The following is a 55,508-nucleotide window of genomic DNA, read 5'->3' on the forward strand; positions in this document are numbered from 1 at the left end:
ATTCGATGACCCGGTCGATCAGGCCGAATTCCTTGGCGAGATCGGCCGTCATGAAATTGTCGCGCTCCAGCGCGTTTTCAATGTCATCGTAGGACCGGCCGGTATGCTTGACGTAAATCTCGTTGAGCCGGCGCTTCAGCGCCTCGACCTCCTTGGCGTGAATCAGGATGTCGGTGACCTGGCCCTGGTAGCCGCCCGAAGGCTGGTGAACCATGATGCGCGAATTGGGCAGCGAGAAGCGCATGTCCTTGGCGCCCGCCGTCAGCAGCAGCGACCCCATCGACGCGGCCTGGCCGATGCACAGCGTCGAGACCGGCGCCTTGATGAACTGCATCGTGTCGTAGATCGCGAGACCCGACGTCACCACCCCGCCCGGCGAGTTGATATACATCGAGATTTCCTTCTTCGGGTTCTCCGCCTCGAGCCAGAGCAGCTGCGCGCAGACCAGCGAAGCCATGCCGTCCTCGACGGGCCCGGTGATGAAGATGATGCGTTCCTTGAGCAGGCGCGAGAAAATATCATAGGCGCGCTCGCCGCGGTTGGACTGCTCCACGACCATCGGAACGAGGTTCATGGCGGTGTCGATCGGATTGCTCATCGGAGACCTTTCGGGGATTTGCTGGAAAGCGCACGGGAAACATGGGCGCGAAAGAATCATTCGGGCAATATTTAGGGTGCCGGACCCCGGTTCCGCAAGACGCGGCTGCTCGTAAACCTTAATGGCCGGAAGGTGGGGAAAAGAACGCTGGAGGGGCGGTTTTCGCGTGACGTGTCAGGCGGGCGACCGCAGACGGGCGAATCGGTCCGCGTTTCGGTCGGATGTATGCACCGACATCGTCTTCTCGATACGACTGGACGCGCGTCACCCTTACGCAGTTGAACTGTCACGGTAAATTCAGTTGATCGGACGAAAAACTCATTTAATCTAAGACCACAAACGCAACTCGACGTGGATGCGCCATGGCCCGGACGTTTTAATCTCCCGCTTTCGTTGCCTTTCTGTGCGACCCGTTTCAACCGGCCGCGATACTGGTCCTTTACTATAAGACATTTCCAATGAACCGACATTTCTTCCGCTGCGTCGCGGCCATGCTCCTTTCCTTCTCCGCTGTCGCATCTGCCTATGCACAATCCGACAATTCCCGCGTCATGATGGTGCTCGACGGCTCCAACTCGATGTGGGGCCAGATCGACGGCGTGGCCAAAATCACCATCGCTAAACAGGTTATGACCGACCTGATCACGACCTGGGATGACGGCGTCGATATGGGGCTGATGGTCTATGGCCACCGGCGCAAGGACGACTGTTCCGACATCGAGGTAGTCGCCATGCCCGGCCCGGTCGACCGCGCGACGCTGATCGACAAGGTTCAGTCGATCTCGCCGAAGGGAAAGACGCCGATCACCGATTCCATGCTGCTCGCGGCAGCCACAGTCGGTTATTACACCGGCGACAACGCCTCGGTGGTTCTCGTCAGCGATGGGCTGGAAACCTGCGAGGCCGATCCCTGCGCCCAGGCGCGGTCTTTCGAGGTCGTCAATCCGGGCTTCGACGTGCATGTCATCGGCTTCGACGTGACCGACGAGGAACTCGCGGCGCTGCAATGCATCGCCACCGAGACGGGAGGCCAGTTCTACAGCGCCAGCACCGCCGGTGAGCTGCTGAGCGCTCTGCGCGCCACCGTTGCTGCTACACCGGCTCCAGCGCCCGTGCCCGCCACGTCTGAACCCGCCGAGCCGAAAGCTTCGCAATTCCTCTACGCCAAATTGTGCGAGACCTGCGAGCGGCTCAACCCGCTCGACGTCAGCTGGAACGTCTACAAGGACGGCCAGCCCTTCTACGACGGGCTTGGCGTTGTCTTTCCCGACGACCCTGTATTTGAAGCCGGCACGTATGAAGTCGCAGTACGTTTCAAGAGCACCCATGTCACGGCCAAAGGCGAAATCGAATTCGGGGAAGACGGCAAGCAGATTGGCGCGCTCAACCTCAATGGCGGCTCAGCGGTCATGTTCGCCTATGCGACCGATGACAAGACAATTGCCGCCGATCCGATCCTTTATGAGTTCTTCGAGATTGGCGCGGATGGGCCGGCCTCCGAGGCGCTGACCGAAGCGGCCAGTTCCAATGCGGATACCTATCTGCCGGCGGGCCGCTATCTCGTGCGCGCCACCCATCAGGACATCAGCGAGACTGCCGAAATCGAAATCGTCGCCGGGCAAGCCACAGAGTACGCATTCGATATGCGGATCGGATTTCTGCTGCCCAAAGCCGTCCTGAGCGCCCAGGGGGCGCCCGCCACAGGCATCGATTACGAGGTCTACCGCACGCAGGCCGATGCCGATGCCGGTTCCGGCCGCGTGTCCTTCATGGTTGGAGAGCGAAATGCGCCAGAGGCGTTGCGTGCCGGCGATTATGTGATCAAGGCGCTTCTCGATTACGGCAACAGGCCGCCCATTTCGGTCCTGCGCACCTTTCCGGTGACGATCAGAGGCAATGAAACCGCCACGCCGACCCTCGACATGCAGGCGGGCCTGCTCAGCCATGAGATCGCCAACGAGACGGGCAAGAGCCTGCTCAATATCGATTATGTCCGCGAAAGCGACGGCAAGCGGGCCGCCTATTACAATCTCGGCGGATCGCACACGCTCGCTCTGGCCGAGGGGCGATACTTTCTGCGCGCCATGATCAGCGGCGGCCAGACCTTCGACAGCGATCCGTTCGACATAACCGCCGGCCAGACAACCAATGTGAAAGTGACCTTGCGATGATCCGTTCGCGTCTCGTCTCGATCGCCATGGCAACGCTGATGGCCGGCAGCGCTCCGCTCAGTGCGCTGGCCGGCCAGGCGCAGACCGCCCAGATCAATGCCGCCGAGGGCGCCTATCAGCAAGCGCTGAAGGACTATGCCGCAACCGAGGAACGCGCGCACAAGGCCTTCACCGAACGCAAGGCGGCCAGGGAAAAATATCTGGCCGAATGGCGGGCCTATTGGGCCAAGCGCCAGGCGGCGGAAAAGGCCCATGCCGCGCTGCTCGACGAGCGCAGGCGCGCGCTCGACACCGCCCGGTCGCGGATCACCGACGCGGAACTGATGGCGGACAGGGCGACGGCCGAGGAAGAATCGGCGAAGACGCGGCTGCTGAGCATGCTGCGCGCCCAGAGCGTCGCCGAGAAGGGCTCGGACAAGATCCTCGCTCGCAACCTGGAAGCAAGAGCTGACGAGTTGCGGATGGCCTATGACGCCGCTGTGGAAGCCGCTCGCGCCGCACAGCGTGAGGTCGCCGCCGCCGGCGAGGCGCTCGACGCCAACACGCGCGATTTCGAGGCGCGTCTCGACGCCGCCCGCGCCGCCATGACGAGCGAGGAGGAACTCGACGCCATCGAAGCCAGCTTTGACGCGGCGCTCGACGCGGCGACGGCAGCGCCGACCGACGAAGCCCTCAATGCGCGCGCTCTTGAGCAGACAAGCGCGGGCGCTGCTTTCCTCGCCTTGATGCTTCAGGTTCCGCCGCCCTTCATCGAGCGTGTCACCGTCCATCGCGGCGATGAGATCTGGTACGACGCGTCCTATGTGACCGACGAAAGCGGCTCGGCGACCGCGGACCCTCTCGGCCAGCGCGGCTATCGCGACGCGCTGGCTCTCGCCGAAGCAAAGATCGCGAGCGCCGATGACCTGATCGCGCAGGCCGAGAAACGGCTCGCCGGTGCCCGCGAGGCTTGGGAAGAGGCAAGCGAAAAAGCCGGCGAACACGCGTTGCGCATCCACCTGCGCAATCGTGACATGCTGATCTTCGTTCTGGCCGTGGAGTCGACCGGCGTGGTGCTGTCCGCCGCGCTGACGGGCGGCGCCGCCGCGCCGGCTGTCTCAGCCCTCGCCCGGAAACTGAGCAAGGCCGGCCTGGAAATCCCCGCCCAGGCCGTTCGCAAACTGCCCAGTCGCTTCTGGACCGACTTCGATGCCGGCGGAATCGCCACGATCGCGACAGAGGCAATCCAGGCCGGAATCGGCAAGCATACCTCCATGCAGCTCGCCGAAAATCCCAACGTCGTGCCCTATGTCAACGATCTCAACGGCGTCGAATCGACGGTCGTCGGCGATGTTGTCGAGATGCTGGCCAAGGACGGTATCGGCAATGTGCGCGCATTGATCTCCTCCGGCATCAGCGAAGGCCGTGTCCCGGTCGACGCGGTCACCAATGTCAGCATCGACGCGGTCGCCACGGCCTACAAGGCCTTCGCGCAGTCAGCGGTCAACAACTCCAATGCGCTCAGCGAAGACATCGTTTTCCAGAAGACCACCGAGGCGCTTCTGGCGCAGCGCAAATATAACGGCCTCGTCGCCTTCCGAAACGCGCTCATCACCGAGCGGGAGCGCCTCGCCGGCATCGCCGCCATGCTCGGCTCGATGATCGAGCTCGGCCTGCACCCGCGCAAACGGCAGGTGGCTGCGGATAAGGTCGTCCCGGCGAACGAGGCCGAACAGATCGCCGAACGGCCAATCACCGTGACCGTGCGGTTTTCCGAGCCGCTTGAACACACGCCGAAACTGGCTTTCGACGATGCCGGCGTCAGGATCGGCAAGCCGGTGGTCGGCGAGGCCGGTCCGTCGGTCTGGGAATTCCCGGTCACGCGCTTCGACATTATGGCCGGCGCGGACACGATCCCGATGGAGATATCGCTGTCGAGCGAGGAATCACCCTATTCCAACCTCGATAGCAATCCCGCCACGCCGCCGCGCCTTGCCAGTCTCAACGCCTATGACTGGACGGGCTACGAACGCGGCACCGACCGCAACCATGCCGTCCGCCTCGCCCCGGCATCCGCAGACGTCCTGCTCATCGACATCCCGTCGCTCGACCTGTTCGGTTGCCATGCCTATCGCGAAGTCGCGGTCGGCGAAGACGTTCTCGAACATGTCAGCGGCTACTACGATTTCGACCGCGACATGACGGTGCCTCCATTTGCCGAGGGCGAAATTCTCTCCGTCTGCACGCAGGCCGGCACCAATGCCGGCGCAGCCAAACGCGACACCGGAGGCCGCTTGCTGGCGATTGGATGGGGGGATGTCGATCCCGGATATTCCAACGGCTATATCCGCTTTACCACCGACGTCTTGGCGGCCATCGACGAACACGCTCAGGAAGTGGAAGCCGGCAACATCGATGCGCAGTTTCCGGGAATCCCCGAGCTGGGATTGCCGAGCGGCGAGATCGATGTAATCGAAGTTTGCGGTAGCGAAGGCTTTTGCTGGTTGGAGAGGGTGAAGTAGCGCCGCAAAGGTCCTGCTGTCCGCCCTCCCCCTCCACGATCGCATCACAACGATATCCGCCCCTCCTCGCTCGCCACGCCCTGGCGAACGAGCCACTCGGCCGCAGATCATTTACGTATTTGCAGTCCGGTTTGCTAAGCGCAGGGTTCGGCTCACAGGATCTGAAATGCAGACGCGGGAAAAGGTATCACCGGTAAGCGTGAGAGACCTGGAGACGTCGTGATCAAATGAGCGCTACTCGGCGGCCTGCACGAAGACCCTGCTTTCGAAGTTCCCCAGGTCTGCCCGCGACGCAAGGAAAGCGGCGAGAGCGATACCCCATCCGGTCGCCAGTGCAGTGAACCAGATGGTGCTTCCCATCGGCTCGATGACTGCGGCGAGCCCGGCGAGGCCGATGACAACCCGCAGCGGCATGGCCAGGGGCTTTCCGCACCATCCGCCAAAGGCAATCGCCCAAAGCGCGGTCGCCACCATAAGGCCAAGCGCGCTCGATCCTATCTCTGCGGCGGTTCCCTGCCAGAGGATACCAGGATCGAACACGAAGCCGAAAGGTATGAAGAACGCCACGAGGCTCATGCCGAAGGCGGACATGCTCGTTTTCATGGCCGAGGAGTTGCCGACGCCGGCTGCGGCGAAGGATGCCAGCGCGACCGGCGGTGTGACCATCGAAAGAACGCAGTAGTAGAAGATGAAGAAATGCGCTGCCAGCGGCTCCAAACCAAGCTTTTGCATGGCGGGAACATAAAGAACCGCGCCAATGATGTAGGCGGCGACCGTGGGCAAGCCCATGCCCATGATGATGCAGCCGAGCATGGCAAGCGCGAGAGACGCGTAGATCGAACCTTCGGAAAGGGTCAGCAGCGAACCCGCGAACTTCAGGGCGAGGTTGGACTGCACAGCTACGGCAATGACCAGACCAATGGCGGCGATCGGTATCGCGACTTCCGCAGCCTGCTTCGGTGCTTCACGCAATCCTCCGATGAAGCCGTCGAGACCGATCCAGGTCGAACGGCGCAGGAAAGGCGTGACAATGGATGCAAGTGTCGCGATCACAGCCGAGTAGGCCGCGGAATAACCGCTCACCAGCGCGAAGACGAGAACGATCGGCGGCAGCAGGAGATGAAGGCGTGGAAGCAGCGGAGCGGTCCTGGCGACTTCTTCCGCGGTCATCGCTCTCTGTCCGCCCCGGCGGGCCGACAGGTCCACTACGAGCAGCAGAGCGAGATAGAAGGCTACTGCCGGAATAAGTCCGGCAAGTGCGATCTGGCCGTAGGGCATGTTGAGCATCTCGGCCATGATGAAAGCGGCGACGCCCATCACCGGCGGCATGAGTTGGCCTCCCGTGGAGGCTATCGCCTCGACGCCGGCCGCGCGGTGATCCTTCATCCCGCAGCGCTTCATCAACGGTATCGTGAACACGCCGGTCGAGACGACGTTGGCCACCGCACTTCCCGAGATCGACCCCATCAGGGACGAGGAAATGATAGCGGTCTTCGCGGGCCCGCCGACGGCACGTCCGGCGAGGCGGATTGCGAGGTCGATGAAGAGCTGACCACCGCCGATAGCGCCGTAGAACGCGCCGAACATTATGAAATAGAAGATGAAGTCGGCGGACGTCGAGGTCGTTATGCCGAGCACGCCCGCGGTCGTCATGGTCGAGATTTCGATGGCGGGCTCAAGGTCGAAGCCCCGGAATGAAAGCCAGCCTGGCAGAACATTGCCGAAGAACGCGTAGGCAATGAAAACCAGCAGGACGCTGACAAGGATCCATCCGACGGCGCGGCGAGCGCCTTCCAGCAAAAGCAGCACGAGCGCGGTGCCAGCCCAGATGTCGATGGTGAGGATTGGCGACACGTTTTCCATTCGCGTCGTCAGCCGGTCGAATTCGCCGAGATAGTAGGCGCCGACGGCAAGCGAAGCGGCGATCAGCAGCGCGTCGATGGCGATGCGAAGAGAACGCGGCATCCAGTCCGCGGAAAGCGGCCTGTACAGGAACAGAAGGACGAGTGCGAAGACGACGTGGGCCGGTCGCTGGAGCATCGGCTGCTGGGCATCGAACAGTATCCACACCTGAAACGCGATGAACGCACACCCGATGATGAAAGCTGGCGAACGCAAAGCCGATTTGAGATTTTCTGCAGGCATGGTTCTTCCTCCCGAACCCAGAAGACAAACGGGAGGCGCATGTCGATGCGCCTCCCGAAACGGTTACATCCAGCCGCGTTCCTTGTAGTAGCGGACTGCGCCGGGATGCAGTTCGATTCCGGTGTTTTCCGGCTTGTATGCGTTCTCAGCCTTGAACGACTTCCAGGCGGCGTGTGCGGCGCCCATCACCTCGGCGTTCTCGCACAGGGCCTTGGTGATCTGGTAGGCCTTCTCCTCGTCAAGGGAGGCGTTGGCGATCAGGACGGTGCCGAGATTGGCGCCGGTGTTCTCGCCCGTCTGGTCTTCGAACCAGGGGCCGTATTTACCGGGTGTCATTCCGTTCTTGGCGAGAAGATCCATCGCGTCCTGCGGAATGTCGAGGAAGACCGTGTCGGCGGTTAGGTTGACCTCGGTGATCGTCGGATGCCCCTTGATCATCGTGTCGATGTAGATATCGGCGTTGCCGTTACGGACCGTGTCGGCGATCTGGGCCGAGGCAACCTGGACGACGTCACCGCCATCGGCCTTCAGTTTGTCGAAGCTCGATCCGTAGGCTTCCAGAATCAACTCCGCGGCGGGAACAGCGCTCGAACCGGTCGGCTTCAACAGGAGGCGTATCGGCTTGCCGGACTTGATGATTTCGGCAAGATCGGTCGTTCCCATCTCGTCGGTGAAGGCCTTGCGGGCCATCACGCCGATATAGACGTTGTTGAGGCCGCCTACGAGCGCGCGGATATCCGGCGCTGAAGCGCCTTGATAGACCGGCGCGCCTTCTGCCGCCCATTTGGCCGTCGCTACGTTCGACAGCGCGATCTCGGCCTTGCCGGACTGGACGACCATCGGATTGGCGACACCGCCGCCGCGCGCGATGACCTCGACGGTATTCGCCCCGAAGATCGGCTCGATCATCTGTTCCAGCGTTGCCGCGAAGACATACCAGGAAGAGCCTTCGCGCATCGCGCCGATGCGCACCTCCTGCGCGAACGCCGCCGTGGTTGTCGAGGCAATGACGACCGTGACAGCCGCTGCCTTGAGATAGCTTCCGAGAATGGAAAACATTTCTAACTCCTCCAGTTGAATTGGGCCCCTGCCGGAAGGCAGGGGCGGAAATTGACGGTCAGGCGGCCATCATGTTTTGGACAGGGCTGATGCCGGCGGCCTTGAACGCCTCCTCGATTTCGCGCTCGGCTGCCGCGCCGAGATCCTTCAGCGGCTCGCGGATCGTCGCATGGTCGAGCAGGCCGCGATAGCGCAGGCCGATCTTGAGGGCGACGGTGCCCTCCATGTGCGATCCACGGTGATAGACGGTGCGGGTGACCGGCAGGAGTTGTTCGAACACCTTGCGGGCAGCGGTGTAATCCTGCGCCTTGCCGGCCTTGATCAGGTCTATCAGCAGTTCCGGTGCGATGTTGCCGTAGCCGACGAGCAGACCGTCGACATCGAACATGGTGGGCAGAAGCCACTCGTCATGGCAGGACAGGATCTGCAGGTCGTGCTGGGCCTTCTTGAGTTCCGGGATCTCGACATACCAACGCTTCATGTTGCGAACGCCGTTCTTTGTCGCCACCACGCCCTCCTGGGCGGCAATCTCGATCTGCGTGTCGAGATCGTAACTTGCCTTGGTCGCATCGGGATACTGGAACAGAATGCACTGAAGCCCCGAATTTTCCCAGATCGCCTTGTAGCGGTCCTGCGGAGCCCCCTTCTGGAAACCGAAACGCAGCCAGCCATGGTTCGGATAAACGAGCGCGCCGGTTGCGCCGGCTTCGCGGCACTTCTTCGCCTCTTCGGCGGCAACCTTGGTGCCCTCGCCCGTGATGCCGGCGACGATCGGCACGTCGACAGCATCCGCGTAGGCGCGGATGAGTTCAAGGCGCTCGTCCATGGTCAGGAATGTACCCTCGCCGGCATGGCCGAGAATGACGAGGGATTTGACGTCGTCGAATGAGGCAAGCCATTTGGCGATGCGGACGTTGGCTTCGATGTCGAGATCGCCATTGCGCTTGAATGCGGTGACAGGTGCGGGGCTGAGACCGCGAAGATCCATGGTGGACATGTGCTTCTCCTCACTTTAGGATCGATAACGGGAACGTTCCCATTTATGTTCCACCGAATTCCACTTGCGGAAAGGGATCGTTTGTGGGAACGTTCCCATCTAGAACCTGACAGAACTGCGAGTCAAGAGAAAATGTTGACCCTTCGTAAATCCGACGCTGTCCGAGGAGGCGATCTTGGATCAGAAAACGGAAGCCGGTGACCGAAAAGGCCGGGTGACGATCCTTGATGTCGCGGCCGCGGCCGGCGTCTCCAAATCCACAGTCTCGCGGATCCTTGACGAAAGGCTGCCGCGCTCGGACAGCGAGACGGCGCGCAGGGTTCGCAAGGTTGCCGAGGAACTCGGCTACATTCGCGACGTCTCCGCCGCCAGCCTGCGCCGCGGACGGACGATGACCGTCGGCGTGATCGTGCCGCGGCTGACCGACACGGTCATGGCGATGCTCTACGAAGCCATCGCGCATGCGTGCGAGCGGACCGGCCAGTTTGCCATAGTCGCCACCACCGAAGACAAGCCGGATGCCGGGCGCGAGGCAGCCGAGACGCTGCTCAATCGCGGCGTGGACGGCCTTGTCCTCGCGACGTCCCGTCTCGATGACGACTTCCCGTCCGAATTGCAGGCGCGCGGCGTGAACTTCGTTCTGGCCCTTCGTACGGACGGAAAAAGTGCGTCCGCGATCGGCGACGATCGCCTGGGCGGCTATCTTGCCACGCGCCACCTCATCGACCTCGGGCATCGACGCATCGGACTGATCAGCGGCCCATCCTATGCCTCGAGCGCACGCGGACGCCTTTCAGGCTATATGGACGCGTTGTCTGAAGCAGGGATCGGTTTCGACGAAAAGCTGGTCGCCAAATCGACATTCGGAATCGATTCCGGAGCCGAGGCGGCCGAAAAACTCATGAGCCTGGAAGAGAGGCCGACGGCCATATTTGCAGTCAACGACAATACCGCCATCGGCGCGTTGTCGACACTGAGCCGAAAAGGTCTTTCGGTGCCGGAGGACATCTCTCTCGTCGGTTACAATGACGTTCCGATCGTCAGCAGCTTGCCGGTCCCGCTCACTTCCGTGCGCGTGCCATTCGACCAGATCGCCAGAGCGGCGCTCGATCTGCTGAGCAAGGATGCGGGCGGCAAGGCAGAGACAATAGTCGCCACGCCGACGCTATTTCCGCGCAGATCAACCGCCGGCCCGCCTGCAGCAAAGTGAAACGACGAATCGCCGAGATTCAGGAGAGCCACTCCATCGGACGGTCCGTTCCAGCGCGGGACTGAAGCGACCCTTTGTCGTCTGAATGTCCGATCTCGCCGTTCCCAGACCGGCTATTTGAATGTCCGCCTTCGGCCCCACTTTTGCCATCGCTGTGAGATGCTTCCAGGTCGGCGCCGAAAAGTTTCTCGCGGCGGCCGATTCGCGCCCTTATCCCGGCCGTTAAGGCAATCGCGTACACATAGTAAAAGCCAACATTGTCGATGGCGCAGCCCGAGCCGCGCATGAGTGCACCAAACTGTGCTCTCAGCTATGCGGTAACCGGAGGTTTGCCGCCGCGGATCACTCAGGCTTTGGCTAGCGTCTATCCAAGGGGAGCCGCATCATTCGGTTTGCCTAGGAGCAATTCTGCGCGGATCACGAAGCCGGTGAACTCCATCAGGTTCAGCGGCTGGTTCGTGACTGCTGGCATAGCGCAACCCTCTACCCCGTCCGGGTCCAGAAGCGGAATGAAGTGAGGGCTGATGGGGCGGGAGGACCGCACCTCCCCCCTATGGAGGTACATCGACCGAAGTTGATAGTGGTCCTTGAAAATGCGCTCGACGTTCGGCCCCAGGTGCCGGATCCCCAAGTCGACCACCCGCCTGGAGATCTTGTACACCGGCTGGCTGCACTTCGGACAAACAGCCGGTGAGGCCGAGGGCAGGTCGACCGCCTCAAGTGCAGACACGAAGAGGGCGGTGGAAACGTCGAGGCACTTCGGTACACGCCGAAAGAGCGTGAGCGCCTTGTGGAACATCCGCGCCGCACGCGTAACCCGATCCTCCGAGACAGGTCCTTCGAGCAGGCCGGTTAAAAACTTCAGTTGTGGTAATGTCAGCCTGAGGTGTCCGTCATCGATGGGAAAATCTTCCAGCCAGTCGGGCTTATCGAAGTACGAGTTCAGCGCCTCCTCAGACGCCGAGGTGCGGCCGCCAGCCCCGTTCACTCTCTCGAACGCGCAGTTGGTCATACAGGCGAGGACGTCCAGCAGACTCGGCAGGCGGCTGGCGAAATCGTAGTCGGCATCCGGCTTGTCGAATGCCCGAACAGTGATTCCGATCTCAGTATTTCCATTGTCGAGCGGACCGAAATACCAACCGTCCCCCCTGTAGTAACCCACCGGAATTCTGGGGAAGCTGGCGACTTGGGTAGAACACGAAATACGGATTGGCGTGCGCATTCGACCTACTGCTTCCTCCACACATTCGCGCAGGATTCCCTCGAGCAACGGGTGGATTGTCAAGATGGTTCCACGGGGCACGAATTCGATCGCCTTAATTACGCCGACCCGTGCGTACTGGATGCTTACGCCTACCCCGTCGGGAGAAGTCGAGCCCAAGGTCATCCAGCCGAACCCGATCCTCTGCCGGGGTCCATCCTTGTGGGGTGAATACTGCCAGCCGAGCTTGCCGAACCGCGCCCGGAGGCTCGCCCACAGGGCGCGTAAAAACAGGTTGGAATCCTGCTGTGACATGATCGGAAGCCCATCCACACGGAGGATTGGCAGTTTATCGAGTTCTTTGCCCCTATCAGTGCGCACGCGGTACTCCTGGACCCTGATAACGTGGCCGTTCCACAATGAGCCAGCAAAGCGAACCTAACTCAGCGCACCGCGGCTTGCGAGAAGTCCTTCGCTGGATGTCCTTAGACAAACAAAACTATGAGCAAAGTGATTACCGCTTAATACGAACGTCCGCTGTCTCGTCAGCGCCGCCCGGCTGCCGACAATCTACTCCCGGCCCCAAAGCGCCCCTATTCATTCCAGGGCAGCGCAGGCATTCCCCCTACCCCTCCGCGCGCATCCATGCCTTCAGCGCGCCGAAATCCCCGTGCTCGACATATTGCGCCACGCGCCGCCCCACCGCCGCGCCGAATTTGTAGCCGTGGCCGGAGCAGGCCGAGACGACAAGGCAGTTGTCCCGGCGGTCCACGAAGAAGCGTTCGTCCTCGGTGAAGGTGTAGGCGCAGGTCACGACGTCCGTCACGCGGTATTGCTCGATGTCGCGCATCGGCGGCGCGAACAGGTTGCGGACCGTCTCGCCCTCGCCCGCCACCGGCTCGCGGTTGGCGTCCGCGTCCGCGTTCTTCATCTTGTGCAGGCCCGAGCCGAATTTCAGCCCGCCGCCACCGGAGGGCGGCAGGATGTAGCCGTCCGTCTCGCCGCCGACATCGAGTACCACCGGCGCATGCGCCCAGGCCTCGGCCAGGTGTGACGGCGGATCGAGATAGACCACGGCGGTCCGGTAGGCCGCCAGGTCGGAGACGAGATCGGGGAACAGTTTGGTCACCCAGGCGCCGGCGGTGACGATCACCATATCGGCCTCGATCACCCGCCCGTCCTCCGTCGTCACGGCGGCGCGCGCCGGGTCGACTTCCCTCACCCGCATCGTCTGGCGCAGCGACACGCCATTGACCTGCAGCCATGCCGCAAGCCCAAACCCGATGCGCCGGCAATGCAGCGCGCCGCCCTCCGGCGAAACGAAGGCATAGCGGATCGTGTCCGGATCGAGGAAGGGAAACCGCTTCGCCGCCTCGCCGGGCTGCAGCACGTCGCAGGGCCAGCCGCCCTCGCGCAGGCCGTTCAGGTAATCCTCCGCCTCGTCGCCCGGCTCCCGGCTGACCGCCATGAACCCGCGCGGATCGAGGCAGGACTGGCCGAGATCGGCCCAGACTTCGTCCCACGCCTCATAGGCTTCGGTGATCGCCGTGCCGTAGCCGGAACCCGCGCCATAGGCGCGCCGGATGATACGATGATGGTCGCCGGACGCGCCCATCGGATTGGGGATGGTGCCCTGTTCGAACAGGATGACGCTGTGGCCCTGCTTGGCGAGCGCCCAGGCCGTCGAAAGACCGGCAATGCCTGCACCGACAACGGATATCTTCATGCTGCTGCCCTACAACCGGATCACATATTCCTTGCGCGTCGTTTCGACGACTTCCCACGTCCCGGCAAATCCCGGACGCAGGATGAAGCTGTCGCCCGCCTTCACGGTCATCGCCTCGCCGTCATCGCCGCGGATCACCGACACGCCTTCGAGGATATGGCAGAATTCCCATTCGTCATAGGCGATCCGCCATTTGCCGGGCGTCGCCTGCCAGATGCCGCAATAGAGCCCGTCGCGCTCCTCGACATTCCATGTCGTGAAGACGGGATCGCCGGAAATCACCTTCTCCGGCGACGGCCTTTCGGTCTCGGGCTGCGCGCCTTCGGGAACGACCGGCAGCATGTGCGGCCCGCTCAATGCCCTGTCCCCCGCATCAGCATACCTGCACACCGCATGCGGTGATCGTGAACTCTGTCGCCGGCTCCGTCCGCGCGCCGTCGAACTGGCGGCCGTCGCGGCACTGAGCGCGCGCCTCGAAGGTCTTGCGGCCGGCGAGTTCGTCTTCCTTGATGTTGAGGTAATATTCCACCGCGCATCCTTCATCGACGGCAAGCTGCGCCGCCAGCTGGTCCAGCCAGGCCGGGTCGGCCGACTGCGCCAGCGCCGGCGATACGCCCGCACTCAGGATAGCGAGGAAGAAGACGGCGCGCGCCGCCCGTCTGGAACGTGGCATGAGGGCCTCCACCGTTTGTGTTCGGTGGAAGCCTAGCCCAGGGCGCGCCGCATTCAATTGCGAAAGATCAATCAGGCGGTCTTGTCGAGCGCCTGGTCGATATCGGCAATGATGTCGGCGACATCTTCGATGCCGATCGACAGCCGGACGACATCGTTGCCGGCACCCGCCTTCTCCCGCTGCTCGTCCGTGAGCTGGCGGTGCGTGGTCGATGCCGGGTGGATCACCAGAGTGCGCGTGTCGCCGATATTGGCGAGATGCGAGATGATCTCCACGCCCTCGACGAACTTGACGCCCGCCTCGTAGCCGCCCTTGACGCCGAAGGTGAACACCGAGCCCGCGCCTTTCGGGCTGTAGCGCTTCTGCAGCGCGTTGTTGTGGTGCCCTTCGAGGCCGGAATACTCGACCCAGTCGACCTTCGGATGGTCCTTGAGATGCTTGGCGACGGCGAGCGCATTGTCGCAATGGCGCTGCATGCGAAGCGCCAGCGTCTCGATCCCGGTCAGGATCAGGAAAGCGTTCATCGGCGCGATCGCCGGGCCGAGGTCGCGCAGGCCGAGCACGCGGCAGGCGATGGCGAAGGAGAAGTTGCCGAAGGTCTCGTGCAGGACAACGCCGCCATATTCGTCACGCGGCGTCGACAGCATCGGGTACTTGTCGGAGGCCGACCAGTCGAAGGTGCCGCCGTCGACGATCACGCCGCCCATCGAGTTGCCGTGTCCGCCGAGGAACTTGGTCAGCGAATGGACGACGATGTCGGCGCCGTGTTCGAACGGGCGCACGAGATAGGGCGAGGCCATCGTGTTGTCGACGATGAGCGGAATGCCGGCATCATGGGCGATCTTGGCCATCGCCTCGATGTCGGTCACGAAACCGGCCGGGTTGGCGAAGCTCTCGATGAACAGCGCCTTGGTGCGCTCGTCGATCTGCGAGGCGATCGTTTCGGGATCGTCGACATCGGCCCAGCGGACTTCCCAGCCGAAATTCTTGAAGGAATGGCCGAACTGGTTGATCGAACCGCCATAGAGACGCCGCGCCGCGATGAAATTGTCGCCCGCGGTCATCAGCGTGTGGAACACGATCATCTGCGCCGCGTGGCCCGATGCGACCGCAAGCGCCGCCGTGCCGCCCTCGAGCGCGGCCAGCCGCTCCTCGAGCACCGCCTGGGTCGGGTTCATGATGCGGGTGTAGATATTGCCGAAGGCCTGCAGGCCGAACAGCGACGCCGCATGGTCGGTGTCGTTGAAGACATAGGCGGTGGTCTGGTAGATCGGCGTGGTCCGCGCCCCTGTCGCCGGGTCCGGCTGGGCGCCGGAGTGAATGGCCAAAGTGTCGAAACCGGGTACTCGCTGGGACATGATCCCCTCCTCCTGAACGAATGTGCCTGATCTTTTGGCCGAGTGGCGGACGCCTGTCAAAGCGGATTTCAAAAGCAAACGGCCCCCTGGCGGGATTTCCATACCCGCAAGCGGCTCCATCCGGGAAAACGAATCCCGGCCGTTTTCGGGACTGCCTATTTGTTCCGGATGCCGAAGCTCTGGAAGCCGGCGCGGACTTCCGGCCGGCGCGCCGAAATCGTCTTCGAGTTTACGCCGCTCCAGCCGATTTCCCCCGACAGGCGGCCATATTCGATCTTCGGGCAGCGGTTCATCACGACATCGATACCGGCCGCCTCCAGTCGCGCCGCGCTGTCGTCGTCGCGTACGGTCAATTGCATCCAGACGACTTTCGGCAGCGGCTCCATGGCGAGCACCTCGTCGGTGATGCCCGGCACCGCCGCGGACGCGCGGAACACATCCACCATGTCGACCGGCTCTGGAAGCTCGGCGAGCGACGCGTAGGTCATGCGCCCGAGGATCTCCCTGCCCGCATGTCCCGGATTGATCGGGAAGACGGCGAACCCCTTGTCCATCATGTATTTCATGACGAAAAAGCTCGGCCGCACCTCCTTGGCCGACGCGCCAACGATCGCGACCGATTTCACACTGGTCAGGATGGAACGGATATAATCGTCGCTGTAGTGATCGTGGTCCATGGCGCGCCCTGTCATTTGCCGCCCCATATCATTCCGGAGCGGCGCTGTCTCCGGCGCGTTTTGTCTCGCACCATTGCGCGACGCTGCGAAGGTCGTTTTCCATAGCGGCGGAAACCGATTTCTTCATCAGCGGCACCAGCACACGCGCCAGCAGGCTTTTCGGCGTCGCGGTCATCTCCGCGCCGATCACGGATCCGTCTTCCGCCGGCCGCACCGTGAAGACCGTATCCCATTCGGCCCCACCGGCCTGCAGGACGAGCCGCACGCACTCGTTCGGCACATACTCCGTCACCTCGATCTCGGTCGAATAGTCCCGCCCGCCCATGCGTCGCGTCTCGCAGAACCGCGTGCCGACGCCGCTCCGGGTCTCGCCCAGATACTCGACCGAGACGATGTCCGGCACCGCCTGCCTGAAATTCTCGATATGGGCGATCGTGTCGAAAACCATATCGACGGGCGCATCGACGTGACGCTGGAGGACGATATTCATAGTGGACCAGACTTCATGGCAGACCAGAATAAGCGCGCGCGGAAACGCCGCCAATCACTTTGCCGTCATTGTTCCTTGGCCGTCATTGCTCCTTGCGGATCGCGACCGCGCTGATACGCCAGCCCTGATCGGTCCTCGCGAAACAGACATGGTTCGCCAGATAGGGGATCAGAGGCCCTCCGCCGAACCCCATCTGGACAAAGTCGCCGACGCCCTCCGGCGTTACGAGATAGCCCCAGCAGCAAGAGCGGATCTGCGGCGCGTCCGCATCGACATAGAGCAGTTGCCCAAGCTCCCAGCCGCGAAGCGCGCCGCCACGAAAGAAACGGGTCTCGGCGGGTGTCTGGCGCGCAACGCCCCAATCGGAGGCCACGGTCCCGGTGTCCTCCAGAAGTGCCGTCATGTCCGCATAGGCCAGTTTTTCGAACGTCCCCGTACAGACTTCGCCGCTGAGCGACGAATTCGGGGCGACCAGCCCGTCCTCCAGCAAGGCCTTCAGCACGTGGCCCGCGTGCATCTCCGCGCCGCGGTCGGTCGCCGGTTCGTCATACACGGCCCGGCCGATTGCCTTCATCGCTTCGGCGCGCGGCAATCGCGCCACCGGCACGAAACGATCGTCCTCGACAAGGTCGGGCGGGCCGACGAACAGGGTCACCTCGTCTGCCAGCACGTCGCCGAAACCCATCGGCGTCGCGTTTCCCGCCGCGACATTCGCTCCGCCGTGCCACATCACGTCGCGGGCGCGCTCGATGAAGGTCAGGAGGTCCGGTTCGACAGGGCCGTGATCGGCCAGGATGATACGGTCGTAGGACGCGCGCGGATCGCCGGCCGCCGTGTTGGTGATGCCTGTCGTCGCGACAATCAGGGCCGCGCCGAGCGCGATACTGACTGCGCGGCGCGTCATGGCGTGCGGTATCCGACCGCATCGATCTTCCAGGCGCCCTCCTCGTCGCGGCCGAAACAGACATGGCTGTTCAAGTAGGGCCGCAGCAGCGGGTCGTAGACCGAGCGGCTGACATATCCGCCGGTGCGATCCGGCTTCTGCACGTAGTCCCAGCAGCAGTTTTCAGGCCGCTCCTTGTCGCTGTCCACATAGAGCAACTGGCCGAGCTTCCATTCGAACGGTCCCGTCCGGCCCATGAAGCCCGCCTCTTCCCAGGGGAACGCCGCGATCCGCCAGTCCGATTCGAAAGTGTCGGTCCGCTCCACCAGCGAACGCATCTCCTCGTCGTCCAGCTTGCCGAAGGCCGATGTGCACATCGCGCCGTTCATCCACGGATTGGGCCCGACGAAGCCGTTTTCCAGCAATTCGCGCAATTCGCGCGCGCCGCGCGCCTTTTCCTGCGACAGCGGGAGGCGGTTGTAGCCGGCAAATTCGCCGAACTCGCCGATGAAACGCCAGCCGGCATATTCCTCCACAAGGTCGAAATTGTCGCCGGCGGTCAGTTCCACAGCCCCGACATAGAGCCGCACACCATCCGCCATATGTTCCTCGAGCCTGCGCTCCTTCTTGATATCCAGCTTCTCGCCGAGAAAGGTCGCGCTGATGGCGCTCTTGATGAAGGCCTGCAGATCTTCGGGCGGAGGCGGCGGCAATTCGATCAGGATTTCGGGGTAGTCCACGGGCTCCGCCAATGCGGGCTCGACCGCGCCCAGTCCGCATGTGAGCGCCACCCACGCCCCCGCCACCTGTCGGCACGCATGGCCGACCCCGCGAAAAACACCCATCGCCATCCCCTGTTTTCAACCCCGGCGGGAAGCGAGTGTAAACGCGATTACGGCAGATCCATGAACCCATCGGCGTTGTTGGCCATGAAGGGGTTGTAGGCCAGTTCCCACAGATGGCCGTCCGGATCGGCGAAATAGCCGGAATAGCCGCCCCAGAAGACCTTCTCAGGCTTCTTCACCTCGGTCGCTCCGCAGGAAAGCGCATGCGCGAAGGCTTCGTCCACTTCGGCTTCGCTGCCGAGATTGTGCCCCAGCGTCACCGCGCGAAAACCAGATCCCGCTTCCTCGATACCCGCATCGACGGCCAGCGCGGCGCGGCCGAACAGTCCAAGCACCGTCCCCTTCATCCTGAAGAAGGTCACGCTCTCCTGCGAGACCGAGGATTTCTCGAAACCGAGCTTCTGGTAAAATTCGGTCGAGGCCACCAGATCGGCGACACCGAGCGTGATCATGGAAATGCGGGGATCGAAACTCATGGAATTTCCTTACATGAACAAATCGGGAACACTCTAGGCGACGGAATCGGCAAAGGCAAGCGTTCAGGCAGCGCGAGAAGCCCTCAAAGGGCAATCGCCGTTTCGTCCTTCGCCGTCCGGATGACCATCATGGTGAAGAAGCGCGCGATATTGGTCTGATCGCGGAAAAGCCGGTCGCACAACGCGTCATATTCCTCCATGTCGCGCAGGCGCAAGACGAGCACGACATCGGTCTCGCCCGTCACCGCATAGGCTTGCGAAACCGCTTCCTCCTCAACCGCCAGGTCGAGGAATTTCCGCATGTGCTGCTCCCCGTGCAGCTTGAGTTCCACGGTCACCAGCGCCTTGATCACCCGGCCGGATCTTGCCGGGTTCAGGATGGCGACGACCCGGTCGATGATCCCCTGACCGCGAAGCTTTCGGATGCGCCGCAAGCAACTGGAGGGCGAAAGGCCCACCTCGTCGGCCATATCGGCATTCGTGCGCGACGCATCGCGCTGCATCAGGTTCAAGAGCTTTCGGTCGATCCGGTCCATGTTCGCGGTCTCCATCTCGAAATCCGTATGCAATAAAGTTGCACAGAACTGCAATCTTTGACCACAAATGCGACTCGTGTCGCGGTAGCTGATGGGAGCAATCTCGATGGAGTCCCGCCAATGCCGTTCCTGCTGTCCGCCATGCGCACAACGCGCGAAACGATCGAAGTCTACTGGCTCCTCGTCCGCATCATGGTTCCGATCACGATCCTGGCGGAGGCGCTGTCGCGCATCGGAGCAATCGAGGCGGTCGCGCCGGCCTTTGCGCCCGTCATGCATGCGCTTGGGCTGCCGGCGGAACTGGGGCTGGCGTGGCTGACAGGCATGCTCGTCGGCGTCTGGGGCGCCGTGCCGTTGGTCTTCACGCTCGTTCCTGCCGGCGCGATGAGCGTGGCGGACATCACCGTCTTCTCGGCGCTCGTCCTTTTCGCCCATGGTCTGCCCATCGAGCAGAAGATCATCCGTCAAGCGGGCCCGGCCATGGCCGTGACCACGCTGCTGCGCATCGCCGGCGGGCTGCTCTATGCCTTCCTGCTGCACGGCCTGCTCGCCGCCACGGGATGGTTGTCGTCGCCGCTCGATCCGGTCTGGATACCGATGAGTGCGACACCCGGCTGGCCCGAATTCCTGATCGGTCTCGCCGAAAGCCTCGCCTGGATGTTCGTGATCCTGCTGGGCCTTTCCCTCGGGCTTCAGCTTCTGAAGGCAACGGGAATTCTAGGCCTGATGATGAAGGCGCTGTCACCGTTCTTGAGGCTCATCGGCATCAAGGGCGAGGCCGAACACCTGACCGCCATCGGCCTTTTCCTGGGCATATCCTACGGCGCCGGCCTGCTGATCCGCGAGGCGCGGTCGGGCGCGATATCGCCGCGCCAGATCTTCCTGTCCTGCGTTTTCATGGGCTTCGCGCACAGCGTGATCGAGGACACGCTGATCGTCATGGCGCTTGGCGCGGATTTCGCCGGCATCCTCGTCGGGCGGCTGATCTTCGCCTTCGCTGCAGTCGCGGCCATAGCCGCGTTCCTGCGGGGCCTGCCGGACGAAACCTTTCACAGATGGATATTCCGATCCGGTGCTCCCGCCAGTGCCGACCGGAACCTCACGGATACGGCCGATGCCTAGAGAGCGGACGGGCGTAGCGGCATGCCCTTCAGCTTGAATCGGCCAGCCCGAGCTGCCGCACAAGAGTGGCGCTGTCATAATAGTCACGTCCCTCGACGACCATTCCGTCCTTGACGCGCATCACCGAGCAATAGCGGACTTCCGCCCGTTTTCCCGTCGGCGCGAACTCCCCGAGGCTAGACCGCAATATCCCGGTGTGCGTGCCGCTATTGCGAAACTCGACAATCGCCCATTCGCCGCATTGGCTGATGATGACGTTTTCGACTTTGCACAACCCGTCCGGGAAGGCCTCGCGCCAGCGATGGTAGTCGGCCTTGTAGGCGGCCTTTCCCGGGAGTTTCTCGCCACGGGCGATGTCTTCGAAATCGCAATCCTCGGCGATCACTTCCGCGCCGCGATCGGGGTCTCGCATATCCCAGGATTCATGAAACTGGCGCACGATTTTCTCGGTGGGATGCATTTATAACCTCTCCACTTCGCTGCGACGGATCCCGGTCGTGGCCGGGCCTTACTGTTTTGCCGGTCCGCTGCCACATCGGGGAATGGGACGACCGCGAGTGGCATACCCGATAAACATGGCTATTTCGTCAGCACGTGGTGCGTCCGGCACGCATAGCGTCATCGTATCGAAATGGTCGAACGACCAGGGATCGTCCTTGTGGCCAAGCGGCATATCGATCGAGTCGCCGATGCCGCCGAGTTTCACATTGGAGGGAATCACCGCCAGACCACCATGAGCGGCGGCCCGCATGGGCGCCCCCAATCTGGGGTGAATGACCGCTCCGCCATGCTCCATATCGCCCGCCGCGCCAACAATTGCCGCCTTGCCATAGGACACGGCCGGTCCATCGAGCATCGCGACAGCCTGTTGCGCAAGCTGCTGCCCCAATAAGGCTCCGATCTCGAAAAGAGCAGACAGATCAGGCTCAAAACGGCCAGCTAACGGGTTGCGGAATACTGCGGACACCGCGACACGCGAAACGGGTTCGCACGGTTCGCCGAAGGAATCTGCAGTGATCAGCTCTCTTGTGAAGACTGTTTTGCGCGGCTCTACCATGACGCAACGTTAGCAGCCATCGAAGCCTCCACCAATGCAAATCGCATCCCCATAGAGGGGCAAGCGCCTACTCGCCCTTCCACTCCGGCTTGCGCTTCTGCAGGAAGGCGCCGATGCCCTCTTCCGCGTCGCGGAACAGCATGTTTTCCACCATCACATTGGCGCAATAGTCATAAGCGTCCGACAGGCTCATCTCGGCCTGATGGTAGAATGCCTCCTTGCCGGTCTTCAGCGTCAAAGGCGATTTGGAAGCAATGACTTCGGCGTATTTGTTGACAACCTGATTCAAGTATTCCTTCGGCACGATCCGGTTGACCAGGCCGTATTCCTTGGCGCTCGATGCGTCGATGGTCTCGCCGGTCAAGAGCATCTCCATCGCCTGCTTGCGGTGGACGTTGCGGGTCAGCGCCACCATCGGGGTCGAGCAGAACAGGCCGATATTGACGCCCGGCGTCGCGAAGGAGGACGTATCCGTGCAGATGGCGAGATCGCAGCTCGCCACCAGCTGGCAGCCGGCGGCCGTCGCCAGTCCGTCCACCTCTGCGATCACCGGCTTGGGCAGCGTGACGATCGTCTGCATCAGGTCGGCGCACAGGCGCATCGTCTTTTCGAAGAACGCCCTGCCCCGGTCCTCGTCGGCGCGGTGCAGGGTCATCTCCTTCAGGTCGTGCCCGGCGGAAAACACCTTGCCGGCCGCCGCGATCACGATGACACGCACATCGGCATTGTCGCGCGCCGCGCCGAGCGCGGCCATCAATGCCTCCATCGTGGCGATCGACAGCGCATTGGCCGGCGGGTTGGCGAGCGTCAGCCGCAGGACGGGTCCGGTCAGATCCTGCGTGACGGGCGGCGTATCGACGAGTGCGGGTGCGGCGGACATGCGTATTCCTTCGGCTGGCATGGACTTGACGGTAAACTACCAGCCGGGCAAACCCGGCGGCAAGACAGATCGTCCACAGCAATTCGTTCAGGCCCGGCCATGTCCAATCCGCCCACCCCGATCGTCTCGGTCGAAGATCTCGAAAACTTCATGGAGACCGAGTTCTCGCAGGTCTATCTGGACGGGCGCATCTATTCGATCACCGATCTGCGCCCCGGCGTCCTGACGATGCGGCTCGACCCGACCGAGCGCCACCTGCGCCCCGGCGGCACCGTCTCCGGCCCGTCCCTGTTCACGCTGGCCGATTATGCGGCGTATTGCGTCATCCTCGCCCATATCGGCCTGAAGGGGCTGTCGGTCACCACCAGCTTCCATATCGACTTCATGCGCAAGGCCGAGCCGGGCCCGGTCTATTGCGCCGCGAAGCTCCTGAAACTCGGCAAACGTCTGGTGGTCGTCGAGATATCGATCACCGACGAAAAAGACGAGCTGATCGCCCACGGCTCCTGCACCTACTCGATTCCGCCGCGCTAGACACGGAACCGACCGGCCGCACGACCGGGCCGGGCGGCGGCTTTGAGCCCAAAACCTGCCAAATGCCGCCGTATAATGAATAGCTGCTCTGGTGCGCTGCGCGGTACAGGAAGCTCCGACCAGAGCCGCTCTCAAGAATGACCAAGCCTAATCCTGAGTTGCCAGGCGATCTGCGAGTTTGTCGAAGGCTTGGTTCCAACCACCTTCGCCCGCAGACCCTTCGGGCACACCGACATGGGCCATCGTCATCACGGTCTTTCCATCGACTTCCTTCAGCTCGATAATCACCTCGGTGATGTCGGGTGTGCCTTCTGGCATTCCCATGCTTTGCGGCGAGATTATCGTGCCGTCCTCAGAGGCCGTCCTGAAACTCGGGGCGAGGCTGGATGGCCGGTCCCGAATGTGATTCCAAACGGTTGTCAAAGCCAGTTTGGAGAGCCTCATGTGGACACCGGCCACCCGGCGGCAGCATAGCCGCGATCATCTGCGTTATGGAAGCGATCTGAGTGATGCGGAATGGGAAATTCTCGCCCCTTTCATGCCGGCGCCGGCAAGGACCGGCCGGCCGCGTCAATGGCCGATGCGCGAGATCATGAACGCCATCTTCTATGTGCTGCGGGGTGGCATCGCCTGGCGGCTTCTGCCCAAGGACTTCCCGCCGATGACGACGGTCTATGGCTGGTTCCTGCGCTTCCGCCGCGAAGGTCTGTTCCAGACAATCAATCACCACCTTGTCATGACCGATCGAGAACGGACCGGACGTGAGGCCAGTCCCTCGGCGGCGGTGATCGACAGCCAAAGCGTCAAGACCGTCGAGGCCGGCGGCCCCAGGGGCTTTGACGCTGGCAAGAAGATCAAAGGGCGCAAGCGCCACGCCATGGTCGATACCGATGGCCGGGCCTTGGTCATCCAGGCGCATCCGGCCGACATTCAGGATCGTGACGGTGCCGTCCCGCTGCTCAAGGCGTCACGACGATCCTTCCCTTTCGTCGAAATCACCTTCGCCGACAGCGCCTATGGCGCCCAGAGGGTCAAGGATGCAACATGCATCGCCATCGAGGTGGTCAAGAAGATCGCCAACCAGATCGGCTTCCACGTCCTGCCGCGCCGCTGGGTGGTCGAACGCACATTCGCCTGGATCAGTCGCAACCGACGGCTGGCCAAGGATTTCGAAGGCACCATCGCCTCCGCCGAGGTCTTCCTCTACGCCGCATCCGTCATGCTGCTCACACGACGACTGGCCCGGTCAGCATGAGTTTCGAGTCGGACTCTCAGTGCACATGCTTTCTGTATAGACAAGGCGCGATGGTCTGCGGACCTCCTTGTAAACTCCAGTGAACCACATCGACATCGTGCGTTCCGGCGAGGTCATCTTCATGCAAACCTTGCGAGTCCCACCGACGACAACATCCATTTCTGCTGTTGGAACTGACATCCCCATCGGCCCATACCATTTCTTGAACAGCTCTGGGTCAGTCCACATGGCCCAAACGTCTTCGATTGGCGCGTCAAACTCGCGCTTAATCTTTACCCAGCTTTGCTGATCACTCATGGCTTTTCCTTCATTGATTGCAAGACCCCGGCCATCGCATCAAAACGGGCCTCCCAGATGTCTCGATATTGATCGGTCCAATCGGCGACGACGCGCAAAGGGTCAGCATTCAGTTTGCAGGGCCGGAATTGTGCATCTTTCCCACGCGTGACCAAACCTGCTTTTTCCAAAACGCGGATGTGTTTCGATACGGCAGGGAGCGTCATATCGAACGGCTCGGCCAGCGCATTAACAGTGGCCTCCCCCTTGGCGAGATGCGCAAGAAGCGCCCTACGGGTTGGATTGGCCAATGCTGCGAATGTGGCGTCGAGTTGTTCGGACTTGGTCATATCCGTTTATTATACCACCTTGTTAATTAATCAAGTGGTATAATACGATGCCTGCTTCAGCCGCGGGTTGTTACTCCCGATTTTGACCAACCGAGCAGCCATTGCTGAAAAACTGCGATGGGCAGGTTTGTCCGCAAATCTGACATTCGGACCTGCTTCCAATTCTGCCATGGCAACCACCCAAAAGGGCCGGTTTCCTGCGCCGCGCGATTAAGCGGATCGACAGTCGAAACAACGCTCCACGTTCCTGACGGGAGCCGAGACCGCGTCCTTCAGCGGGACAGATCGCGAACCGGGCGAACATGCTCCTCGAACGGCACATGGCGGCGCCGGAAATTTGTGCCCTCGACGATTTCCGGCTTGCTGATCCGGTCCATCCGGAAGTGACGGAAATCGTCGCGCTGCGGATCCCACGCCACCAGATACCAGAGCGGTGGCAGGATCAGCATGGCTTGCGGCTCGACAGTCCGGCTGGACGTTGAGCCTTTCGCGTCGCGGTACCCGAAGCGTATGTGCAGCCGATCCAGGAACGCGGTTTCGAACGCGGGCAACAGCGCCGGGTCCAACGCGCCCATGTCCGAGATGTCCACCTGCGGCGCAAGCTCCCCGACATAAAGGCAGTCCAGGAACCGGCGCAGATCACGCAGCTTGTCCGACGGCAGAGCGCGCTCGATCTTGGCAAGTCCGGCATCCGCGAGGCCCGAAAAAGGCAGGCTCCCGGCCGCCCGCATCGATGCAACGCTGATCAGGAGCGCGAAGACTTCGGCGACCGACAGCCGCGCCGTGGCCTGAACCGATTGCGGATCGAGTTGCAGGCCGCCTCCGCGACCGGGTTCGGAATGTATGACGAAGCCCTCGTCGCGCAGTGCCCCGATGTCACGCAGCACCGTACGCCGCGACGCGCCGACCTCCCCTGCAAGTTCAGAGACTGTCGAAGTGCCGTTGCGGCGAAGGCTGCGCACGATGGCGTCTTGTCGGAGGCGAGCGTTCATATCGCAACTTTGACATTGAAAGGTGACAAAATTTGGCACCATTAGATCCTAGGCAGCAGGCTCCGAAACACACAGCAAGGAGAATGTGCAATGCCCGACATGATCGACTTCCCCGACCCCACCCTTGTCTCCGTCAACGGCATCGAACTCGAAGTCTTCGAGGCCGGCCGGGAAAACAAAGGGAAACCCATCGTCCTCTGCCACGGCTGGCCGGAGCATGCCTTTTCCTGGCGCCATCAGGTGCCTGCCCTTGCAGAGGCGGGCTATCACGTCATCGTCCCGAACCAGCGAGGCTATGGCAACTCGTCGCGTCCGGCGGACGTTGCCGCCTATGACATCACGCATCTGACCGGCGATCTCGCCGCGCTTCTCGATCACTACGGCTATGAGAACGCCGTGTTCGTCGGCCATGACTGGGGCGCGATGGTCGTCTGGGGGATGGCACTGTTGCACCCGGACCGCGTCGACAAGCTGATCAATCTGAGCCTGCCTTATCAGGAACGCGGCGATGTCCCGTGGATCGAGCTTCTCGAGCAATTCCTTGGCAGCGACTATTACTTCGTCCACTTCAATCGCCAACCGGGTGTGGCGGACGCGGTTCTCGAGGCGAACACGTCCCGGTTCCTTTCCAATCTCTATCGCAAGAACCCGCCGCCCACGCCGCCCGAGCCGGGCATGATGATGATCAATCTCGCCAAGGCGCAAACCGCGCCCGGCGACCCCGTGATGAGCCCCGGCGACCTGGCGGTCTATGTCTCGGCCTTCGAGACATCGGGTTTCACGCCCGGCATCAACTGGTATCGGAATCTCGATCGAAACTGGCACCTGCTCGCGGATGTCGACCCGATCATCCAGCACCCGGCCCTGATGATATATGGGGACAGGGACGTTATTCCGAAATTCGAGCGACTGACCGATTTCGTGCCCAATGCCGATGTGATCGCTCTCGATTGCGGTCACTGGATTCAGGAGGAAATGCCGGTCGAAACAACCCGGGCAATCCTGGAATGGCTCGCCCGGCAGGAGGTATCCTAGTCCGTCGAGATGGCAGCCCTCACCGGGCTGCCGGCTTTGCCCGCTCCATTGTCGCCGACCTGGCCTGTCCGCCGCCCCGCAAGAAGGTCGGGCTCAAGACGTGAAAAAAGCGGGAACGCCCACATCGACACAGTGGCTGTCCGCGCATTCCTCACTAAGCGAACCTTGACAATCTTGCCCGCATTTGCCGGATGAAATCGATGTGGACCAAACCGCCCGACCTGAAAGGCGTTCTCTTCGACAAGGACGGAACCCTTGTGGATTTCTCGCGCACGTGGACCGGGATCATCAAACGGTCGGCACGGATCGCATCGGCTGGCAACGTAACGCTGGAGCGTGAGTTGCTTGTGGCTTGCGGCACCGATCCGGCCACCGGGACCACTGCCCCGGACAGCCTGTTCGCTTCGGGCAACACCCTGGAAATCGCCGAACGGATGCGCCAGCTCGGCAGCCCCCTCACGGTGCCCGACTTGGTCCGGCAGATGGATGAGCTGTTCGTCAGCGGCAGCAGCGACGCCGTGGCCATCACGGACCTGGCCGATGTGTTCGAGAAGATCAAAAGCCTCGGATTGCTTATCGGCATTGCGTCGAGCGACAACGAGGCCTCGATCCGCATCACGCTCGAGGCTCTGGGCATCGCCGGAACTGTGGATTTCGTCGCGGGATACGATAGCGGCCACGGCGTGAAGCCCGAACCCGGCATGGTCCGCGCATTCTGCGCCCATGCCGGCTGCACTCCGTCTCAAGTCTTGCTCGTGGGTGACAATCGTCATGACCTCGAAATGGGACGGGCGGCGGGATGCGGAGGAAATATCGGTGTTCTGTCGGGCACCGGGACCGCCGCCACGCTGGAAACTCTGGCTGACGTGCTGTTGTCCGACGTCGGCAAATTGCCGGATCTGCTGTTCGACAATGGCCGGTCGCGAAGCGTGCCGAATGGCGAAATCCACGACAAAACAGGGCATTGACCACGACGCGGTTGCCTATACAGCTTGCCAAGCTCTCCAGTTATGCACCAAACTGTCCAACGGCTGGTGTCGCAGCAATCGATTATTCCCTCGCGAACGCCGCCATGGGAATGGTCGATATTGAGCCAACCGCTCAAATCGCTGGTTAAGCCGGTGGCGTTTTCAGGACTGGTTCCCGAAAACAAATTCAAGAGGGAGTATCAATTATGGATGGCAGAGGCAGTTTGCGTGCAATGCTGGGCAATATCGCTCGCCCGATGGCGGGGATGTTCCTCGGCACAGCGCTTGTCTTGTCGCTTTCGGGCGTATCGCAGGCGGGAAAAATCACAGTTTACACCTCCTATGAAGAGGACGAACTGGCCGCGTTTCTGGACGCGATGAAAAATGACGTGCCGGACATCGACGTGGATGTCCTGCGGCTCTCCACCGGCGATCTCAGGGCGCGCATGCTCGCGGAAGCGAGCAATCCCAAGCATGATGTCATCTGGGGATGGGCGGCGACGTCCATGGTCGATCCGCGCATCGTGGAGATGCTCGAGCCCTATTCGCCGGCCGGCATCGACAAAGTGCCGGAGCGCTTCCGCGACAAGGACGGCTACTGGTTTGCCACCACGGGTTACATGGGCGCCTTTTGCGTCAACAACCCGGAGATGGAGAAAGACAATCTGGCGATGCCGTCTTCATGGCAGGACCTGATCAAGCCGGAATATGAAGGCAAGCTGGTCATGCCGAACCCGGCAAGTTCGGGCACGGGCTATCTTCATATCGCTTCGATCCTTCAGATGATGGGAGAAGAGGAAGGCTGGGCCTATCTCGACGCACTCGACAAGAACATGGATCAGTACATCAAGTCCGGCTCCAAGCCCTGTAATGCGGCGAGTGCCGGAGAAAACACGATCGGCATCTCGTTTGCCCTGCGCGCGATCAAGAATATCGACGAGGGCTATCCGATCACCATGGTTATCCCGAGCGAAGGCGCAGGCCACGAGCTGGAAGCCAACGCGCTGATGAAGACCTCCCAGAACATGGAAGACGCCAAGAAGTTCCTTGACTGGACGGTCTCCAAGGGTGCGGAAGCCGAATACAACAAGTGGAAGTCGATCGTGACCATGCAGGGCCGTGAAATGCCCGAGAAATTCACGGAAGCCGGCCTGCCGGACGACATCTCCACGGTGCTGTTCGAGGTCGATTACGCCTGGGCCGCCGAAAATCGCGATCGTATTATCGCCGAGTGGCAGAAACGCTACGAGAACTAGGTCAATTTGCGGGGCGGCGAGCAAGTCGCCCCGCTATTTCCATCGGGGTCTGACATGTTTTTGAGTCTGCGCGACGTCACCAAGCGCTTTGGTGCGGTGGTGGCGGTGGATCACGTCAATCTTGACCTTTCCGAGGGTGATTTCGTTTGTTTTCTCGGACCGTCGGGTTGCGGCAAGACGACATTGCTGCGCCTGGTCGCGGGCCTGGAATCGCCCGACGAAGGCGAAATCCTGCTTCAGGGCACCGACCTTGCCGGACTGCCGGCCCGCATGCGCAATTTTGGCGTCGTGTTCCAGTCCTATTCCCTGTTTCCCAACATGACGGTCGCCCGCAATGTCGCTTACGGGCTGGAGTGCCGAAAATGGGAGAAGGCGAGGATCGACTCGCGGGTCAAAGAAATGCTCGCGCTGGTGCATCTCGACAAACACGCCGAAAAGCTCCCGCATGAACTTTCCGGCGGCATGCAACAACGCGTCGCGCTTGCCCGCGCTCTCGCACCCGAACCGGCCGTTCTATTGCTCGACGAGCCCTTGTCGGCGCTCGACGCAAAGGTTCGGGAATCGCTGCGCGGAGAAATTCGCGAACTCCAGCAACGGCTGGGCATCACCACGATCATGGTCACGCACGACCAGGATGAAGCGATGGAGATGGCCGACAGTATCGTTGCGATGAATCGCGGCCGCATCGAACAGGTCGGCACGGCCGAAGACCTGTACTGGGAGCCGGAGACACGCTTCGTCGGCGAGTTTATTGGCCGGCTCAACCTGCTCGAGGCTCCCGCATTGCTCGCCGGTCTCGGTTCGCACGGACAAGACACGGTGCTGGCGATACGGCCGGAGCACGTGGCGCTTTCAAACGAAGGCGCGCACAGCGGAACGGTCCGCTCGGTCGCCTTCCTGGGCAATACCATGCGCCTCGGTGTCGAGGCCGCTGGTCAGGACCTCGAAATCGAGGTCCACGGCCGACGAAAGCGCCTGAATGTGGGCGAGACCGTGAATTTTGAACTGCCGGCCGATCGGGTCAGAAGGCTTGCGTCGTCTTCGGTATGAGTGTCTCTACGTCAACCCGGCATTCCCGCTTACCGGATTCGGACCGGATCTTCGCCTTCGCCATGATTGCGGCGACCGGCCTGCTGCTCGTCACCTTTGTTCTGGTCCCGTTATGGGCGATCCTGAAGAATTCCTTCGTGACGCCGGACGGCATCGGCCTGGACAATTTCGTGCGTTACTTCACGGATTCGCGCTTCGTCACGATCGTCGGCAACACGTTCGAGGTCGGGATCAGCGTCACCCTGACGACCATGGTGCTCGCTTACGGGTTCGCCTACGCGATCCAGCGCACCTGCATGCCTCTCCGGAATGTGCTCAGGATTGTCGCGCTTCTCCCGATATTCTCGCCCTCGCTTGTGCAGGCATTGGGGCTGCAGTTCCTTCTCGGCCGCAACGGGTTGGTCAATCGCACATTCGGCACGGAAATCGATATCTACGGATTTTGGGGCATCTACATTGCCGATGTCGTTTATGCCTTCCCGCACGCCTTCCTGATCCTGTCGACAGCGCTCGCCGTTGCGGATGCGCGGCTGTATGAATCCGCGGAGAGCCTGGGCGCCGGGGCGTGGCGAATCTTCAGGACCGTGACGCTGCCGGGTACGCGCTACGGTCTCGCGTCAGCCGGATTCGTCGTGTTCACTATCGTCATCACCGATTTTGGCAATCCCGTCGTCATCGGTGGCAATTACTCGGTGCTGGCCGTCGAAATCTACAATCAGGTTTCAGGCCAGGCGAATTTTGCCATGGGCGCCGTGATCGGGGTGCTTCTCCTCCTGCCGGCCGCGCTGGCCATGATCGGCGAGAAGTGGATCTCCCGGCGGCACTTCGCATCCGTCACCGCGCAATCCGTGCCGCTCGCGCCTCAGCCGAACCGCGCGCGCGATACGGCCTGGCTGATATACTCGCTGCTTGTTGCCGCGGTCATCCTGTCGCTGGTCGCCATCGTGATCTATGCGAGTTTTGTCAGGCTCTGGCCCTACAACCTCTCGTTTTCGCTGCGTCACTACGAATTCGATGTTCAAAACGGCCTGCAACCCCTGTGGACGAGCATTCAGGTCGCAATCCTGACTGCGGTTATCTCGATGGTTTTCGTAACCGGCGCGGCCTATGCCAACCACGCATTTCCGATGCGCGCGAGCCGGGTTCTCTATTTCCTCGCCATTCTTCCGGCCGCTGTGCCCGGAATGGTGCTCGGCCTGGGCTACATTCTTGCTTTCAACACGCCCGGCCAGCCAATCTACTGGATGTATGACACCATCCTGATCATCGCCTTTTGCAACGTCTATCACTATCACGCTCAGGGCTTCCTGCTGGCGACCACCAATATCAAGCAGATAAGCTCGACATTCGACGAGGCCTCGGCGACCCTTGGCGCGACCAAGCTGAAGACGGTATGGCGGGTGACGCTTCCGATAATCTGGCCGACGGTGCTGGCGGTTGGCGTCTTCTTTTTCATGCGCGCCATGGTGACGCTGTCGGCGGTCATCTTCCTGATCAGCCCGTCGACCCAACTCGCCGCCGTTTCAGTGCTCTATCTTGATGATCGCGGCGCGCTCAACCAGGCAGCGGCCTTCGCCGTCTGTATCATGGCGACCGTCGTTGCGTTTCTTGTTCTTGCGCAGATCGCATTGCGTGTTGCGGGCATTCGCGGCGTCAGCCTGGTGCGCTGATTCAGCTGCAAGACACGTGCTTCACCTTCTGCGACGGACGGCGCATGGCGGATGGCGAATTCGCGCGCTGAACGGCCCGCGATGGCGAAACGGCGCGCATTTTCGACCAATCTCATACGGTAAAATATTACCGTATTTTCAACCCATTGTTTTTTATGGCTTTTTCGATAATCTCCGACTTTTTCTCGCTTGACCGCCCCGTGAATTCCCTCTAATGCACCCGCAATCGCGCATGGACACGTCCGGCGCGGTTTGTTTTTGACGGGTCTTCCCGGCAATCCAAGCAACAAGAAAAGCCCGTTCCGGCATGCCGGTCCGGGATCGAACCAAGGAAGAAATCCCATGCGGACATTCTCGCAGAAGCCCGCGGACGTAGAGAAGAAGTGGGTGCTGATCGACGCCGAAGGTCTGGTCGTCGGCCGTCTCGCCTCCATCATCGCCATGCGTCTCCGCGGCAAGCACAAGCCCAGCTACACCCCCCATGTCGATGACGGCGACAACGTCATCGTGGTCAATGCCGACAAGGTCGTGTTCACCGGCAAGAAGCGCTTTGACAAGAAGTATTACTGGCACACCGGCCATCCGGGCGGCATCAAGGAACGCACCGCCGAGCAGCTTCTCGACGGACGCTTTCCGGAGCGCGTCGTGGAAAAGGCCGTTGAGCGCATGATCCCGCGCGGCCCGCTCGGCCGTCGCCAGATGAAGAACCTGCGCGTTTACGCCGGCACCGACCATCCGCACGAGGCACAGCAGCCCGAAGCGCTGGACATCGCCGCCCTCAATTCCAAGAACAAGAAAGTGGCCTGATCACCATGGCTGAATTGAACTCTCTCGAAGAACTCGGCGAAGCAACCGGCGCGGTCGCTGCCGAAGACACGCAGGAAGCTCCGGTGCATGTCCAGAAGCTGGACGCACAGGGCCGCGCCTACGCCACCGGCAAGCGCAAGAACGCGGTCGCCCGCGTCTGGATCAAGCCGGGCACCGGCCGCATCACCGTCGGCGGCAAGGACTTCACCGAATATTTCGCGCGTCCGGTCCTGCAGATGATCCTGCAGCAGCCGATCCTCGCGGCCAACCGCACCGGCCAGTACGACATCGTCGCCACTGCAACCGGCGGCGGCCTGTCGGGCCAGGCGGGCGCCGTGCGTCACGGCATCTCAAAGGCCCTTACCTATTACGAGCCGGAGCTGCGCACTGTCCTTAAGAAGGGTGGCTTCCTGACCCGCGACAGCCGCGTCGTCGAGCGTAAGAAATACGGCAAGGCGAAGGCCCGCCGCTCCTTCCAGTTCTCGAAGCGGTAATTGGAAATTCAAATTCTCTAATCTTTTCAAGGGGGCTTGTTCGCAGGCCCCCTTTTTTGGTGTTTGCAGAATCTGAACAGAGCTTTGAATTCGCAGTCATTCCAGTTTACCCTTCTCGACATTGCAGACACACAAAACAATAAGGTCTGATGTCAGGACAGGATCGGCACGAGTTGCGTGATGGACGAGTTGTCGTCTACCTGAGGGACGCTAGCCCCTATTATCAAATGCGCCTAAAGATTCATGGCGTTTCGGGCTACATCACGCGATCGACGAAGTGCCGTTCGCTGCCTGAGGCACTCGTAGTCGCGAGTGTAACGTATGACGATCTCCGCTACAAAGCGCAGCATGGGCTGGACGTTAAGCCGCATACGTTCGAGTCTGTCTGGAAGCGTTGGTATGAGGCGCATAGGAACGTGCTCTCTATCCATCGGATTCGGTACCTCCAAGGTACCTCTGAGTGAATAGCCCCTGGATTCGTAGACGCCTTCTTCTCTAATTTTGAGGCAAGGAGGGCATGATGGGCAAAGCCAATTTCGGCGACGAGTTCAAATGGGACGCGCTCGCGCAGATCACCGAGCGAGGCTATCCGGTCGCGGAGGTGTCGGAGTGGCTGTCCCAGGATCTGCTTACGAGTTCACCTGCTCGGTAAGCTGCAACTGGCTTGCTGAAATAGAAGCCCTGGCCGACATCAACCCCCTTGTTGATCACCATCTGGGCTTGATCAAAAGTTTCGATTCCCTCGGCAGTAATGGAAAGGCCCAAATTCTGAGCGAGCTCGACAATCATATCCAATATCGGTGTGCCTTGTTGTGAGGCGGCGCTACCACTGACAAATGAGCGGTCGATCTTGAGGCGCGTGAATGGCAGCTTGGACAACAACGCGAGGGAGGAATACCCAGTCCCGAAATCATCAATGGCAACGCCGACCCCTAAGTCTCTCAGGGCGGAGATTCGCCTCATCGCCACTTCTGAATCTCGGGGGAGTGCGTTCTCGGTGATTTCAAGTTCGAGTCGATTTGGAGACAAGCCAGTTTCGCCAAGGATCCGTGCGACCGCAATCGGGAAGATCGGGTCTTCTAGCTGTAACGGCGAAACATTTACGCCGACAAATGGGTAAGGCGATGACCACGCGGTTGCGGCGGCGCAAGCCTTTCTCAAGACCTCTTCGCCGATTTCCATGATCTTTCCAATTTCTTCGGCCAACCCGATAAATTGATCAGGTTGAATGAGGCCCTCCTGTTTTCGATGCCATCGGGCAAGTGCTTCGAAACCAGATGTCTGCCCTGTCTTCAGATCGACAAGTGGCTGAAAATGGCACTCAATCTCTCCATCGCGCACCGCTGTTTCAAGTCCCTGAATACGACGGTTTCGCTCTGAATGCTCGGCTCCCAGCTGCTCATCGAACCAACGTACTCTAATATCAGTGGTTCGTTCCGCGACGTCGAGAGCATGGCCGCTGTTGCGCAGCAGTGCGGCTGCATTGCCGCTTTCGCCGGTGCTTGTGACGCCTCCGACCTGCACGCGCAATTTGACCGTACCGGATGGCAATGACACCGGTTCCAGAAGCTTCCGTAGAACATCCCTTACACGGCGCCTCGCTTCTTCCTGCGATACCGTCGACGAGGCAGCAATCGCAAAAACATCGGTGGCGATGCGAGCGGTCAGCGTCATTGGCAAATCATGCAAACGATTGCTGATCGACCGTATTAGGGGGAGGTCCTCGATTGTTTCAGCGTCTTCTAAGAGCCGGTCCAGTTCAAGTAGCCTTACCTGTACAATTGCGATCCATCCCGTGAATTGTGGTTGTTCAATAATGCCTTCGATCTGCGAGACAAAGAAATCTTGATTGGCAAGCCCGGTAGCGGGATCATACCGCAGCAACTGGCTAACCCGTTCTTCAGCCTTGACTTGTTCGTCAATGTCCAATGCAACGCCAATCACACGATCCGGAAGCCCGTCGGATGTAAAGACAACGTTCCCACGGGTGTGCACCCAACGATAAAGGCCGTCTTCGCAACGAACGCGAATTCTGGCGTCGAAGAGTTCCTTGCCTCCCGAGTAGATAGCTTGTTGCAGTCTACGATCCACGACATGCCCGTCGTCCGGGTGCCGTCTCACCCGCCATTCCTTGAACGTCAGATGGTAGTCGGGTGGCAGGCCCAAGCGCTCGATCAGTTCTTCCGAGACGTATGCGAGCGTCTCGTCATTCCTATTCAGGTCAAGTTCCCAAATGCCGCCACCTGCACTGGTCAGCGCCAAATGGAGACGACGCTCGCTTTCTTGGGATGTTTCGTAGGCGGCATAGATACCCCTCCAGGCCGCTCTCAGCACAAAGAAGATGAGTAGCGAGGTTGCCGCGACGAACAACCAACCCTTGTAGGTTTGTAATTCCTGATATCGCTCAAAACCACCGGCGATACGCACCAACGCTTTATCGCTGTAGAGTATCCACAAAACGCTTACCAACAGTTATCCGCCAGCGAACAATTGAGGCATTTGTTTAAATAGGCCGTCGGATCTGGCTATGAGCCTGCTTTGTTTCCATCGCTCGTAAGGCATTTTGCGTCTCTGCGATTCTACCCTCGCCATTCAGGCTCTCCGATCTTGCTGACCGGTGCTGGTTCCATCTCGACGCGATTGCGTCCCTTGCTCTTGGCGCGATAGAGGGCTTTGTCGGCACGGTTTAACAGTGCTGCCATATCGTCTGACTGATGTAACTCGGCGACACCGATACTCATCGTGCAGGTGATGGTTTGATCCTGCCACGGCACTGCGAGTTCCTCCACGGTTTGCCGAAGCCGCTTCGCCAGATCTTCTGCGTCATGTAGCTGAGTTTCCGGTAAAACAACGAGGAACTCCTCGCCGCCGGTTCGGCCGAAAAAGTCGAAATCGCGAATCTCTCGGTTTATCCGCGCAGTGAGCGCTTTAAGCACCTCATCCCCGGCAGAATGACCTTGGGTATCGTTGATAAACTTGAAGTGGTCGATGTCCATCGCCAGAACAGAAACTGGACGCTGGTAGCGTTCGTGCTTACACAGCTCTTCATTCAGTACCTCCAAGATCCGCAATCGGTTAGGGATATCGGTTAGGGGGTCGTGTGTCGCTGCGTGGTGAAGGTCTCGTGAGAGTTTAAACGCGGTTCTTTGGGTTTGATCGACGAAGTAGCCAATAGCAACGACACCTGCCGCAGCGGTCGCCAGGAGTACGCTTTCAGACATCACCGAACGCGGGCTATCTCCCGAAAGAAGCTCAAGCGTTGTCGGTAGGATGAACAAAATTGTCGCGACAAAGATCAGATCATGGAAGCGTTTGACCGTCATAACGAACACCAACGCTGTAATCGCCTGTGCTGCCACCAACCAAAAGTCCGTGGCGCTCCCCAGCAATTGCGCGATACTTGTGTTGGCGACACTTGCAAGAATGGCCATCAGGATCGCGATTAGTGTGAGACTGATATCCTTGATCAGGAACATCACGCAGGCGACGCCGATGAGAATACAAGAAGTTGAGACGCGAACGCGCAAAAGAGCATCGATATTGTTGGTGGTAAGCGTATAATCTCCCATGTGATTGATCAGATAGGAGAGCGCGCCGAATACCAGCGCCCAACATATCAAATGGCGGCTATGTTGGTCCTGCCAAGCCCGGTAAGCTCTATCGGTTTCTTCATCGAACCGGATTGTCGTATCAACCAGTCCAATAGCTTCCGATCCATGCCGACTGGCACGGCTAGCTGGATTCGAGTGCATAATAGCCTCACGACGAAGCAACCTATTGTGTTACCGCAAGGTCACTCAAAATAGAAACATTCTGCTGCCGTTTACTTTCGGCAATCGGAAAAGCGTAACAAGCGAACGTGAATAATCTGTTTTATTAAATGGTTGATATTGGCCTAGCATAGCTACCCAGCTTAACTGTTCGTTTTCGATGTGGAATAACGTTTGATCTCAATGGCAATCCGCCCTGTACAACGTCGTTAGGATCGAAACCCAATCAGCTTATTGAGTGAACTCGCAAATCAGATTCAGAGCCTCTGGAAGTCCGTCTGGAGGTGATGGCTGACCCGAGAAACGTAGCCACACTCGACCTTCGGCAGTTGCGAGAAATCATTCCCTATTTAATCCGCAGCGAGAGATGGCGTGACATGCGTGCGGATACTGGTGGTGGAGCGATTTCGGAGTTTCTGGAAAGGGGCGCTGCAAAAATGTTTGCGAGGAGGCTACCTACATTCCTCCGAGAATAATTCTTTCGCTACTGGGAGACGAAAGAAAGCGCCTTTGGGTAGACAGAATAACAACATTTTTTAGAGTTCATAATAACCTATTGGTTTCATTGTTTAAATTTAGTTTCCAGTTCTCCAAGCGCTAATCCGCTTCGGACAATTGGCATCTGTCGAGGGGCGCTCCCGCAGCGCCCCTTTTTTATTGCACGCGCCCTACCCCGCGGATCGCACCGCTTCGGACCAGCCCCATGCCTCCAGCATCTCCAACACTGCACATGATTTGCGGCAAGGTCGCTTCGGGCAAATCGACTCTCTGCGCCGAACTCGGCCGGTCTCCACACACGGTAATCATCGCCGAGGACGACTGACTGGCGGCGCTCTTCGGCGGCGAGATGTCGTCACTTTCGGATTACGTGCGATGCGCCGCGAAACTGCGCGCAATCATGGGGCCTCACGTCACCGCGCTTCTCGCTTCGGGCCTGTCTGTAGTTCTCGACTTTCAGGCGAACACGGTGGAAAGCCGCGCCTGGATGCGCGGCATCGCCGAAAGCGCGAACGCTGCGCACATGCTGCATTTTCTCGACGTTCCGGACGTCACATGCAAGGCGCGGCTGAAAGCCCGTAACGCCTCGGGCGATCACCCGTTCTCGGTCACCGACGAACAATTCGAGCAACTATCGAAGCACTTCGTCGTCCCTTCGGACGCCGAGGGGCTGACCATTCAGCGCCACGGTTGACCCGGGCCCACCGTGGCTTTGATACGCGGCTCGCGCACGCCGCTGCATATTTGTTTTGCACAACCTCTGGGAATTGCCGCTACTGGGCGTAAAACAGGCATGCGCGACTCGGCGCATGATCACGGGAGGACCGGATGCCATATGCGGGTTCCCTGACGGGACTGTTCCGCAACCAGACGTTTCGCATGCTCTGGATGGCGTCGCTTGCGTCCAATTTCGGCGGGCTCGTGCAGGCCGTCGGCGCCGCCTGGATGATGACCGAGTTGACGTCGTCGGAAAGCATGGTCGCCCTCGTCCAGACCTCGATCACCCTGCCGATCATGATCTTCTCGCTGATCGCCGGCGTCTTCGCCGACAATTTCGACCGCCGCAAGGTCATGCTGGTCGCGCAGGGCTTCATGCTCGTGGTCTCGGTGATCCTGACCATCCTCGCGCTGGAGGGTTTCCTGTCCCCCTGGCTGCTGCTCTCCTTCACCTTCCTGATCGGATGCGGCACGGCGCTGCACAACCCGTCCTGGCAGGCGTCGATGGGCGACATCGTCACCCGCGATGAATTGCCGGCCGCCGTCTCGCTCAACTCGATGGGTTTCAACATCATGCGCTCGGTCGGCCCGGCGGCCGGCGGCGCGATCGTCGCCATCGCCGGCGCGGCGGCGGCCTTCGCGGTCAACGCGGCCAGCTATGTGGCGATCATCGCGGCGCTGTTCCGGTGGCACCCGTCGCTGCCGCCGAACAGCCTCCCGCGCGAACCGTTCGGCATCGCCTTCCAGGCCGGGCTTCGCTATGTGGCGATGTCGCCCAACCTGATGAAGGTCATCCTGCGCGGTTTCCTGTTCGGCGTCTCGGCGGTCGCGTTGCAGGCGCTGCTGCCCATCGTCACGCGCGAAAATCTCGGCGGCGACGCCTTCATCTTCGGCGTCCTGCTCGGCTGTTTCGGCTTCGGCGCCGTCGTCGGCGCACTCACCAATGCCGAACTGCGCTCGCGCTTCCACAACGAGAACATCACCCGGATCGGCTTTACCGGCTTTGCGGTCAGCACCTTCACCATCGCCGTCAGCCCCTATCTGGTCGTCTCGGCGGTCGCGCTGCTTCTGGCGGGCGCGTGCTGGGTGGTCTCGCTGTCGCTGTTCAACGTCACCATGCAGATGTCGACGCCCCGCTGGGTCGTCGGCCGCGCGCTCGCGCTCTACCAGACCGGCGTTTTCGGCGGCATGGCGGCGGGAAGCTGGCTTTGGGGTGCCGTGTCGGAGAGTTTCGGCACCAATAGCGCGCTGACCGGCGCGGCGATCGTCCTGCTGTTCGGCGCGGCCGTCGGCCGGTGGGCGCCCCTGCCCGATTTCGGCCAGCTCAATCTCGATCCGCTGAACCGTTTCACCGAGCCGCCGCTGCGTCTCGACCTGACCCAGCGAAGCGGGCCGATCATGATCATGATCGACTACGACATCGCGCAGGAGAACGTGCAGGAATTCCTCGCCGTCATGACGCTTCGCCGCCGTATCCGGATCCGCGACGGCGCGCAGCAATGGGCGCTGCTGCGCAACCTCGAGAACCCCGATATCTGGACCGAGAGCTATCACGTCCCCACCTGGGTCGAATATGTGCGGCACAATCAGCGCCGCACCCAGGCGGACGCCGAGGTCACCGAACGCCTGCTGGCGCTCCACAAGGGCCCCACCCCGCTTCACGTCCAGCGCATGATCGAACGCCAGACGGTCACCCCGCATGACGACATGCCCCGGCTGCGTGAAGAAGCACCCTGATCCGGCGCTCGCGAGGCCCGGTTTTGCACCGATGTGACAGTTCTGTGTCGCCGGAGCGCTCCACGGCCTGTTGCTGTGCAAAACACTTGCAACACACGAATTTCTCGTGTGTGAGTTCATGCATGACGGGCCTGTTATTGCGTGCCGCCCTTTTCGCCGTGCTGGCGCTCGCGGCGCTATATGAAAACGAGATCGCCTCCACGCTCTTCGCGGACCCCGCGGGCGGCGTCGCAACGGCCTTTTCCCTGACCGTTCGTTCCCTGACATGGCTTGCCGGCGCGCTGCTCGCCATCTCGGCGCTGGAGCGCTTCTTCTGGAACGGCGCGGTCGCCCGCCTGACGCGCCACCCGGTTCCGGCGCTTCTCAAGAGCGTGGTTGCGCTCATCATCCTGGTCGTGACGGCGACCTGCATCATCTCCTTCGTCTTCAAGCGCGACGTCACCGCCATCTGGGCGACATCCGGCGTCCTCGGGCTGGTTCTGGGTTTCGCGCTGCGCAACATGATCCAGGACATCTTCACCGGCATCGCGCTCAATCTCGACGGCTCGATCCGTGAAGGAGACTGGATCGCGTTGCATCACCGGGATTTCATGGCCGAGCAATATGGCAAGATGCTCGATATCGGCTGGCGCGTCTGCCGCATGCAGCTCGAGAACAACAATGTCGTGGTGATCCCCAACGGCATGCTCGGCATGATGGCGATCACCAATTTCGCCCACTCCGACCATGTCAGCCGGATGCAGACGGAAATCGTGATCGATTTCGACGTTCCGCCCGACCGGGCGCGCCGCATTCTGCTGGCCGGCGCAAGGGCGGCAGCGACCGAGAAAGGCATTCTCGACCATCCTGAACCCACCGTGCTGATCGGCGAGCCCGCCGATCACGGCGTCTGCTACATCATCCGGTTCTGGGGCAAGGTCGATGAACGTTCGCCTTCGGCGTTGCGCGACGCGGTGATGGCGCATCTGCTCCGCCAGTTGCACATCGCCGGCCTGACGCCCGCGCTTCCCAAGGAGGATGTCTTCCTCGACCGGCGGCCAAAGCGGTTGCTCGACCATGGTGGCGAGGACGACCGGATCGAGATCCTGTCGCGCATCGACCTGTTTTCAGGCGCGCTCGAAAGGGACGAACTCGCAGGCATGGCGCGGGCGGCCAAACTCCGGGAGTTCCCCGCCGGCGAAGCCCTCGTTCGCCAAGGCGAGGACGGCACCTCGCTCTATGTTGTCGCCGAAGGCATTCTGGATGTGCATATCGACGGGCCGGACGGAACCGCGGTGAAGGTCGGCCACGTCCTCGCCGGGGAAATCTTCGGCGAGATGTCCCTGCTGACCGGCGCGCCGCGATCGGCGTCGGTCACCGCCGCGACCGGCGTCGTCGTTTTCGAGGTCACGCGCGACCAGTTCGAGGCGGTCCTGAACGACCGGCCGGAGATCGCCGGGGAGATCAGCCGGCTCGTCGCTCGGCGTCAGGCCGCGACGGTCGGGGCTGCCAACGCCGACGAACCCGCCGATATCGAGAGAGAGGAACGCCTGCTGCGACAGCGCATCCTCGACAACATGGCCAAGGTGTTCTCCGGTCTGCGCGGCAAGGCGGCGCAATCGCAGTCCGCCGCCCGGGCCTGAGCGCTGCCGCGAGGCCTTTATCCGGCCCCGCCTTTGCGCTACCAGACAAACCGTTCAATACGCGGGTTCAGTCATGCCATCGAAGTCCATCGACAACGCCTTCACCGCGCGCAGCCTCACCGGCGCCGCCACCGACCCGACCCATGCCGGGGCGCTGTCCTTCATGCGGCGCAAATACACCAAGTCGCTGAAGGGTGCGGACGCTGTCGTCTGGGGCATTCCCTTCGACGCCGCCGTCTCCAACCGGCCGGGCGCCCGCTTCGGCCCGCAAGCGATCCGGCGCGCCTCGGCGATCATGGACAACGACCCGCAATATCCGTTCGAGCGCGATCTCTTCGAGGAGATGGCGGTGATCGACTATGGCGACTGCCTGCTCGATTACGGCAATCACCAGAAGACCCCCGCGACCATCGAGCGCGAGGCCGCGAAGATCCTGAAATCCGGCGCGTTCCTGGTCACGCTCGGCGGCGACCACTATGTCACATGGCCGCTTCTCAAGGCGCATGCGGCGAAGCACGGAAAGCTGGCGCTGATCCAGTTCGATGCGCATCAGGACACCTGGTTCGACGACGGCAAGCGCATCGACCACGGCTCCTTCGTCATCCGGGCCGTGCGCGACGAGGTCATCGATCCGGCGCACTCGATCCAGATCGGTATCCGCACCCATGCGCCCGAGGATTGCGGCATACGGATGCTGCACGGCCACCAGGTCGACGAGATGGCGGCGACCGCGATCGCCAACGAGATCCGCATGCGCGTCGGCGACATGCCCTGCTACATCACGTTCGACATCGATTGCCTCGATCCGGCCTATGCGCCGGGCACGGGCACGCCGGTCGCTGGCGGCCCGTCCTCTGCCAAGATGCTCTCGGTTCTGCGCCAGCTCGGCGATCTCGACATTCGCGGCGCGGATATCGTCGAGGTTGCGCCGGCCTATGATCATGCCGATATCACGGCAATAGCCGGTGCCGCCGTGGCGCAGCACTATCTCGGCCTTCTGGCCGAGAAGCGCGCCCGACGATAGGCCCTGCCCGCGCCCGACCTTTCAACCGACAGACAGACCATGATCATGAAACCGAAACTCTATATCGACGGCGAACACGGAACCACGGGCCTGCAGATCCGGCAGCGGATCGCGAAGCGCGACGACCTCGACGTCCTCTCCATCCCGGAGGCCGAGCGGCGCAACCAGTCGATGCGCGAGCAGCTTCTCAGGGAAGCCGATATCGCGATCCTCTGTCTGCCGGACGACGCTTCGCGCGAGGCCGTCTCGATGATCGGCGACGCCGGCACGCGCGTCATCGACGCGTCGACCGCCTTCCGGACCGCCGAAGGCTGGACTTACGGCATGGCCGAGCTCGATGCCGGGCAAGCCGGAAAGATCGCCTCGGCGCAGTTCGTCGCCAATCCCGGCTGCTGGCCGCAGGGGCCGATCGCCTCGCTGCGCCCGCTGGTGAAAGCGGGTCTGATCCCGGCGGACTACCCCGTCACCTTCACCGGCATCACCGGCTATTCCGGCGGCGGCAAGGCGATGATCGCCGATTACGAGGCACAAGGCGAAAGCGCGCCGGAGTATCTCCCCTACGGACTAACTTTGTCGCACAAGCATTTGCCGGAACTGAAGAAAAACGCCCTGCTCGACCGCGACCCCCTGATGGTTCCGGTCGTCGGCGATTTCGCACAGGGCATGGTCACCATGGTCCCGCTGCAACTCGGCGCGCTCGCCACCGTGCCGACGGGCCGGCAGATCCACGAAGCCATCGCCGATCATTATGCGTCGCTCAAGGAATGCGTCATCGAGGTCGCGCCGTTCGAGAAACTGGAACGCGTCCCCGACCTCCAGCCCGAGGCGCTGAACGGCACCGACGGCATGCGCCTCCACGTCTTCGCGAATGACGACCGCGCCCAGGCCGTCCTGATCGCCGTCTACGACAATCTCGGAAAGGGCGCGTCGGGCGCTGCGGTGCAGAACCTCAATCTGATGATCGGCGGATGAGCACGCGCAAGGAATAGCCCGCGGGCGGCTGGCGAAATATCGCCAATCGACCGCGGGCGAGAAATGCGCCTTGAATAAACCGCAATACCGATCTACAAGGACACATCGTTCTTTTGGCCAGCTTTGGCTTTTCGCGGCGTCAGTGCTTTCGACCCGCCATTCTTTCCAAATCATCGATATTTGATCGCGTCCGCACGCTGCGGCGCGGCGACTTACTTTTGGGAACTACAAAAATGCAGACTGGTACAGTTAAATTCTACAACGGCCAAAAGGGCTTTGGCTTCATCACTCCGGAAGATGGCGGCAAGGACGTCTTCGTCCACATCAGCGCGCTGGACCGCGCCGGCATGGGTGGTCTCGTCGAAGGCCAGAAAGTCGGCTTCGAGCTGGAAAGCGGACGCGATGGCCGCACCAATGCGGCAAACCTTCAGGCTCTCTGATTTTGCGCATGGTCCCGGACATCCGCCGTCTCACGATGCCGATGTCCGGAACCTGACGTCTTATGAAGCGGGGAATGATCCCCGCTTTTTTTGTTTCGGAGAGACCCCTATGTCCACTCATCGATTCGCATTCGGCGACGTCGTTTCCATCCAGGGCCGAGCGCTGGTCAAACGCCCCGATTCCTTTGAAATCGTGGCCTTGATGCCGCCCCGTGACGGAGTCGTTCAGTACCGGATCAAGAGCGACAGCGAGCAGTTCGAGCGCGTCGTCCGGGAAGACGATCTCGCGCTTTCATTTGACGGCCATCCGGCCGAAAACACCAATTTCGCCGCGCAACCGCGGAACTGATCGGCGCGAAGCGTCGCAAAGAAGGGTATCGCCATGCAGGTTCTCGTCCGGGACAACAATGTCGATCAGGCTCTCCGGGTCCTGAAGAAAAAGATGCAACGCGAGGGCTTGTTCCGCGAATTGAAGGCCCGCCGCTCCTACGAAAAGCCGTCGGAAAAACGCGTTCGCGAGAAGCAGGAAGCCGTTCGCCGCAGCCGCAAGGCAGCGCGCAAGCAGGCACAGCGAGAAGGCCTGATACCCGGGCCGAAGCGCAAGCCGCGCCCGACGGACCGTCCCTCCGCCCGGTAGATTTCAACATGCGATCGACAAAGCAGACCCTGTTCAAGCCGACGCGGGCGGAATCCAAACTGTCCACGACCGACACGGCGGCTCGGCTGATCGTTCGCAAGGAGACCGAAGCCAGGTCTGAAAAATCCCGTCGCCTCCGCGAAATGCGGCTGGCGAAGGAAGCCGCGCTTCCCGATGAAACGGCCGCTCCCGCAAAACCCGTTAAAAAGAAAACCCGGGCGCCTCGCCGCGCTGCCGGGTAACGCTACGCGTCCCGTACAGGCCTCGCCCGGCGATACGGCGAAAATCAGCTAAAAATCGTCCCTTGAGAGGACATAGACGGACCGTCGCCCGTGGCCATAGGCATTTCGGGCAGCGCCATGGATCACCTCCAGTTTCGAGGTGAACACGGTCATATAGTCGGTTTCGCCGTGTTTTCCGTCATATCCCTCCTCGAAAAACGCGTCGAGATCGATGCGGAATGAGACGGCTTGCGTCCCATCATGCGCGACGAAACGCATCTGTCGGCGCGTGTGGTCGAAATAGCTCATGTCCTCCAGGAAGCACAGCGTCATGGGTCGTCCTGGCGCGACGGATCCCGATCCGTCATTTCTTTCCTGCGGAAGGCGTAACGGACTTGAACGGCGTAAAGCTGCCCATCGCGGGCACAGCCTCTTTGACCGGCTTTTTCTGTTTTGGTTTTCGAAGCTCGCGGTTCCCGCGTTTCTGGCCCTTTGCCATGATCGTTTTCCCGTCGGTTTGAGTGTGTGAGATCAATTGGCGCCAGCGGTCACCCGCTCGCGGTCGAGTTCCAGCGCCGCGTTCAGTTCCGCGTAATCGATCGGCACCATTTGCTGGCTGCTCGATCCGTGTTTCGGCAGGGGGAGATAGATGAATGCGGCTGTGCGTTGCCAGGCGATCCAGCTCAGCCCTTCGATGATCTCGTCATCCTCGGCGATGCTGTATTCGCCTGCCGGTTGAACGCCATCGACCCCGCTCAGCGAAAAGGGAAAATGGAAGGAAACGATGGAATGGCGGGTTCGGGTATGCATCGACGCTCCTGCACTGCGGCAATCCGCATTGGTCGCATCGTCAGTCGCCGATGCTGCGCAGGAAATCGTGTTACGCCGCTCCCATCCTGATGGTGGGCGGTGCTTGTCGCGTATAAGGGGACACCATGGTCCCTCATTGAGGCTTATTGGAGGCGGGTTCGGATGAATTCGGCGCCTGCATTCAGGGCCGATGAACGCGACCGGCATCTTTCGCCCGCGTTGAGCTGAGCCCATTTCGAATCTTGTAAATCGCGGCGTGGAAACCGCCCGCGCGTCGCGGGCGGCTCCGCCTGCGTTTCCTACTCGGTGAGCACGAAGCTGACCTTCATGTTGACCCGATACTCGTCAACCTTGCCGTCACTGACGCGGGCCTTGACGTCCTGGACCCAGACCTGTTCGACCTTCTTCAAGGTTTCGGAAGCGCGCGCGACGCCATTCTCGATCGCGTTCTCGATGCTGGAACCGGAAGCATTGATTTCGGTGATACGTGCAACGGACATGTTTTCCTCCTGTGTCTATGAAGACCAATGAAGGAGGAAGCCGAACGTTCCACGCCGCGTGTGACATGATGTGCGTCTCCACGTTTCTCGCGTGATTCTTATCCACCGCCCCGCCCCTGCCCTTAGCCTGATCCGTCAAACGCAAAGGACGGCTTCACGTGGACTGGGCAGGCGCAATCGATCGGAACCGGGACGACCTTCTGGCGGTCGTCGCGCGCCTGTTCGCGCTGGCCAGCATCCGAACCGGGCGTTCGGTCATCATGATGCCGCGCTATCTGCGCATTCGCGTGTTGGCGATGCTGCGTCCCGCCGAATTCGCCGCGCGCAGGCTAATCGCCATCGCGGCATGCAAGCTGGTGACAATGACCCTGCGTCGAGCCGAGAAGCCCGGGCGATGCCCATCCAAGACCGAGGATGACACGCGGGAGGGAGCATCGCGGCCGATCGCCAAGACCGCTCCAATCGGCTCTCTCTCCACCTTCCCCCTGTTCGATCCAATCAAACCCTCCCGCTATCCCTGGCTTGAGGACGGCGAGGCAGACGACGATGCAAAGCTGCCACGCGACAACGGACTTCGCCCGGACGATCCGGTCGATGCGCGCACGCTCTGCCGGCGCATCATCGCGCTGGAGCAGGCATTGCAGGATCTGGAAACCCACGCCGAACGCCTCGCCCGCTGGCGCGCGCGGCGTGACAGATTGTGGTCTTCATCCGAGGATCGGCCCCATCTCCGGCCCCGGCGCTTCAGCCCGATCCGGCCCGGCCGTCCGCCGGGCTGGCGAAAGCGACCGAAAACGCCGGTCGCCGAAGTTCTGAAGGAATGCGACGCGCTTGCCCGCGACGCCTGGAACACGTCGTGACCCGTCCCACCATCATGGCCAATTCAATCCGCCTTTTCGACAAGCGCGGAAACGACGACGCATGCCACCCTCCTTATCCTTCGCCCCGCCTGCGGGGAGAAGGTGGCCCGAAGGGCCGGATGAGGGGCATGGCGCGTCGTGCCGTCTCAGTCCCGCACGCCGACCATGTCCAGCCTATGCGGCGTGCCGTCGGAGAGCGGCAGCGGGCCTTTCAGGCCGCGCCAGTGGGCGACGGCGAAGCCAAGCACAACCAGCGCCGTTCCCTGGTGCAGCAGCGCCCAGCCGAGCGGCACATAGGTCAAGAGCGTGACGATGCCGAACACCGCCTGCAAGGTCACCAGTGCGAACAGCAGCACCGCGCGGCGCGCATGGGTCGAGCCCGGCGCATGGCGCAGCGACGCGATCATATGCATGCCCGCCGTCAGCCAGACGACATAGGCGAAGGTGCGATGGGTGAACTGGATGATTGCCGGCGTGTCGAAGACGTTGCGCCAGCCAAGCGCTGCGTCCCACTGCGAGGCCGGGAAGAAGCCGCCATCCATGGTCGGCCAGGAGTTGAAGACCAGACCGGCGTCGAGGCCGGCGACCAGCGCGCCGAGATAGATCTGGAACAGCACCATCAGCGCCAGGATCGCCGCCATGCGGTCGGAGCGGTCCGTCGGCTTCAGATCGGAGGCATGCGGCGCGATCAGCCGCGCCACCCACACGATACTGGCAATGATGATGCTGGCCACCGTCAGATGGACCGCGAGCCGGTAGTGGCTCACATCCACCCGCTCGACCAGCCCCGAGGAGACCATCCACCAGCCGATAAAGCCCTGGAAGCCGCCAAGGCCGAGAATACCCAGAAGCGGCAGCTTTATGCGGCCGTCGAGACGGCCCGTCGCCCAGAAGAAAGCCAGCGGCAGGGCGAAGACGAGACCGACGCCGCGCGCCAGCAGCCTGTGGCCCCATTCCCACCAGAAGATGAACTTGAACTCGTCGAGCGACATGCCCTTGTTCACCTGCTCATATTCGGGAATCTGGCGATACTTGGCGAGTTCTTCCTGCCACTGCGCTTCGCCGATCGGCGGGATAACGCCGTGGATCGGCTTCCATTCGGTGATCGAGAGACCCGAATCCGTCAGCCGCGTCGCGCCGCCGACGATCACCAGCGCCACGAGCATCAGCAGCATGACGTAGAGCCACGCGCGGACCTGGGCGCGATTGCGCAATTCGCGCGTGTGCGCGTCGAGGGAGAGCGGCCGGCCGCTCCCGGTTGTGGTCAGGGTGGTGTCTGTCATGTGCGATGCCTGTCTGCGAGACACATAAATCCACTCCCGGCGCATGAAAAGCGGCTGAATGCCGCATGGGCGGGATTGGTTTTGGTGGCCGGAATGCTACATAGCCCGCCTGTCGACAAAGAAACACGCCCAATGCCCCACCGTCTGAAAAAATTCATCGGCATGCTGATCCTGGTGGCCCTCGTGGTGATCTACGCGCTGGTCGCGACCACGGTGGCGACGTACCGCCTCGCCGAGAGCCCCTGGTACATCCATCTCGCCTTCTTCGCGCTGTCGGGTCTCGTCTGGGTCCTGCCGGCGATGGGCGTGATCAGCTGGATGGAGCGCAAGCCGAAGGGCGGCGACGCTACACGGTGACGAAGGTGCGGCCGCAATTGGCCGCCGGCACGGTTATGCCGCTCAGCATGGTCTCGACGTAACGAAGCCGCTGGTAATAGCCGTTGACCGAGATCCGCGGCAGCGCGAGCAGATTGTCGCCATGGGCGGGCCGCAACACGCCGTGCCGGGTGGTCACCGCGGTGGTGAACCCCGCCTCGCGCGCCAGCTCTACCTCGCGCGGGCCGACCGAGACGGCATTGCCGTAGGGATAGGCCATGTGGCGCGGCCGCTCGCCAAGCTTGTCGCCGATAACGTCGGCGGCGCGGGCGATCTCGTCGGCGGCGCGGTCGCGCTCCAGCCGGCGCAGGTGATAGTGGTTCATCGTGTGTGCGCCGATCGTCGCCAGCGGGTCGTCGGCCAGTCCCCGCAACTCCTCCCAGGTGAGCAGCGCCTCGCGCCGGTGTCCGTCCGCGTCGATCCCGTAGGTCACGCACAGGGACTGGACCAGTTCGCGCATGGCGTCCTCTTCGATCACCCGAGAGCCGTACTCCACCAGGTGGCCGAAGGCCTTATACTTCTGCGCAGGCGTCACGCAATCGAGCGTGACCGGTCCGGAGGGTGAGCCATATGTCAGCGTGTCGTTGTTCTCGATGATGATCTGGAGAAGTTCCCACCACAGGTCGCTGGTTCCGTCGGTCAGCCCCGGCGCGATATGAATCGCGTATGGCACGCCAAACTGCCGGAACACCGGTGCGGCGTGGTGAAGGTTGTCGCGGTATCCGTCGTCCAGCGATACCGCGAGGAACCGCTCGTCCGTGTGGCCGGCCTTCAGGCGGTCGGCCACCTCGTCCATGGAGACGAAACGCGCGCCCCGCTCCTGCAGCGCCTCGATCAGGTCTGCAAGGAAAGCCGGATCGACATGCAGTTCCCGGTTGAGCAGCACTTCGTCGCTGCGCGGGTGGACATGGTGCAGCATCAGGATCGCACCGACGCCGCCGAGCACGGGGTCCAGCAGCCCGGACAATCCGCTGTACCGTGCGCCGTTCATGAAGGCCTTGCGCATAAAGGTTTTGATAACCGACATCGAATTGTTGATTTCTGCTCTGCCCGGACCGGTCGCGACGAAGGGATTTCGAAACCCGACGCTGATAGTCCTGCCATCAAAGGATTGAGACATGGTTGATATCGGCACCGCTACGATCTCCACGACACGCACCGTGTCGGGTACAGCCGACCCGCGCGTCACCGTTCATGCCGGACGCGACGCGGCGCTGGCGGCGGTCGATGCGATACCCTCCGACGCGGTGTGCTCCGCCTATCAGCGCGCCGATTTCCTGCGCGCATGGGTCGGCCAATCGCCGCACGAGCCCGTCTTCGTCTCGCTCCGGCCCGCCAATGCCGGTCCTGTCCTGCTGCCGCTCGAACGCACCCAGTCCGGCAACCTCGCCTATCCCGGCGAGCGCCATGCGAACGGGAATTTTCCTGTCGGTCGCGCTGAGGATCTGGCGGCGCTGGCCGATCTCGGCGAAAGCCGGATCGTCTCGGCGCTGCGCGCCGCGGGGCTCGGCGCCGACGCCATCGTGCTCGAACGGCAACTGGCCGAGTGCGGCGGCGTGGCCAACCCGTTCGTGTTTTCCCGGTCGCATGTCAGTCCCAATCCGGCGCTGTCGCTGCCGCTCGAAGGCGGCTTCGACGCCGTTCTCAAGCGCCATAGTTCCAAACGCCGCCGCAAGCGTTTCCGCGGACAGGAACGACGGCTCGCCGAGATGGGCGGTTACCGTTTCGTCCCCCTCGTCGATGCCAACGACATCAACCGCACGCTCGACCGGTTTTCCGAGTTGAAGGCTAAACATTTCCAGCTCGCCGGCATTCACGACGTCTTCGCGGACCCGCATGTTCGCGGCTTCTTCAAGGATCTGTTCGCGGCCGGATTGAACGAGACACCGCCCTCGCGCGAGTTGAAGACCATCGAGGTCGGCGGCGTTCCGATCGCCATCATCGGCTGCACCGTCCATGACGGTTGCCTCACGGTCGAATTCGGAACCTATGCCACGGAATATTCGGAAATCGGCCCGGGCGACATGCTGTTCTTCCTGGCGATCCGCGAGGCCGCCGAACGCGGATTGGACCTCTTCAGTTTCGGTATCGGCGACGAGCCTTACAAGCGGGGCTGGTGCGAGATCGAGGCGCTTCAAAGCGATACGGTCATCGCATTGACCCTACGCGGCCGCGCCGTCGCGTCCGCCAAGGTCGCGCGCGGTGTCCTGGTGCGAACGATCAAGAGCAACAAGTTCCTCTGGACCGCCGTCAAGCAGATCCGCAAACGGATTGCCATACTGCGATAGACCGGACTGCCCGGTCAGCGGGCGTAGGCACTGCGCGACTGCGGATCGACCGGGCTCTCGTCTTCTTCGTCCGTCGTGACCAGCAGAAGGTCGTCATAGCCCGCGTCGACGAGGTCTTCGGCGGTTTCCACGATTTCCGGCGCTGCGGGATCGGACACGGCCAGCACGATGCGGCTGCCCGCTCCCGCCAACCGCCTCAGTCCCTCGGCATTGGTCGGTCCGCATTCGACGATGACCATGTCGTAGGCCGAGACCAGCGCATCGAGAATGATCGGCAGCCGGTCAGCCGCGCGCATCGCCCGTGCGGGATCGGCGATACCGGTCGGGATAATGTGCGCACCGGTCGCATAGTCCGGATAGATCACATCCGAATAGGACGACGAGGCCGCCAGAAGGTCGGTGATGCCGGGGCAGTCGGCGTCCTCGAGCATGCGCCGCGTCGCGGCGCCCGTGCCGCTGAGGTCGACCACCACGGTCCGCAATCCCTCGCCGGCCAGCATGCGGGCCAGCGCAACCGAAGCCGCCGCCCCCGCGTCGCCTTCCGGCGATACGATGATCGCACGGTCGGCCCGCGCCTCCACAAGGCTGATCGCCAGCGCTTCGATCCCGTATTTGTCATCGGAGACCGGTTCATCCTCCACGAGGGACGCAGCGGGAGGTTCGGGGGCCTGCTCCATGACCGGCTCCGGAATTGTCTCCACCTCGACTTCGGCAGGTGTATCATCCTCGGAGACCGGGGGTGCCATGGCCACGGCGGGCTGCTCCGGCGGAACGGCGACGTTGACGGGCACGAATGCCCTGCCCGAGAACAGTTCGCGTACAAGGGTGACCAGCATCATGATCAGCAGCGACACGAAGAAGGCGGCGCCGGTCAGCGGAATCACTTTCGGGAAAGCGACTTCGTTCGACACCACGGCGCGCGAGATCAGGCGCGCCTTGGCCGGCGCGTACTGGCCTTCGTCGCGCGACCGGGCCTCGCGAAACCGGACGAGATAGCTTTCCAGCAGGTCGCGCTGCGATGCCGCCTCGCGTTCCAGCGCCCGCAACTCGACCTCGCTCTCGCTGGCGTCGACCGACGCGGCCTTGAGGCGGCTGACCTCGGCGAGGACTTCCTGCTCGCGCGAGCGCGCGATTTCCGCCTCGCTTCGCAACCCGGCGAGAACCTTGCGGACCTCGGAGTCGATCTGGCGGGACAGGTCGCGCAGTTGCGAGCGCAGGCCCTGGATGCGCGGGTGTTCCGGCAACAGCGTTGCCGACAGGTCCGCGATCTCCGACTGAAGCGCGATCTCGCGCTCCCGCAGCCGGCCGATCAGCGCGGACTGCACGACATCGGGAAGCGAATCGACGGATGCGCCGGCGTCGAGCGCAGCCCGTACGCTGCGCGCCCGTGCCTCGGCGCCGGACCGTTCGGCGCGCACGCGCGACAGTTCTGTCGTCAGTTCGGCGAGCTGCTGGGTCGCCAGCACATTGTTGTTCTGGCCAATAAACAGACCGGAAGAGGCACGGTAATCGGCGACGGCCGCCTCGGCCTTGCGCACGCTGTCCTGCAGATCGGCGATCTCGTCGGCCAGGTAGTTGGCGGCCTTGCCGGTCGTCTCCAGTTGCGCCCGGCTTTCGAGCGCCAGATAGGCCTGCGCCAGCGCATTGGCGAATTTCGCCGCCAGTTCCTTGTCAGTGGATTGAAACTCGATCACGACAACGCGCGAATTGGTTACCGCGTAGACATCGAGGCGCTTGCGAACCGCGTCGAGGATCCGCTTTTCCGGTGTAACCTGCGACGGATCCTCCATGAGGCCGAGCGCCGCCAGGCCCGCCTTCAGGCCGGAAAACAATCCATCGGGATTGAATTCATCGTATTGTTCCAGAGCAAGATCGTCTGCGACCTGCATCAGCAGATCGCTGGACGTCAGGATCTCGACCTGGCTGGCAACCCCCTCCGGATCGGGCAGCGGTGAATCGGCGGAACCGGCATTGTCGCTGCCGGGGCGCGTGAAGACGGACTCTCCCGATTCGATAAGGAGTCGTGCATCCGACATGTATTTCGGCGTCATCAGCGACAGACCGACAAAGACCAGCCCGGTGATGACGAGCGCGCCGAGAAGGATGCGTATCCGGTCGCGCCACAACGCACCAAAAAGCCTGCCGATATCGATATCGGCATCCCGCGTTGCATAGTCTACTCGCGACATGAAAGACCCCGGTGCTCGAACAAAGTTGATCCGAGTTCTAAAGGAACATGGTTTCCGGGCGGTAAATGGCGCCGTAACGCTTTGTTCATTGACGAAGGGCAACGGAAACGCCCGCGCTTTACCGGGTATTAACCCTAACAACCCGATAACAGAGCCGTGGCGGCAAGGCTGCCTGTACCAATTGAAGGTTGTGTCGATGAATCGGCTAAGACGTTATGGACATGCATGCGCGGCAGCTTTTCTCGCTGCTCTGACGCTCGCCGGCTGCTCCGGTTACAAGCCGGCCCCGGCAGCGTTTCACGAAGCCATCAACCAGCCTTACATGCTCGATGCCGGAGACAGGGTCCGCATCACGGTCTTCGACCAGGACGAACTCACGAACACCTATTCCGTCGACCAGTCCGGCTATATCGCCTTCCCGCTCGTCGGCGCGGTGCCGGCGCGCGGACGTACCGTCCAGCAGATGGAGAGCCAGATCGCCGCCAAGTTGCGCGAGGGTTTCCTGCGCAATCCCGACGTTTCCGTCGAAGTCGACCAGTACCGCTCGATCTTCATCATGGGCGAAGTCGGGTCGGCCGGCCAGTACGCCTATTCGCCGGGCATGACGGTGCAGAACGCCATTGCCGCAGCGGGCGGGTTTTCTCCCCGCGCCAACCAGGCCAATGCCGACATCACGAGAACGATCAACGGGCGCGTGCTGACCGGACGCGTGCTGATCAGCGATCCGCTGCTGCCCGGCGATACAGTTTTCGTCCGCGAACGCCTTTTCTGAAACCGGAAAACCGCCTGACGATGAATAACGGCGACTCCCTGCGCATCGTTCACGTTTTGCGCGCACCGATGGGCGGCCTGTTCCGCCATGTGCGCGACCTGGCGATGGCTCATCAGGACCTCGGCCATCAGGTCGGCGTCGTCTGCGATGTCGCGGGAACCCCGGGCTACAACGAAACCATGGCCGCAGAACTGGCCGGATCGCTATCGCTGGGCCTGCATCGCATCCCGATGCGCCGGGAAGTTGGTTTCGGCGATTTGAGGGACGCCCTCAACATACTGACGAAATTAAAGGAATTGCAGCCGGATGTCCTCCACGGACATGGTGCGAAGGGCGGCGTATTCGCCCGCGCGCTTGGCTCACTCGTACGGGCAGAAAGGTCTTGCGTCGCCCGTCTCTATTCGCCGCATGGCGGCAGCCTGCACTACGCACCGGATACGCGGTCCGGCCGCGTCTACTTCCGCGTCGAGCGGATGCTCGAACGGCTGACGGACCATATCCTGTTCGTTGCCGACTTCGAACACCGCACATATGCGCAAAAGATCGGCGAACCGCGATGCCCGTGGTCGGTCAACCACAATGGCTTGCGGGAAAGCGAGTTCGAGCCGGTTGCGCCAATCGATGACGCGGCCGATTTTCTTTTCCTCGGCGAATTGCGGACGCTGAAGGGCCCGGACCTGTTCCTGCGGTCCCTCGCCTCGCTGCGGGCAGAGGGTCACGATGCGCGAGCGGTCATCGTCGGCGACGGACCGGATGCCCCTGCCGTCAAGGCGCTGGCGGAGGCGCTTTCGCTTGGCGATGCGGTCACCTTCCACGCACCGATGCCGGCGCGCGATGCTTTTTCGCAGGCACGATGCTTCGTCATGCCCTCCCGTGCGGAGGCCCTGCCCTATGTAGTCCTGGAAGCGCTCGGCGCCGGCATGCCCGTGATCGCGACGAATGTCGGCGGCATCTCCGAAATTCTCGGATCGGGCAACCCCGCCATGGTTGCGCCCGAGGAAGCCGCTTTGACAGGCGCGATGCGTGTCGCCTTGGCCGAGCCAGACACGTTGCGAGGCTGGATGCCCGGTGCATCCGCCTTGCGAGACCGGTTTTCCGCCCAGTCCATGGCCGCCAACGCGATGCGTGCCTATCGCTCCGCGTTAACCTTGCGCGTAAACAAACATGCTCCGGCGGCCGGTTTATCAAGCGTTTTTTAGGGGCTTCGCCCTATATTCCGGGCAATAACCGCGAAGGCGCCCCATGAACGAGATCGATCACCGCCTGCGCTATACGTCGCAGAAAGTGCGGAACTATCAGACCGGCGAAGATCCGAGCGCTCACGAGACCGAGCTCAATCCGCTCGTGGAGCGCATCGCCGCGGAATTCGACGACAACACCATCTCGCCCGTCATGGTCAGCGGTTTGCTACGCATCGGGGAGTTTTTCGGGCTCGCCGCGATCGGCGTGGGGATCATGGCCGCTTATGTCGGTTTCAACATGATCGTCCCCTATCTGCTGA

General features: G+C 61.8%; 58 protein-coding genes (2 of these 58 only partly in view). 27 read left to right on the plus strand and 31 right to left on the minus strand.

Translation table 11 applies throughout. From position 1 onward, the window contains the following. Positions 1-598, minus strand: partial view of an ATP-dependent Clp protease proteolytic subunit gene (locus tag ACQK2M_RS16475; RefSeq protein ID WP_223476759.1) — the 5' portion only. 32 nt of this gene lie to the left of the window's left edge; only the first 598 of its 630 coding nucleotides appear in the window; its start codon is at positions 596-598; the stop codon falls past the left edge of the window. Positions 599-1,056: 458 nt separating this feature from the next. Between ACQK2M_RS16475 and ACQK2M_RS16480 the strand changes: the two genes are divergently transcribed. Together ACQK2M_RS16480 and ACQK2M_RS16485 are read left to right on the plus strand one after the other, a co-directional pair. After that, positions 1,057-2,769: a vWA domain-containing protein gene (locus tag ACQK2M_RS16480; RefSeq protein WP_425418680.1), complete on the plus strand. Its 1,713-nt coding sequence runs from the start codon at positions 1,057-1,059 to the stop codon at positions 2,767-2,769. Next, positions 2,766-5,270 carry a hypothetical protein gene (locus ACQK2M_RS16485; protein ID WP_425418681.1) on the plus strand — a complete coding sequence of 835 codons (2,505 nt, stop codon included), beginning with the start codon at positions 2,766-2,768 and terminating at the stop codon, positions 5,268-5,270. Before ACQK2M_RS16480 ends, ACQK2M_RS16485 begins: the two co-directional genes overlap by 4 nt. Positions 5,271-5,504: 234 nt before the next feature. On the opposite strand, the gene ACQK2M_RS16490 is transcribed toward ACQK2M_RS16485, so the two are convergent. The 3 genes from ACQK2M_RS16490 to ACQK2M_RS16500 form a co-directional block, all read right to left on the minus strand. After that, complete coding sequence (locus ACQK2M_RS16490; RefSeq protein ID WP_425418682.1) at positions 5,505-7,415, minus strand: TRAP transporter permease; 1,911 nt, start codon at positions 7,413-7,415, stop codon at positions 5,505-5,507. 63 nt (positions 7,416-7,478) lie between these two features. Next, positions 7,479-8,474 carry a TAXI family TRAP transporter solute-binding subunit gene (locus tag ACQK2M_RS16495; RefSeq protein WP_425418683.1) on the minus strand — a complete coding sequence of 332 codons (996 nt, stop codon included), beginning with the start codon at positions 8,472-8,474 and terminating at the stop codon, positions 7,479-7,481. 58 nt (positions 8,475-8,532) lie between these two features. Continuing rightward, entirely contained in the window at positions 8,533-9,471 is a 939-nt protein-coding gene (locus tag ACQK2M_RS16500) for a dihydrodipicolinate synthase family protein (protein WP_425418684.1), read from the minus strand. A gap of 175 nt (positions 9,472-9,646) precedes the next feature. Between ACQK2M_RS16500 and ACQK2M_RS16505 the strand changes: the two genes are divergently transcribed. Further along, positions 9,647-10,681: a LacI family DNA-binding transcriptional regulator gene (locus ACQK2M_RS16505; protein WP_425418685.1), complete on the plus strand. Its 1,035-nt coding sequence runs from the start codon at positions 9,647-9,649 to the stop codon at positions 10,679-10,681. A 364-nt stretch (positions 10,682-11,045) separates the two neighbouring features. Here ACQK2M_RS16505 and ACQK2M_RS16510 read toward each other — a convergent pair whose 3' ends face one another. The 11 genes from ACQK2M_RS16510 to ACQK2M_RS16560 form a co-directional block, all read right to left on the minus strand. Continuing rightward, complete coding sequence (locus ACQK2M_RS16510) at positions 11,046-12,197, minus strand: hypothetical protein (protein WP_425418686.1); 1,152 nt, start codon at positions 12,195-12,197, stop codon at positions 11,046-11,048. Positions 12,198-12,507: 310 nt separating this feature from the next. Beyond that, a complete protein-coding gene (locus ACQK2M_RS16515) occupies positions 12,508-13,608 on the minus strand; it encodes an NAD(P)/FAD-dependent oxidoreductase (RefSeq protein ID WP_425418687.1) in 1,101 nt (366 codons plus the stop codon). A 9-nt stretch (positions 13,609-13,617) separates the two neighbouring features. Beyond that, complete coding sequence (locus tag ACQK2M_RS16520) at positions 13,618-13,950, minus strand: cupin domain-containing protein (protein WP_425420064.1); 333 nt, start codon at positions 13,948-13,950, stop codon at positions 13,618-13,620. A gap of 31 nt (positions 13,951-13,981) precedes the next feature. Next, entirely contained in the window at positions 13,982-14,281 is a 300-nt protein-coding gene (locus ACQK2M_RS16525) for a hypothetical protein (protein WP_425418688.1), read from the minus strand. 71 nt (positions 14,282-14,352) lie between these two features. Continuing rightward, entirely contained in the window at positions 14,353-15,639 is a 1,287-nt protein-coding gene (locus ACQK2M_RS16530; protein WP_425418689.1) for an O-acetylhomoserine aminocarboxypropyltransferase, read from the minus strand. Positions 15,640-15,794: 155 nt separating this feature from the next. Continuing rightward, positions 15,795-16,316 (minus strand): CoA-binding protein, encoded by a 522-nt coding sequence (locus tag ACQK2M_RS16535; RefSeq protein ID WP_425420065.1) that lies wholly within the window; start codon positions 16,314-16,316, stop codon positions 15,795-15,797. A 28-nt stretch (positions 16,317-16,344) separates the two neighbouring features. Beyond that, complete coding sequence (locus tag ACQK2M_RS16540) at positions 16,345-16,806, minus strand: SRPBCC family protein (protein ID WP_425418690.1); 462 nt, start codon at positions 16,804-16,806, stop codon at positions 16,345-16,347. Positions 16,807-16,888: 82 nt separating this feature from the next. Next, positions 16,889-17,710 carry a hypothetical protein gene (locus ACQK2M_RS16545; protein ID WP_425418691.1) on the minus strand — a complete coding sequence of 274 codons (822 nt, stop codon included), beginning with the start codon at positions 17,708-17,710 and terminating at the stop codon, positions 16,889-16,891. Continuing rightward, on the minus strand, positions 17,707-18,534 hold the full coding sequence (locus ACQK2M_RS16550; protein WP_425418692.1) for a hypothetical protein: 828 nt from the start codon (positions 18,532-18,534) through the stop codon (positions 17,707-17,709). The genes ACQK2M_RS16545 and ACQK2M_RS16550 overlap by 4 nt, the downstream gene beginning before the upstream one ends. A 47-nt stretch (positions 18,535-18,581) precedes the next feature. Continuing rightward, positions 18,582-19,010 (minus strand): VOC family protein, encoded by a 429-nt coding sequence (locus ACQK2M_RS16555; RefSeq protein ID WP_425418693.1) that lies wholly within the window; start codon positions 19,008-19,010, stop codon positions 18,582-18,584. 83 nt (positions 19,011-19,093) lie between these two features. Continuing rightward, entirely contained in the window at positions 19,094-19,546 is a 453-nt protein-coding gene (locus tag ACQK2M_RS16560) for an Lrp/AsnC family transcriptional regulator (RefSeq protein ID WP_425420066.1), read from the minus strand. 120 nt (positions 19,547-19,666) lie between these two features. On the opposite strand from ACQK2M_RS16560, the gene ACQK2M_RS16565 reads away from it, so the two are divergent. After that, complete coding sequence (locus tag ACQK2M_RS16565) at positions 19,667-20,668, plus strand: nucleoside recognition domain-containing protein (protein WP_425418694.1); 1,002 nt, start codon at positions 19,667-19,669, stop codon at positions 20,666-20,668. A 28-nt stretch (positions 20,669-20,696) separates the two neighbouring features. On the opposite strand, the gene ACQK2M_RS16570 is transcribed toward ACQK2M_RS16565, so the two are convergent. The 3 genes from ACQK2M_RS16570 to ACQK2M_RS16580 form a co-directional block, all read right to left on the minus strand. Then, positions 20,697-21,128, minus strand: a complete 432-nt coding sequence (locus ACQK2M_RS16570; protein ID WP_223476774.1) for an ester cyclase — start codon at positions 21,126-21,128, stop codon at positions 20,697-20,699. Positions 21,129-21,176: 48 nt separating this feature from the next. Continuing rightward, on the minus strand, positions 21,177-21,725 hold the full coding sequence (locus ACQK2M_RS16575; RefSeq protein WP_425418695.1) for an amino acid synthesis family protein: 549 nt from the start codon (positions 21,723-21,725) through the stop codon (positions 21,177-21,179). 67 nt (positions 21,726-21,792) lie between these two features. After that, positions 21,793-22,605 carry an enoyl-CoA hydratase gene (locus ACQK2M_RS16580; RefSeq protein ID WP_425418696.1) on the minus strand — a complete coding sequence of 271 codons (813 nt, stop codon included), beginning with the start codon at positions 22,603-22,605 and terminating at the stop codon, positions 21,793-21,795. Between the two features lie 99 nt (positions 22,606-22,704). Here ACQK2M_RS16580 and ACQK2M_RS16585 point away from each other — a divergent pair, with 99 nt between their 5' ends. Next, entirely contained in the window at positions 22,705-23,139 is a 435-nt protein-coding gene (locus tag ACQK2M_RS16585; protein ID WP_425418697.1) for a PaaI family thioesterase, read from the plus strand. A 147-nt stretch (positions 23,140-23,286) separates the two neighbouring features. Here the strand turns inward: ACQK2M_RS16585 and ACQK2M_RS16590 are convergent, their stop codons facing one another. Continuing rightward, the gene (locus ACQK2M_RS16590) at positions 23,287-23,583 is read right to left on the minus strand and encodes an SRPBCC family protein (protein WP_425418698.1); all 297 of its coding nucleotides are present in this window, start codon (positions 23,581-23,583) and stop codon (positions 23,287-23,289) included. Between ACQK2M_RS16590 and ACQK2M_RS16595 the strand changes: the two genes are divergently transcribed. Next, complete coding sequence (locus ACQK2M_RS16595) at positions 23,582-24,394, plus strand: IS5 family transposase (protein ID WP_425416307.1); 813 nt, start codon at positions 23,582-23,584, stop codon at positions 24,392-24,394. The genes ACQK2M_RS16590 and ACQK2M_RS16595 overlap by 2 nt on opposite strands. Here ACQK2M_RS16595 and ACQK2M_RS16600 read toward each other — a convergent pair. From ACQK2M_RS16600 to ACQK2M_RS16610, 3 genes are all read right to left on the minus strand, one after another. Continuing rightward, the gene (locus ACQK2M_RS16600) at positions 24,386-24,691 is read right to left on the minus strand and encodes an SRPBCC family protein (RefSeq protein WP_425418699.1); all 306 of its coding nucleotides are present in this window, start codon (positions 24,689-24,691) and stop codon (positions 24,386-24,388) included. The two genes, ACQK2M_RS16595 and ACQK2M_RS16600, sit on opposite strands and share 9 nt — an antisense overlap. Beyond that, positions 24,688-25,020 (minus strand): ArsR/SmtB family transcription factor, encoded by a 333-nt coding sequence (locus ACQK2M_RS16605; protein WP_425418700.1) that lies wholly within the window; start codon positions 25,018-25,020, stop codon positions 24,688-24,690. Before ACQK2M_RS16605 ends, ACQK2M_RS16600 begins: the two co-directional genes overlap by 4 nt. Before the next feature lie 272 nt (positions 25,021-25,292). Beyond that, on the minus strand, positions 25,293-26,012 hold the full coding sequence (locus ACQK2M_RS16610; protein WP_425418701.1) for a helix-turn-helix transcriptional regulator: 720 nt from the start codon (positions 26,010-26,012) through the stop codon (positions 25,293-25,295). Between the two features lie 90 nt (positions 26,013-26,102). Here ACQK2M_RS16610 and ACQK2M_RS16615 point away from each other — a divergent pair, with 90 nt between their 5' ends. The 7 genes from ACQK2M_RS16615 to rpsI all read left to right on the plus strand — a co-directional run bounded on the left by ACQK2M_RS16615 (position 26,103) and on the right by rpsI (position 33,292). Beyond that, entirely contained in the window at positions 26,103-27,047 is a 945-nt protein-coding gene (locus ACQK2M_RS16615) for an alpha/beta fold hydrolase (protein ID WP_425418702.1), read from the plus strand. Positions 27,048-27,247: 200 nt separating this feature from the next. Then, the gene (locus tag ACQK2M_RS16620) at positions 27,248-28,015 is read left to right on the plus strand and encodes an HAD family hydrolase (RefSeq protein ID WP_425418703.1); all 768 of its coding nucleotides are present in this window, start codon (positions 27,248-27,250) and stop codon (positions 28,013-28,015) included. A 206-nt stretch (positions 28,016-28,221) separates the two neighbouring features. Beyond that, on the plus strand, positions 28,222-29,271 hold the full coding sequence (locus tag ACQK2M_RS16625) for an ABC transporter substrate-binding protein (RefSeq protein ID WP_425418704.1): 1,050 nt from the start codon (positions 28,222-28,224) through the stop codon (positions 29,269-29,271). Positions 29,272-29,325: 54 nt separating this feature from the next. Beyond that, positions 29,326-30,321, plus strand: a complete 996-nt coding sequence (locus ACQK2M_RS16630) for an ABC transporter ATP-binding protein (RefSeq protein ID WP_425418705.1) — start codon at positions 29,326-29,328, stop codon at positions 30,319-30,321. Between the two features lie 62 nt (positions 30,322-30,383). Further along, positions 30,384-31,991: an ABC transporter permease subunit gene (locus ACQK2M_RS16635; RefSeq protein WP_425418706.1), complete on the plus strand. Its 1,608-nt coding sequence runs from the start codon at positions 30,384-30,386 to the stop codon at positions 31,989-31,991. A 342-nt stretch (positions 31,992-32,333) separates the two neighbouring features. Then, positions 32,334-32,798, plus strand: a complete 465-nt coding sequence (gene rplM / locus ACQK2M_RS16640; protein ID WP_425418707.1) for a 50S ribosomal protein L13 — start codon at positions 32,334-32,336, stop codon at positions 32,796-32,798. Positions 32,799-32,803: 5 nt separating this feature from the next. Continuing rightward, a complete protein-coding gene (rpsI, locus tag ACQK2M_RS16645) occupies positions 32,804-33,292 on the plus strand; it encodes a 30S ribosomal protein S9 (RefSeq protein ID WP_223476784.1) in 489 nt (162 codons plus the stop codon). Positions 33,293-33,877: 585 nt separating this feature from the next. Here the strand turns inward: rpsI and ACQK2M_RS16650 are convergent. Both ACQK2M_RS16650 and ACQK2M_RS16655 read right to left on the minus strand, forming a co-directional pair. Then, on the minus strand, positions 33,878-35,719 hold the full coding sequence (locus ACQK2M_RS16650; protein ID WP_425420067.1) for a putative bifunctional diguanylate cyclase/phosphodiesterase: 1,842 nt from the start codon (positions 35,717-35,719) through the stop codon (positions 33,878-33,880). 152 nt (positions 35,720-35,871) lie between these two features. After that, positions 35,872-37,044, minus strand: coding sequence for a GGDEF domain-containing protein (locus ACQK2M_RS16655; RefSeq protein ID WP_425418708.1), 1,173 nt, complete (start codon positions 37,042-37,044; stop codon positions 35,872-35,874). Between the two features lie 841 nt (positions 37,045-37,885). Here ACQK2M_RS16655 and ACQK2M_RS16660 point away from each other — a divergent pair. From ACQK2M_RS16660 to rpsU, 8 genes are all read left to right on the plus strand, one after another. Next, on the plus strand, positions 37,886-38,254 hold the full coding sequence (locus tag ACQK2M_RS16660; protein WP_425420068.1) for an AAA family ATPase: 369 nt from the start codon (positions 37,886-37,888) through the stop codon (positions 38,252-38,254). A 134-nt stretch (positions 38,255-38,388) separates the two neighbouring features. After that, entirely contained in the window at positions 38,389-40,014 is a 1,626-nt protein-coding gene (locus tag ACQK2M_RS16665) for an MFS transporter (protein WP_425418709.1), read from the plus strand. 122 nt (positions 40,015-40,136) lie between these two features. After that, complete coding sequence (locus ACQK2M_RS16670; RefSeq protein WP_223476787.1) at positions 40,137-41,636, plus strand: mechanosensitive ion channel family protein; 1,500 nt, start codon at positions 40,137-40,139, stop codon at positions 41,634-41,636. 73 nt (positions 41,637-41,709) lie between these two features. After that, positions 41,710-42,660, plus strand: a complete 951-nt coding sequence (speB, locus tag ACQK2M_RS16675; protein WP_223476788.1) for an agmatinase — start codon at positions 41,710-41,712, stop codon at positions 42,658-42,660. Between the two features lie 45 nt (positions 42,661-42,705). Beyond that, positions 42,706-43,632, plus strand: a complete 927-nt coding sequence (gene argC, locus ACQK2M_RS16680) for an N-acetyl-gamma-glutamyl-phosphate reductase (protein ID WP_425418710.1) — start codon at positions 42,706-42,708, stop codon at positions 43,630-43,632. A gap of 233 nt (positions 43,633-43,865) precedes the next feature. Next, positions 43,866-44,072 carry a cold-shock protein gene (locus ACQK2M_RS16685; RefSeq protein ID WP_223476790.1) on the plus strand — a complete coding sequence of 69 codons (207 nt, stop codon included), beginning with the start codon at positions 43,866-43,868 and terminating at the stop codon, positions 44,070-44,072. Next, on the plus strand, positions 44,035-44,421 hold the full coding sequence (locus tag ACQK2M_RS16690; RefSeq protein WP_425418711.1) for a hypothetical protein: 387 nt from the start codon (positions 44,035-44,037) through the stop codon (positions 44,419-44,421). The genes ACQK2M_RS16685 and ACQK2M_RS16690 overlap by 38 nt, the downstream gene beginning before the upstream one ends. A gap of 33 nt (positions 44,422-44,454) precedes the next feature. Next, entirely contained in the window at positions 44,455-44,709 is a 255-nt protein-coding gene (gene rpsU, locus ACQK2M_RS16695) for a 30S ribosomal protein S21 (protein WP_223476792.1), read from the plus strand. 290 nt (positions 44,710-44,999) lie between these two features. Here the strand turns inward: rpsU and ACQK2M_RS16700 are convergent, their stop codons facing one another. From ACQK2M_RS16700 to ACQK2M_RS16715, 4 genes are all read right to left on the minus strand, one after another. Beyond that, a complete protein-coding gene (locus ACQK2M_RS16700; protein ID WP_425418712.1) occupies positions 45,000-45,263 on the minus strand; it encodes a DUF1488 family protein in 264 nt (87 codons plus the stop codon). A 31-nt stretch (positions 45,264-45,294) separates the two neighbouring features. Next, the gene (locus ACQK2M_RS16705) at positions 45,295-45,429 is read right to left on the minus strand and encodes a hypothetical protein (RefSeq protein WP_425418713.1); all 135 of its coding nucleotides are present in this window, start codon (positions 45,427-45,429) and stop codon (positions 45,295-45,297) included. 32 nt (positions 45,430-45,461) lie between these two features. Beyond that, complete coding sequence (locus ACQK2M_RS16710; protein WP_425418714.1) at positions 45,462-45,740, minus strand: hypothetical protein; 279 nt, start codon at positions 45,738-45,740, stop codon at positions 45,462-45,464. A gap of 299 nt (positions 45,741-46,039) precedes the next feature. Next, positions 46,040-46,240, minus strand: a complete 201-nt coding sequence (locus ACQK2M_RS16715; RefSeq protein WP_425418715.1) for a dodecin family protein — start codon at positions 46,238-46,240, stop codon at positions 46,040-46,042. A gap of 158 nt (positions 46,241-46,398) precedes the next feature. Here ACQK2M_RS16715 and ACQK2M_RS16720 point away from each other — a divergent pair, with 158 nt between their 5' ends. Beyond that, complete coding sequence (locus ACQK2M_RS16720; RefSeq protein WP_425418717.1) at positions 46,399-47,100, plus strand: hypothetical protein; 702 nt, start codon at positions 46,399-46,401, stop codon at positions 47,098-47,100. Between the two features lie 146 nt (positions 47,101-47,246). Here the strand turns inward: ACQK2M_RS16720 and ACQK2M_RS16725 are convergent, their stop codons facing one another. Then, positions 47,247-48,383 carry a COX15/CtaA family protein gene (locus ACQK2M_RS16725; protein WP_425418718.1) on the minus strand — a complete coding sequence of 379 codons (1,137 nt, stop codon included), beginning with the start codon at positions 48,381-48,383 and terminating at the stop codon, positions 47,247-47,249. 132 nt (positions 48,384-48,515) lie between these two features. On the opposite strand from ACQK2M_RS16725, the gene ACQK2M_RS16730 reads away from it, so the two are divergent. Next, positions 48,516-48,740 (plus strand): DUF2842 domain-containing protein, encoded by a 225-nt coding sequence (locus tag ACQK2M_RS16730; protein WP_223476799.1) that lies wholly within the window; start codon positions 48,516-48,518, stop codon positions 48,738-48,740. Here ACQK2M_RS16730 and ACQK2M_RS16735 read toward each other — a convergent pair. After that, positions 48,730-49,785: a polysaccharide deacetylase family protein gene (locus tag ACQK2M_RS16735; RefSeq protein WP_425418719.1), complete on the minus strand. Its 1,056-nt coding sequence runs from the start codon at positions 49,783-49,785 to the stop codon at positions 48,730-48,732. The two genes, ACQK2M_RS16730 and ACQK2M_RS16735, sit on opposite strands and share 11 nt — an antisense overlap. Positions 49,786-49,876: 91 nt before the next feature. On the opposite strand from ACQK2M_RS16735, the gene ACQK2M_RS16740 reads away from it, so the two are divergent. Beyond that, a complete protein-coding gene (locus tag ACQK2M_RS16740; RefSeq protein ID WP_425418720.1) occupies positions 49,877-51,046 on the plus strand; it encodes a GNAT family N-acetyltransferase in 1,170 nt (389 codons plus the stop codon). Between the two features lie 14 nt (positions 51,047-51,060). Here ACQK2M_RS16740 and ACQK2M_RS16745 read toward each other — a convergent pair whose 3' ends face one another. Next, positions 51,061-53,235 (minus strand): GumC family protein, encoded by a 2,175-nt coding sequence (locus ACQK2M_RS16745; protein ID WP_425418721.1) that lies wholly within the window; start codon positions 53,233-53,235, stop codon positions 51,061-51,063. A gap of 196 nt (positions 53,236-53,431) precedes the next feature. Here ACQK2M_RS16745 and ACQK2M_RS16750 point away from each other — a divergent pair, with 196 nt between their 5' ends. The 3 genes in view from ACQK2M_RS16750 to ACQK2M_RS16760 are tightly spaced (at most 43 nt apart) and all read left to right on the plus strand, a layout consistent with a single transcriptional unit that may run on beyond the window. Further along, positions 53,432-54,007 carry a polysaccharide biosynthesis/export family protein gene (locus ACQK2M_RS16750; RefSeq protein WP_425418722.1) on the plus strand — a complete coding sequence of 192 codons (576 nt, stop codon included), beginning with the start codon at positions 53,432-53,434 and terminating at the stop codon, positions 54,005-54,007. A gap of 20 nt (positions 54,008-54,027) precedes the next feature. Continuing rightward, a complete protein-coding gene (locus tag ACQK2M_RS16755; protein WP_425418723.1) occupies positions 54,028-55,206 on the plus strand; it encodes a glycosyltransferase family 4 protein in 1,179 nt (392 codons plus the stop codon). 43 nt (positions 55,207-55,249) lie between these two features. Then, positions 55,250-55,508, plus strand: the 5' end (the start) of a protein-coding gene (locus tag ACQK2M_RS16760) for an undecaprenyl-phosphate glucose phosphotransferase (RefSeq protein ID WP_425418724.1). Its footprint extends 1,274 nt past the window's final position; only the first 259 of its 1,533 coding nucleotides appear in the window; the start codon lies at positions 55,250-55,252; its stop codon lies off the right edge, out of view.

Source organism: Oricola indica (genome assembly GCF_965227485.1).
Lineage (GTDB): Bacteria > Pseudomonadota > Alphaproteobacteria > Rhizobiales > Rhizobiaceae > Oricola > Oricola indica.

Bases quoted from the DNA above. Each gene is read 5' to 3' on its own strand.
- ACQK2M_RS16480 (WP_425418680.1), top strand. From the start codon at position 1,057: ATGAACCGACATTTCTTCCGCTGCGTCGCGGCCATGCTCCTTTCCTTC.
- ACQK2M_RS16485 (WP_425418681.1), top strand. From the start codon at position 2,766: ATGATCCGTTCGCGTCTCGTCTCGATCGCCATGGCAACGCTGATGGCC.
- ACQK2M_RS16490 (WP_425418682.1), bottom strand. From the start codon at position 7,415: ATGCCTGCAGAAAATCTCAAATCGGCTTTGCGTTCGCCAGCTTTCATC.
- ACQK2M_RS16495 (WP_425418683.1), bottom strand. From the start codon at position 8,474: ATGTTTTCCATTCTCGGAAGCTATCTCAAGGCAGCGGCTGTCACGGTC.
- ACQK2M_RS16500 (WP_425418684.1), bottom strand. From the start codon at position 9,471: ATGTCCACCATGGATCTTCGCGGTCTCAGCCCCGCACCTGTCACCGCA.
- ACQK2M_RS16510 (WP_425418686.1), bottom strand. From the start codon at position 12,197: ATGTCACAGCAGGATTCCAACCTGTTTTTACGCGCCCTGTGGGCGAGC.
- ACQK2M_RS16515 (WP_425418687.1), bottom strand. From the start codon at position 13,608: ATGAAGATATCCGTTGTCGGTGCAGGCATTGCCGGTCTTTCGACGGCC.
- ACQK2M_RS16520 (WP_425420064.1), bottom strand. From the start codon at position 13,950: ATGCTGCCGGTCGTTCCCGAAGGCGCGCAGCCCGAGACCGAAAGGCCG.
- ACQK2M_RS16525 (WP_425418688.1), bottom strand. From the start codon at position 14,281: ATGCCACGTTCCAGACGGGCGGCGCGCGCCGTCTTCTTCCTCGCTATC.
- ACQK2M_RS16530 (WP_425418689.1), bottom strand. From the start codon at position 15,639: ATGTCCCAGCGAGTACCCGGTTTCGACACTTTGGCCATTCACTCCGGC.
- ACQK2M_RS16535 (WP_425420065.1), bottom strand. From the start codon at position 16,316: ATGGACCACGATCACTACAGCGACGATTATATCCGTTCCATCCTGACC.
- ACQK2M_RS16540 (WP_425418690.1), bottom strand. From the start codon at position 16,806: ATGAATATCGTCCTCCAGCGTCACGTCGATGCGCCCGTCGATATGGTT.
- ACQK2M_RS16545 (WP_425418691.1), bottom strand. From the start codon at position 17,710: ATGACGCGCCGCGCAGTCAGTATCGCGCTCGGCGCGGCCCTGATTGTC.
- ACQK2M_RS16550 (WP_425418692.1), bottom strand. From the start codon at position 18,534: ATGGGTGTTTTTCGCGGGGTCGGCCATGCGTGCCGACAGGTGGCGGGG.
- ACQK2M_RS16555 (WP_425418693.1), bottom strand. From the start codon at position 19,010: ATGAGTTTCGATCCCCGCATTTCCATGATCACGCTCGGTGTCGCCGAT.
- ACQK2M_RS16560 (WP_425420066.1), bottom strand. From the start codon at position 19,546: ATGGACCGGATCGACCGAAAGCTCTTGAACCTGATGCAGCGCGATGCG.
- ACQK2M_RS16565 (WP_425418694.1), top strand. From the start codon at position 19,667: ATGCCGTTCCTGCTGTCCGCCATGCGCACAACGCGCGAAACGATCGAA.
- ACQK2M_RS16570 (WP_223476774.1), bottom strand. From the start codon at position 21,128: ATGCATCCCACCGAGAAAATCGTGCGCCAGTTTCATGAATCCTGGGAT.
- ACQK2M_RS16575 (WP_425418695.1), bottom strand. From the start codon at position 21,725: ATGGTAGAGCCGCGCAAAACAGTCTTCACAAGAGAGCTGATCACTGCA.
- ACQK2M_RS16580 (WP_425418696.1), bottom strand. From the start codon at position 22,605: ATGTCCGCCGCACCCGCACTCGTCGATACGCCGCCCGTCACGCAGGAT.
- ACQK2M_RS16585 (WP_425418697.1), top strand. From the start codon at position 22,705: ATGTCCAATCCGCCCACCCCGATCGTCTCGGTCGAAGATCTCGAAAAC.
- ACQK2M_RS16595 (WP_425416307.1), top strand. From the start codon at position 23,582: ATGTGGACACCGGCCACCCGGCGGCAGCATAGCCGCGATCATCTGCGT.
- ACQK2M_RS16590 (WP_425418698.1), bottom strand. From the start codon at position 23,583: ATGAGGCTCTCCAAACTGGCTTTGACAACCGTTTGGAATCACATTCGG.
- ACQK2M_RS16600 (WP_425418699.1), bottom strand. From the start codon at position 24,691: ATGAGTGATCAGCAAAGCTGGGTAAAGATTAAGCGCGAGTTTGACGCG.
- ACQK2M_RS16605 (WP_425418700.1), bottom strand. From the start codon at position 25,020: ATGACCAAGTCCGAACAACTCGACGCCACATTCGCAGCATTGGCCAAT.
- ACQK2M_RS16610 (WP_425418701.1), bottom strand. From the start codon at position 26,012: ATGAACGCTCGCCTCCGACAAGACGCCATCGTGCGCAGCCTTCGCCGC.
- ACQK2M_RS16615 (WP_425418702.1), top strand. From the start codon at position 26,103: ATGCCCGACATGATCGACTTCCCCGACCCCACCCTTGTCTCCGTCAAC.
- ACQK2M_RS16620 (WP_425418703.1), top strand. From the start codon at position 27,248: ATGTGGACCAAACCGCCCGACCTGAAAGGCGTTCTCTTCGACAAGGAC.
- ACQK2M_RS16625 (WP_425418704.1), top strand. From the start codon at position 28,222: ATGGATGGCAGAGGCAGTTTGCGTGCAATGCTGGGCAATATCGCTCGC.
- ACQK2M_RS16630 (WP_425418705.1), top strand. From the start codon at position 29,326: ATGTTTTTGAGTCTGCGCGACGTCACCAAGCGCTTTGGTGCGGTGGTG.
- ACQK2M_RS16635 (WP_425418706.1), top strand. From the start codon at position 30,384: ATGATTGCGGCGACCGGCCTGCTGCTCGTCACCTTTGTTCTGGTCCCG.
- rplM (WP_425418707.1), top strand. From the start codon at position 32,334: ATGCGGACATTCTCGCAGAAGCCCGCGGACGTAGAGAAGAAGTGGGTG.
- rpsI (WP_223476784.1), top strand. From the start codon at position 32,804: ATGGCTGAATTGAACTCTCTCGAAGAACTCGGCGAAGCAACCGGCGCG.
- ACQK2M_RS16655 (WP_425418708.1), bottom strand. From the start codon at position 37,044: ATGCACTCGAATCCAGCTAGCCGTGCCAGTCGGCATGGATCGGAAGCT.
- ACQK2M_RS16665 (WP_425418709.1), top strand. From the start codon at position 38,389: ATGCCATATGCGGGTTCCCTGACGGGACTGTTCCGCAACCAGACGTTT.
- ACQK2M_RS16670 (WP_223476787.1), top strand. From the start codon at position 40,137: ATGACGGGCCTGTTATTGCGTGCCGCCCTTTTCGCCGTGCTGGCGCTC.
- speB (WP_223476788.1), top strand. From the start codon at position 41,710: ATGCCATCGAAGTCCATCGACAACGCCTTCACCGCGCGCAGCCTCACC.
- argC (WP_425418710.1), top strand. From the start codon at position 42,706: ATGAAACCGAAACTCTATATCGACGGCGAACACGGAACCACGGGCCTG.
- ACQK2M_RS16685 (WP_223476790.1), top strand. From the start codon at position 43,866: ATGCAGACTGGTACAGTTAAATTCTACAACGGCCAAAAGGGCTTTGGC.
- ACQK2M_RS16690 (WP_425418711.1), top strand. From the start codon at position 44,035: ATGGCCGCACCAATGCGGCAAACCTTCAGGCTCTCTGATTTTGCGCAT.
- rpsU (WP_223476792.1), top strand. From the start codon at position 44,455: ATGCAGGTTCTCGTCCGGGACAACAATGTCGATCAGGCTCTCCGGGTC.
- ACQK2M_RS16700 (WP_425418712.1), bottom strand. From the start codon at position 45,263: ATGACGCTGTGCTTCCTGGAGGACATGAGCTATTTCGACCACACGCGC.
- ACQK2M_RS16705 (WP_425418713.1), bottom strand. From the start codon at position 45,429: ATGGCAAAGGGCCAGAAACGCGGGAACCGCGAGCTTCGAAAACCAAAA.
- ACQK2M_RS16710 (WP_425418714.1), bottom strand. From the start codon at position 45,740: ATGCATACCCGAACCCGCCATTCCATCGTTTCCTTCCATTTTCCCTTT.
- ACQK2M_RS16715 (WP_425418715.1), bottom strand. From the start codon at position 46,240: ATGTCCGTTGCACGTATCACCGAAATCAATGCTTCCGGTTCCAGCATC.
- ACQK2M_RS16725 (WP_425418718.1), bottom strand. From the start codon at position 48,383: ATGACAGACACCACCCTGACCACAACCGGGAGCGGCCGGCCGCTCTCC.
- ACQK2M_RS16730 (WP_223476799.1), top strand. From the start codon at position 48,516: ATGCCCCACCGTCTGAAAAAATTCATCGGCATGCTGATCCTGGTGGCC.
- ACQK2M_RS16735 (WP_425418719.1), bottom strand. From the start codon at position 49,785: ATGTCGGTTATCAAAACCTTTATGCGCAAGGCCTTCATGAACGGCGCA.
- ACQK2M_RS16740 (WP_425418720.1), top strand. From the start codon at position 49,877: ATGGTTGATATCGGCACCGCTACGATCTCCACGACACGCACCGTGTCG.
- ACQK2M_RS16745 (WP_425418721.1), bottom strand. From the start codon at position 53,235: ATGTCGCGAGTAGACTATGCAACGCGGGATGCCGATATCGATATCGGC.
- ACQK2M_RS16750 (WP_425418722.1), top strand. From the start codon at position 53,432: ATGAATCGGCTAAGACGTTATGGACATGCATGCGCGGCAGCTTTTCTC.
- ACQK2M_RS16755 (WP_425418723.1), top strand. From the start codon at position 54,028: ATGAATAACGGCGACTCCCTGCGCATCGTTCACGTTTTGCGCGCACCG.